Source organism: Agrobacterium fabrum str. C58, assembly GCF_000092025.1.
Lineage (GTDB): Bacteria > Pseudomonadota > Alphaproteobacteria > Rhizobiales > Rhizobiaceae > Agrobacterium > Agrobacterium fabrum.
This window is the reverse complement of record NC_003062.2, coordinates 1645339-1702466: the sequence shown is the minus strand read 5'-3', so window position 1 is coordinate 1702466 and position 57128 is coordinate 1645339. Positions and strand designations below refer to the sequence as shown.

54 protein-coding genes and 1 tRNA gene (2 of these 55 only partly in view) are annotated in these 57128 nt (G+C 60.2%); 27 read left to right on the top strand and 28 right to left on the bottom strand.

Going from position 1 to position 57128, the window contains the following annotated elements:
* A protein-coding gene (gene exoR, locus ATU_RS08400) for an exopolysaccharide production regulator ExoR (RefSeq protein WP_006314377.1) crosses the window boundary here: on the top strand, positions 1–69 show its final stretch. The gene continues 726 nt to the left of window position 1, outside the view; only the last 69 of its 795 coding nucleotides appear in the window; its start codon lies beyond the left edge, outside the window; its stop codon occupies positions 67–69.
* A gap of 42 nt (positions 70–111) precedes the next feature.
* On the opposite strand, the gene xth is transcribed toward exoR, so the two are convergent.
* Both xth and erpA read right to left on the bottom strand, forming a co-directional pair.
* Entirely contained in the window at positions 112–909 is a 798-nt protein-coding gene (xth, locus tag ATU_RS08395; RefSeq protein ID WP_010971819.1) for an exodeoxyribonuclease III, read from the bottom strand.
* A gap of 301 nt (positions 910–1210) precedes the next feature.
* Positions 1211–1543 (bottom strand): iron-sulfur cluster insertion protein ErpA, encoded by a 333-nt coding sequence (erpA, locus tag ATU_RS08390; RefSeq protein WP_010971818.1) that lies wholly within the window; start codon positions 1541–1543, stop codon positions 1211–1213.
* Positions 1544–1757: 214 nt separating this feature from the next.
* Between erpA and ATU_RS08385 the strand changes: the two genes are divergently transcribed.
* The 13 genes from ATU_RS08385 (at position 1758) to ATU_RS08325 (ending at position 17659) form a co-directional block, all read left to right on the top strand.
* The gene (locus ATU_RS08385) at positions 1758–2975 is read left to right on the top strand and encodes a deoxyguanosinetriphosphate triphosphohydrolase (protein ID WP_010971817.1); all 1218 of its coding nucleotides are present in this window, start codon (positions 1758–1760) and stop codon (positions 2973–2975) included.
* Positions 2976–3049: 74 nt separating this feature from the next.
* Complete coding sequence (gene argS / locus ATU_RS08380) at positions 3050–4807, top strand: arginine--tRNA ligase (protein ID WP_010971816.1); 1758 nt, start codon at positions 3050–3052, stop codon at positions 4805–4807.
* Positions 4808–4873: 66 nt separating this feature from the next.
* Complete coding sequence (locus ATU_RS08375; RefSeq protein ID WP_010971815.1) at positions 4874–7900, top strand: SPOR domain-containing protein; 3027 nt, start codon at positions 4874–4876, stop codon at positions 7898–7900.
* A 247-nt stretch (positions 7901–8147) separates the two neighbouring features.
* Complete coding sequence (nagZ, locus tag ATU_RS08370; protein ID WP_010971814.1) at positions 8148–9164, top strand: beta-N-acetylhexosaminidase; 1017 nt, start codon at positions 8148–8150, stop codon at positions 9162–9164.
* Positions 9165–9222: 58 nt separating this feature from the next.
* On the top strand, positions 9223–10068 hold the full coding sequence (locus tag ATU_RS08365; protein ID WP_006314385.1) for a segregation and condensation protein A: 846 nt from the start codon (positions 9223–9225) through the stop codon (positions 10066–10068).
* On the top strand, positions 10061–10795 hold the full coding sequence (gene scpB / locus ATU_RS08360) for an SMC-Scp complex subunit ScpB (protein WP_006314387.1): 735 nt from the start codon (positions 10061–10063) through the stop codon (positions 10793–10795). The genes ATU_RS08365 and scpB overlap by 8 nt, the downstream gene beginning before the upstream one ends.
* Before the next feature lie 127 nt (positions 10796–10922).
* Positions 10923–11135, top strand: coding sequence for a twin-arginine translocase TatA/TatE family subunit (locus ATU_RS08355; protein ID WP_006314389.1), 213 nt, complete (start codon positions 10923–10925; stop codon positions 11133–11135).
* A 53-nt stretch (positions 11136–11188) separates the two neighbouring features.
* Positions 11189–11929 carry a Sec-independent protein translocase protein TatB gene (tatB, locus tag ATU_RS08350; protein WP_010971812.1) on the top strand — a complete coding sequence of 247 codons (741 nt, stop codon included), beginning with the start codon at positions 11189–11191 and terminating at the stop codon, positions 11927–11929.
* Entirely contained in the window at positions 11926–12729 is an 804-nt protein-coding gene (tatC, locus tag ATU_RS08345; protein WP_006314395.1) for a twin-arginine translocase subunit TatC, read from the top strand. The genes tatB and tatC overlap by 4 nt, the downstream gene beginning before the upstream one ends.
* Positions 12730–12828: 99 nt before the next feature.
* Entirely contained in the window at positions 12829–14112 is a 1284-nt protein-coding gene (gene serS, locus ATU_RS08340) for a serine--tRNA ligase (RefSeq protein ID WP_010971811.1), read from the top strand.
* Between the two features lie 212 nt (positions 14113–14324).
* A complete protein-coding gene (surE, locus tag ATU_RS08335) occupies positions 14325–15095 on the top strand; it encodes a 5'/3'-nucleotidase SurE (RefSeq protein ID WP_010971810.1) in 771 nt (256 codons plus the stop codon).
* On the top strand, positions 15092–15745 hold the full coding sequence (locus ATU_RS08330) for a protein-L-isoaspartate(D-aspartate) O-methyltransferase (protein ID WP_035215918.1): 654 nt from the start codon (positions 15092–15094) through the stop codon (positions 15743–15745). Before surE ends, ATU_RS08330 begins: the two co-directional genes overlap by 4 nt.
* A 345-nt stretch (positions 15746–16090) precedes the next feature.
* Positions 16091–17659, top strand: a complete 1569-nt coding sequence (locus tag ATU_RS08325) for a peptidoglycan DD-metalloendopeptidase family protein (RefSeq protein WP_035258613.1) — start codon at positions 16091–16093, stop codon at positions 17657–17659.
* A gap of 96 nt (positions 17660–17755) precedes the next feature.
* Here ATU_RS08325 and mobB read toward each other — a convergent pair whose 3' ends face one another.
* The 5 genes from mobB to moaA all read right to left on the bottom strand — a co-directional run bounded on the left by mobB (position 17756) and on the right by moaA (position 22307).
* The gene (gene mobB, locus ATU_RS08320; RefSeq protein WP_010971808.1) at positions 17756–18271 is read right to left on the bottom strand and encodes a molybdopterin-guanine dinucleotide biosynthesis protein B; all 516 of its coding nucleotides are present in this window, start codon (positions 18269–18271) and stop codon (positions 17756–17758) included.
* Positions 18268–18924 (bottom strand): molybdenum cofactor guanylyltransferase MobA, encoded by a 657-nt coding sequence (gene mobA / locus ATU_RS08315; protein WP_010971807.1) that lies wholly within the window; start codon positions 18922–18924, stop codon positions 18268–18270. The genes mobB and mobA overlap by 4 nt, the downstream gene beginning before the upstream one ends.
* Positions 18921–20120, bottom strand: coding sequence for a multidrug effflux MFS transporter (locus ATU_RS08310; RefSeq protein WP_010971806.1), 1200 nt, complete (start codon positions 20118–20120; stop codon positions 18921–18923). The genes mobA and ATU_RS08310 overlap by 4 nt, the downstream gene beginning before the upstream one ends.
* A 1-nt stretch (position 20121) precedes the next feature.
* Complete coding sequence (locus ATU_RS08305) at positions 20122–21090, bottom strand: DMT family transporter (RefSeq protein WP_010971805.1); 969 nt, start codon at positions 21088–21090, stop codon at positions 20122–20124.
* A gap of 167 nt (positions 21091–21257) precedes the next feature.
* A complete protein-coding gene (moaA, locus tag ATU_RS08300; RefSeq protein WP_010971804.1) occupies positions 21258–22307 on the bottom strand; it encodes a GTP 3',8-cyclase MoaA in 1050 nt (349 codons plus the stop codon).
* A 132-nt stretch (positions 22308–22439) separates the two neighbouring features.
* Between moaA and ATU_RS08295 the strand changes: the two genes are divergently transcribed.
* From ATU_RS08295 to ATU_RS08285, 3 genes are all read left to right on the top strand, one after another.
* Positions 22440–22808, top strand: a complete 369-nt coding sequence (locus ATU_RS08295; protein WP_006314414.1) for a gamma-butyrobetaine hydroxylase family protein — start codon at positions 22440–22442, stop codon at positions 22806–22808.
* A 292-nt stretch (positions 22809–23100) separates the two neighbouring features.
* Positions 23101–24909 (top strand): monovalent cation:proton antiporter-2 (CPA2) family protein, encoded by a 1809-nt coding sequence (locus ATU_RS08290; RefSeq protein WP_010971803.1) that lies wholly within the window; start codon positions 23101–23103, stop codon positions 24907–24909.
* Positions 24910–24960: 51 nt separating this feature from the next.
* A complete protein-coding gene (locus ATU_RS08285; RefSeq protein WP_006314418.1) occupies positions 24961–25569 on the top strand; it encodes a pyridoxamine 5'-phosphate oxidase family protein in 609 nt (202 codons plus the stop codon).
* 140 nt (positions 25570–25709) lie between these two features.
* On the opposite strand, the gene ATU_RS08280 is transcribed toward ATU_RS08285, so the two are convergent.
* The 8 genes from ATU_RS08280 to ATU_RS08250 all read right to left on the bottom strand — a co-directional run bounded on the left by ATU_RS08280 (position 25710) and on the right by ATU_RS08250 (position 33364).
* A complete protein-coding gene (locus ATU_RS08280) occupies positions 25710–26780 on the bottom strand; it encodes a GGDEF domain-containing protein (protein ID WP_006314420.1) in 1071 nt (356 codons plus the stop codon).
* Positions 26781–27261: 481 nt separating this feature from the next.
* The gene (locus tag ATU_RS08275; protein ID WP_010971802.1) at positions 27262–28479 is read right to left on the bottom strand and encodes a molybdopterin molybdotransferase MoeA; all 1218 of its coding nucleotides are present in this window, start codon (positions 28477–28479) and stop codon (positions 27262–27264) included.
* The gene (gene moaC / locus ATU_RS08270) at positions 28480–28971 is read right to left on the bottom strand and encodes a cyclic pyranopterin monophosphate synthase MoaC (RefSeq protein ID WP_010971801.1); all 492 of its coding nucleotides are present in this window, start codon (positions 28969–28971) and stop codon (positions 28480–28482) included.
* Between the two features lie 7 nt (positions 28972–28978).
* Entirely contained in the window at positions 28979–29794 is an 816-nt protein-coding gene (trpC, locus tag ATU_RS08265; protein ID WP_006314425.1) for an indole-3-glycerol phosphate synthase TrpC, read from the bottom strand.
* A 10-nt stretch (positions 29795–29804) separates the two neighbouring features.
* Entirely contained in the window at positions 29805–30833 is a 1029-nt protein-coding gene (gene trpD, locus ATU_RS08260; protein WP_010971800.1) for an anthranilate phosphoribosyltransferase, read from the bottom strand.
* Between the two features lie 14 nt (positions 30834–30847).
* The gene (locus tag ATU_RS08255; protein WP_010971799.1) at positions 30848–32740 is read right to left on the bottom strand and encodes a peptidyl-prolyl cis-trans isomerase; all 1893 of its coding nucleotides are present in this window, start codon (positions 32738–32740) and stop codon (positions 30848–30850) included.
* Positions 32741–33008: 268 nt separating this feature from the next.
* Positions 33009–33143, bottom strand: a complete 135-nt coding sequence (locus ATU_RS26900) for a hypothetical protein (RefSeq protein WP_006314429.1) — start codon at positions 33141–33143, stop codon at positions 33009–33011.
* Positions 33144–33184: 41 nt separating this feature from the next.
* Positions 33185–33364, bottom strand: a complete 180-nt coding sequence (locus tag ATU_RS08250) for a hypothetical protein (protein ID WP_006314430.1) — start codon at positions 33362–33364, stop codon at positions 33185–33187.
* A gap of 438 nt (positions 33365–33802) precedes the next feature.
* Between ATU_RS08250 and coaD the strand changes: the two genes are divergently transcribed.
* From coaD to ATU_RS08220, 6 genes are all read left to right on the top strand, one after another.
* Entirely contained in the window at positions 33803–34297 is a 495-nt protein-coding gene (coaD, locus tag ATU_RS08245) for a pantetheine-phosphate adenylyltransferase (protein WP_010971796.1), read from the top strand.
* 29 nt (positions 34298–34326) lie between these two features.
* Positions 34327–34896, top strand: a complete 570-nt coding sequence (locus ATU_RS08240) for a peptidylprolyl isomerase (protein WP_006314433.1) — start codon at positions 34327–34329, stop codon at positions 34894–34896.
* A gap of 36 nt (positions 34897–34932) precedes the next feature.
* Positions 34933–35442, top strand: a complete 510-nt coding sequence (locus ATU_RS08235; protein WP_010971795.1) for a peptidylprolyl isomerase — start codon at positions 34933–34935, stop codon at positions 35440–35442.
* 249 nt (positions 35443–35691) lie between these two features.
* Entirely contained in the window at positions 35692–36792 is a 1101-nt protein-coding gene (gene queA, locus ATU_RS08230; protein ID WP_010971794.1) for a tRNA preQ1(34) S-adenosylmethionine ribosyltransferase-isomerase QueA, read from the top strand.
* Positions 36792–37922 carry a tRNA guanosine(34) transglycosylase Tgt gene (gene tgt, locus ATU_RS08225; protein WP_010971793.1) on the top strand — a complete coding sequence of 377 codons (1131 nt, stop codon included), beginning with the start codon at positions 36792–36794 and terminating at the stop codon, positions 37920–37922. The genes queA and tgt overlap by 1 nt, the downstream gene beginning before the upstream one ends.
* A gap of 37 nt (positions 37923–37959) precedes the next feature.
* A complete protein-coding gene (locus tag ATU_RS08220) occupies positions 37960–39117 on the top strand; it encodes an aminodeoxychorismate synthase component I (RefSeq protein WP_035258604.1) in 1158 nt (385 codons plus the stop codon).
* A 4-nt stretch (positions 39118–39121) separates the two neighbouring features.
* On the opposite strand, the gene ATU_RS08215 is transcribed toward ATU_RS08220, so the two are convergent.
* A complete protein-coding gene (locus ATU_RS08215) occupies positions 39122–40219 on the bottom strand; it encodes a helix-turn-helix transcriptional regulator (RefSeq protein WP_010971791.1) in 1098 nt (365 codons plus the stop codon).
* 300 nt (positions 40220–40519) lie between these two features.
* Here ATU_RS08215 and ATU_RS08210 point away from each other — a divergent pair, with 300 nt between their 5' ends.
* Entirely contained in the window at positions 40520–41110 is a 591-nt protein-coding gene (locus ATU_RS08210) for a hypothetical protein (RefSeq protein ID WP_164927881.1), read from the top strand.
* Between the two features lie 171 nt (positions 41111–41281).
* Here the strand turns inward: ATU_RS08210 and ATU_RS08205 are convergent, their stop codons facing one another.
* The 8 genes from ATU_RS08205 to ATU_RS08170 form a co-directional block, all read right to left on the bottom strand.
* A complete protein-coding gene (locus ATU_RS08205; RefSeq protein WP_035258602.1) occupies positions 41282–42559 on the bottom strand; it encodes a type III PLP-dependent enzyme in 1278 nt (425 codons plus the stop codon).
* Positions 42543–44075 carry an AMP-binding protein gene (locus ATU_RS08200; protein WP_010971788.1) on the bottom strand — a complete coding sequence of 511 codons (1533 nt, stop codon included), beginning with the start codon at positions 44073–44075 and terminating at the stop codon, positions 42543–42545. Before ATU_RS08200 ends, ATU_RS08205 begins: the two co-directional genes overlap by 17 nt.
* Complete coding sequence (locus tag ATU_RS08195; RefSeq protein ID WP_010972661.1) at positions 44072–44335, bottom strand: acyl carrier protein; 264 nt, start codon at positions 44333–44335, stop codon at positions 44072–44074. Before ATU_RS08195 ends, ATU_RS08200 begins: the two co-directional genes overlap by 4 nt.
* 106 nt (positions 44336–44441) lie before the next feature.
* The gene (locus ATU_RS08190; protein WP_035258647.1) at positions 44442–45182 is read right to left on the bottom strand and encodes a hypothetical protein; all 741 of its coding nucleotides are present in this window, start codon (positions 45180–45182) and stop codon (positions 44442–44444) included.
* Positions 45183–45464: 282 nt separating this feature from the next.
* Positions 45465–46592 carry an S-(hydroxymethyl)glutathione dehydrogenase/class III alcohol dehydrogenase gene (locus ATU_RS08185; RefSeq protein ID WP_006314443.1) on the bottom strand — a complete coding sequence of 376 codons (1128 nt, stop codon included), beginning with the start codon at positions 46590–46592 and terminating at the stop codon, positions 45465–45467.
* A 150-nt stretch (positions 46593–46742) separates the two neighbouring features.
* Positions 46743–48200: a methylenetetrahydrofolate--tRNA-(uracil(54)-C(5))-methyltransferase (FADH(2)-oxidizing) TrmFO gene (trmFO, locus tag ATU_RS08180; RefSeq protein WP_035258597.1), complete on the bottom strand. Its 1458-nt coding sequence runs from the start codon at positions 48198–48200 to the stop codon at positions 46743–46745.
* Between the two features lie 365 nt (positions 48201–48565).
* Positions 48566–48709 carry a DUF1127 domain-containing protein gene (locus ATU_RS08175; protein WP_003515516.1) on the bottom strand — a complete coding sequence of 48 codons (144 nt, stop codon included), beginning with the start codon at positions 48707–48709 and terminating at the stop codon, positions 48566–48568.
* Between the two features lie 451 nt (positions 48710–49160).
* The gene (locus ATU_RS08170; RefSeq protein ID WP_006314448.1) at positions 49161–49307 is read right to left on the bottom strand and encodes a DUF1127 domain-containing protein; all 147 of its coding nucleotides are present in this window, start codon (positions 49305–49307) and stop codon (positions 49161–49163) included.
* 656 nt (positions 49308–49963) lie between these two features.
* Between ATU_RS08170 and ATU_RS08165 the strand changes: the two genes are divergently transcribed.
* Positions 49964–50046: transfer RNA gene (locus tag ATU_RS08165), tRNA-Leu, on the top strand.
* 240 nt (positions 50047–50286) lie between these two features.
* Positions 50287–51765, top strand: a complete 1479-nt coding sequence (tig, locus tag ATU_RS08160; RefSeq protein WP_010971784.1) for a trigger factor — start codon at positions 50287–50289, stop codon at positions 51763–51765.
* Positions 51766–51898: 133 nt separating this feature from the next.
* Here tig and ATU_RS08155 read toward each other — a convergent pair whose 3' ends face one another.
* Positions 51899–52888: a carbon-nitrogen hydrolase family protein gene (locus tag ATU_RS08155; RefSeq protein WP_010971783.1), complete on the bottom strand. Its 990-nt coding sequence runs from the start codon at positions 52886–52888 to the stop codon at positions 51899–51901.
* A 435-nt stretch (positions 52889–53323) separates the two neighbouring features.
* On the opposite strand from ATU_RS08155, the gene ATU_RS08150 reads away from it, so the two are divergent.
* On the top strand, positions 53324–53971 hold the full coding sequence (locus ATU_RS08150; protein WP_010971782.1) for a hypothetical protein: 648 nt from the start codon (positions 53324–53326) through the stop codon (positions 53969–53971).
* 199 nt (positions 53972–54170) lie between these two features.
* Here ATU_RS08150 and sthA read toward each other — a convergent pair whose 3' ends face one another.
* The 3 genes from sthA to ATU_RS08135 form a co-directional block, all read right to left on the bottom strand.
* Positions 54171–55574: a Si-specific NAD(P)(+) transhydrogenase gene (gene sthA / locus ATU_RS08145; protein ID WP_010971781.1), complete on the bottom strand. Its 1404-nt coding sequence runs from the start codon at positions 55572–55574 to the stop codon at positions 54171–54173.
* A gap of 756 nt (positions 55575–56330) precedes the next feature.
* Positions 56331–56864 carry a DUF1003 domain-containing protein gene (locus tag ATU_RS08140; protein ID WP_006316675.1) on the bottom strand — a complete coding sequence of 178 codons (534 nt, stop codon included), beginning with the start codon at positions 56862–56864 and terminating at the stop codon, positions 56331–56333.
* Positions 56865–56980: 116 nt separating this feature from the next.
* Positions 56981–57128, bottom strand: partial view of an LTA synthase family protein gene (locus ATU_RS08135; RefSeq protein ID WP_035258595.1) — the 3' end only. It continues 1793 nt past the right edge of the window; 148 of the gene's 1941 nt are visible here — the last part of the coding sequence; its start codon lies off the right edge, out of view; the stop codon is at positions 56981–56983.

Below are 57128 nucleotides of genomic sequence, written 5' to 3'. Positions count from 1 at the left end.
GCCGGTGAAAACGACCGCCGCGCCGCCATCGCCATGGCGCAGAACATGCAGTTCAACGATCCGGATTGAGAATGCCGGTCGGGACGGTTTCAGCCGCCCGACAGCAACGGTTCAGCCGATCGGACTGAAATCGAAATAACCGCAGACCGGCACATGGTCGGACGGTTTTTCCCAGGCCCGCACATGTTTTTCGATCTCGACCGATTGCAGCCTGTCGGCTGCTTCCGCTGACAGCATCAGATGATCGATGCGGATGCCGTTGTTTTTCGGCCAGGCGCCGGCCTGATAATCCCAGAAGGAATAAAGTCCTGCCGCGTCGGTCGTCGCACGCGCGGCGTCAGTGAAGCCCAGATTTTCCAGTTTGCGGAAGGCCGCCCGGGTCTTCGGCAGGAACAATGCGTCGCCTTCCCACACGCGTGGGTCGTGGCAATCGAAGGGTTCGGGGATGACGTTGTAATCGCCGGCGAGGATCAGCGGCTCTTCCATTGCAAGGCGATCTTCCGCAAAGCGCCGCAGGCGCTCCATCCAGGCAAGCTTGTAGGGATATTTGACCGGATCGTCAGGCGGATTGCCGTTCGGCAGGTAAAGCGAGCAGACGCGGATCGCGCCGCCTTCCACGGAAAACACGCCTTCGATGAAACGGGCCTGTTCATCGGCATCATCGCCCGGCAGGCCACGATTGACCTCGTCCGGCTTCACCTTCGAGAGCAGGGCGACGCCGTTAAAACCCTTCTGGCCGTGGGTTTCGATGTGATAACCGAGCGCCTCGATCTCAAGGCGGGGGAAACCCTCGTCGACCGACTTGATTTCCTGAAGGCAGACGATGTCAGGCGAGGAATCCTTCAGCCACTGGCAGAGGTTTTCGATACGCGCCTTGACGCCATTGATGTTCCAGGTGGCAATCTTCATCGGAGTTTCCCTTTTGTGGGGGTACTTTTAACCGATGCAAAAGCGATTGCCACCGTTTTTGGAAGGTGCCGGTGCGGATGTGGTGGAAAGAGGCGAGAATGGCGGGGTTCTCTCTTCCCTCATTCCTGTGCTTGTCACAGGAATCCAGCCAGCCCAAGTCCTTGGGCTGGAAAAGACTCTCTCGCCGCGCAGACGCGCGTCGGCTGGATCCCTGTGACGGGCACAGGGATGAGGGAGGGGAAGGATGGCGAGCTACTTAGTACCGAAAGCGTTTGACGCACGGTCCGCGCGTCATTCCTAGTCAAATCGAAAAGCTCGTGCCGCAGCCACAGCTTGCCACCGCATTCGGGTTCTTGATCTGGAAAGACTGGCCCAGAAGATTATCGACGAAGTCGATTTCGGAGCCGGCCATGTAGATGACCGACATGCTGTCGATCAGCACTTTGGCGTCGCCGCGGGCGATCACGATGTCGTCATCAGCTGGGTTTTCGGCCAGATCGAATTTGTAGGAGAAGCCCGAGCAGCCGCCGCCTTCCACTGAGACGCGCAGCGCCTGTTTGCCGGCATCGGCGGCGACGATCTGCGCGATTCGCTTCGCTGCTGCTTCCGAAAGGGTAATGTCGCTGTTTTCCATGTCGTTTCTCCTGCCGGGGTCAAGAACCGGAGAGCAATAATCTCGTTGCCACCATTATAAACCGGTCAAATTAACGGTCTATAGCCTGTTGAAGGCGGTCGACGCGGCGATGATGCTTTGCGCTGACCTCTGCGATAGGTATGAAGGGTGAATGAAAAGGTCAATGGCCGAGCCCAAAAGGAAGTCCCGGCCGGAGAAGACGACAGGTGAATGCATGATCATAGACCAGCGCGCATTGGGTTTCGGAAGTGGGGAGAGGGCGGTGTTCGCCTCGGATCCATGGACGACGCGCGGGCGTCTTTTTCCCGAGGCCGGAAGCCTGACACGCTCGGAATTCCAGCGTGACCGCGACCGCATCGTCCACACGACAGCCTTTCGTCGCCTGAAGCACAAGACGCAGGTCTTCATCAGCCCTGACGGCGACCACTATCGCACGCGGCTTACCCACACCATCGAGGTGGCGCAGATCGCCCGGGCGCTCGCCCGCGCGCTGAAGCTGGACGAGGATCTGGCCGAAGGCGTGGCGCTGGTACATGATTTCGGCCACACGCCATTTGGTCATACCGGGGAAGATGCGCTGGATGCGGTGCTGTTGCCCTATGGCGGCTTCGACCACAATGCCCAGTCGCTGCGCATCGTCACCAAGCTGGAGCGCCGTTATGCCGAATATGACGGCATCAACCTGACCTGGGAGACGCTGGAAGGCCTCGTCAAGCACAATGGCCCGCTGGTGAATGCCAAGGGTGAGGGGATAAAAGGCCCGGTTCCGCTGCCCATCCTTGAATATTGCGTGCTGCAGGATCTCGAGATCGGCAGTTATGCCAGCCTCGAGGCGCAGGTGGCGGCGATCGCCGACGACATCGCTTATAATACCCACGATATAGATGACGGTCTGCGCGCCGGTTATCTCACCTTCGAGATGCTGGAGGAAGTGCCGTTCCTGAGTAAGCTGATGGCCGAGGTGCGGGGTAAATATCCCGTGCTCGACAAGGAGCGTTTCGCCAACGAAATCATGCGCCGGCAGATCACCCATATGGTGGAAGACGTGATTGGCGTCGCGCAGCAGAATCTCGCCCGGCTGAAGCCGCAGAGTGCTGCCGATATCCGCGCCGCCGATTTCACTGTCGCGACGTTTTCGCCCGAAATGGCCGAAACAGACCGGCAGATCAAGAAGCTGCTGTTCGGCCATATCTACCGGCATCCCGAAATCATGCGCATCCGCGCCGGTGCCACACAGATCGTCACCGATCTTTTCCACCGTTATATGGAAACGCCGGCAGAGATGCAGAGCCACTACTGGGTGGACAGCATTTCCGGCATGAGCGTGGCCGCGAAGGCCCGGCATGTGGGCGATTATCTGGCGGGCATGACCGACAGTTATGCACTGCGCGCCCACCAGCGGCTGTTTGACCACACTCCCGATTTGCGATAGGGCAGCGGGCGATCGCGAAGCCACCCGGTTATGACGACCGAGACAAACAGAAGCCCTTCGCGCAGGTTGGAACGATGAACATTTTTGCCGATTTCGATACCAGGATCAAAAACGCGCTCGAGACCCTCGATCTCGTGAAAGAGAACCGCGAAAAGGTCGATTTCAGTCGAATTACCGTCGAATCCCCGCGTGATCTCAGCCATGGCGATGTCGCAACCAATGCAGCCATGGTGCTGGCGAAGCCGCTTGGCACCAATCCGCGCGCGCTTGCCGAACTCCTTGTGCCTGCACTCCAGGCGGATGGCGATGTCGACGGCGTCAATGTCGCGGGTCCCGGTTTCATCAATCTCAAGGTTTCCGTCGGTTACTGGCAGCGTCTATTGGCCGACATGATCGGGCAGGGCGTCGATTTCGGCCGCTCCACCGTCGGCGCCGGCCAGAAGATCAATGTCGAATATGTCTCCGCCAACCCGACCGGCCCGATGCATGTCGGCCATTGCCGTGGTGCTGTCGTGGGTGACACGCTGGCGAACCTGCTTGCATTCGCAGGTTACGGCGTCACCAAGGAATATTACATCAACGATGCCGGCTCGCAGATCGACGTGCTGGCCCGTTCCGTCTTCCTGCGTTACCGCGAGGCGCTGGGCGAGGATATCGGCTCCATTCCGTCCGGTCTCTACCCCGGTGATTATCTCGTTCCGGTCGGCCAGGCGCTGGCGGATGAATATGGCATCAAGCTGCGCGCCATGCCGGAAGAAAAATGGCTGCCGATCGTGAAAGACAAGGCGATCGACGCGATGATGGTGATGATCCGCGAGGATCTGGCGCTGCTCAATGTGCGGCACGACGTGTTCTTCTCGGAGCGCACGCTGCATGAGGGAAATGGCGGCCCGATCCTTTCGGCGATCAACGATCTCACCTTCAAGGGCCATGTCTACAAGGGCACGCTGCCACCGCCGAAGGGCGAATTGCCTGACGACTGGGAAGACCGCGAGCAGACGCTGTTCCGCTCCACGGAAGTGGGCGACGACATGGACCGCGCGCTGATGAAGTCGGATGGTTCCTACACCTATTTCGCCGCCGACGTTGCCTATTTCAAGAACAAGTTCGACCGCGGTTTTTCCGAGATGATCTATGTGCTCGGCGCCGACCATGGCGGTTACGTCAAGCGGCTGGAAGCCGTCGCGCGCGCCGTTTCCGAAGGCAAGTCGAAGCTGACGGTGCTGCTCTGCCAGCTCGTCAAGCTGTTCCGTGACGGCGAGCCGGTGAAGATGTCGAAACGCTCCGGCGACTTCGTCACACTGCGCGATGTTGTCGACGAAGTGGGTCGCGATCCCGTGCGATTCATGATGCTCTATCGGAAGAATTCCGAGCCGCTGGACTTCGATTTCGCGAAAGTGACCGAACAATCGAAGGATAATCCGGTCTTTTACGTGCAATATGCGCATGCCCGCTGCAAGTCGATCTTCCGCCAGGCGCAGGAGGCGTTTCCGGGCCTTGCGCCGTCTGCCGAAGACATGGCGGCGTCTGTTGCTTTGATTAGCGATATCAACGAGTTGCAGCTGGTTGCGAAGCTCGCCGAATATCCGCGTCTGATCGAATCCGCGGCCCTTTCGCATGAGCCGCACAGGCTTGCTTTTTACCTTTATGATCTCGCCGGTTCCTTCCATGGGCACTGGAACAAAGGCAAAGACCATCAGGAATTACGTTTTATTAACGATAAAAACCGAGAATTGAGCATTGCCAGACTCGGGCTGGTGAATGCTGTCGCGAATGTTTTGAAGTCCGGCCTTACGCTTTTAGGAGCGGACGCACCTGACGAAATGCGATAACATATCACCATTATTTGCTCACAATACGCTGGCAAGAGCTGCAATGCGTAGATGGTGGAACACGTAATGGTCGAAAAAAATGTCGCGTATAACCGGGACGCCCGGTCCGAAGGGTTCGCTGACAACGATCCTCTGGCAGAACTGGCGCGTATCGTCGGCTTTGACGATCGTCCTTCGCATGCGGGTTCCGAGGTCCAGCCACGCGCTGCATCGCCGGTCGTCCGCCGCGAACCCGAATTCAATCTCGAAGACGAGCTGCTTCGTGAATTCGAGGTTTACGATGCGCCGCACGCCGATCCGGTCGTTCTTGATCCGGCGAACGATGTTCGTGCCGGCATCCACCCCACCGACTTCATGCAGCGCGTCGAAGAGGTTTTCGCCCGTCGCGAGCCCGAGCTTGCGCCGATGGCCGAACCCGCGCCGCAGCCGCAGGTGAGGCAGGAGCCGCTTCCCGAGGTCGATCAGGCCTATATCCACAATTACGTCGAAACATCCGGACAGCAGGATATTCGCGCGGATTTCCGTGACGACGCCGGTGCGGTGGCGGAAGTTTTCGATGTGCATTCGCGCCAGCCGCGCGCCGCCGAGCCGGTTGTCTACCAGCAGGCCGCCCCGCAGGTCGCCCCCCAGCTTGCATGGGAAGAGCCGCAGGCCATCGAGCCGTCCCAGCCTGAATGGCATGCCATGCCGGAACTCCCGGCCGATGTTTCCAGCAATATTTCTTCCGATGCTCACGCCTATGCACCGGAGCCGCAGGCTTTCGATCTCGCTGACGAAGTGGAGATTGCCGTTGCGGAAGCAGCGCCCGCGCCGGTTTCGGTCCGTCCTCCGGCGCATGGCGGCCGTTCCTCGCTCGAATTTTCCAGCCTGAGGCTGCCGCTTGCCAATTTCGGTGCGCGCCGTGATGTTTCGGCCGTCGATCCGCGGCGGGTCGAGCCGCGATCCGAACTTTACCCCGCTGCGTCGCGGATTGAGCCGCAGGTCGAGCCCGCTCCTGCCGTTGTTCAGGCCGAAGAGACCGCACCATCCTTTGCCCAGCCGGTCGCCGAGGTGTTCACGCCTGCCGCAGAACCGCTGGCGCCGGCAATTGCCGAGAGGCCGGCAGCGAAAAATCTCTCGCCGATGGATGAGCTGATTTACGGCGTTGCGCAATATTCCATTCCCGAGCGCGGTGAGGCACAGCCCGTCAAGACCGAACCCGTGGCTCAGGCTGCGAAAGTCGAGCCGCCTGCGGTTGCCGCAGCGCCGGCGAAGGCAGCACCGGTTGCTGCCGCCGTGCCCGCGTCGCCCATCGAGGAACCGGATTTCACGGATTTTACCGGCTTCAATGATGATGATTTCGAGCTTGCGCTCGATGATCTCGACCTTGATCTGGATCTGTCGGAAATCGCCGAAGCTGAGGTTGCACCCGCGCCGCAGCCCGTGCGTCCGCAGCCTGCCACGCCGATTGCAGCTGTTGCGCCGCAGCCGGTGAGGCATGAGCCTGCGCCGCAGCCGCGCCCCGCGCCCGTTGTTGCCGCCGCTCCGATCGCCGCAGCGCCGGTCGTTGCCGCTCCGGTTCAGCCGCGCCCTGTTGCCGCGCAGCCAGCCGTGCCGCAGACGCTGGAAAGCCTGCCATTCGATCCTTCGCAGATCGGCGAGACGGAAGAACATCCGGAAACCATCATCGAGATGGATGTGCCGGAACTGCCGGTCGGGGTTTTCGAGCCCAAGCCTGCCGCTCGCCGTCACGAGGAAGATCTCGATATCGATACCGAGCTTGCGACGCTGTTTGCGCCTGCCGTCGCCGGTGGTCTCGACCGTCACAAACATGCGGAAAACCGCGGTGCCGCCCAGGCGCGCCCTGCGCCGGCTCCGGAAGAGGCTGATGAGTTCGAGCGGGCGCTGGAAGAGGATTTCCGCCGCTCCATGCAGGAGGCTGCCGCTTCCCGTGGCAATGCGCCCCGCGATGCCGAAACCTATGTCGATCATCAGGCCGCCTATCGCGACGAGGATGAACGCGGCGGTCGCCGCTGGATCATGCCGGTGGCAGCTGCAATCGGTCTGGTGCTGATCGGCGGCGGCGTTTATGCGCTGATATCGGGCGGTTCGTCTGGCACCGGCTCGAATGGCGCGCCGGTCATCATCTCCGCTGACAATGATCCGATGAAGGTCGTGCCGGAAAATCCGGGCGGTCGCGTCGTGCCAAATCAGGACAAGGCGGTTTATGACCGCGTGGCCGGCGGCGCCGCTGCCGATCCCAAGCAGCCGGCGCTGATCTCCAGCAACGAAAAGCCGGTCGATGTGGTTCAGCGCACGCTGATCCCCGAACAATTGCCGCTGGAAGGCGAAAACGACGCGGATATGGAAGCAGCTGGTACGCCGGTTGGCGAGACCGAGGATCCGCGCCTGCTTTCGCCGGAAGAAAAGGCCGCCCACAATGAAGGTGCCGGTGCGACGGGCGTTTCGCCGCGCAAGGTCCGCACCATGATCGTCAAGCCTGACGGTACGCTGGTGGCGCAGGAAGTCGATGCACCGGCTGCCCAGCCGCCCAAGGCCGACAAGGTCGCGGAGCTTGCAGCACCCCAGACCGCCAAGCCGGGTGAAGGCGCTCCCGCCGTCATCGCCGCTTCGCGGGTTCCGGTGGCGCCGGAGCAGGCTCAGCCGCAGGCCAGCACGCCTGCCGCCGCCAAGCCGTCTACGCAATCGGCAGCACCGCTTCCGGCGGCGCGTCCGTCCTCGCAGCCTGCCAATGTGGTGGCAACGGTGACCAACCAGGGCAATGTCCGCCCGGCGACGACCGCTCCTGCCCAGGCTGCACAGCAGCAGACCGCAGCGGCAACACCGGCTGCGACCAGCACGCCGTCCGCGGGTGGGTACTACATCCAGATCGCCTCGCTGCCGAGCCAGGCCGAAGCCCAGAAGTCCTACCAGAACATGTCCGCCAAGTTCGGCTCGGTCATCGGTGGGCGCGGCGTCGACATCAAGGCCGCCGAAATTGCCGGCAAGGGCACGTTCTACCGCGTCCGTATCCCGGCCGGCGACAAGAACGAAGCCGTGGCGCTGTGCGAAAAGTTCCGCTCAGCCGGTGGCAGCTGCCTCGTCGCGCGGTGATAACGGCCAATACGGTTCGTAAGATTGGGGTTGCCGTCTAAGGCAACCTTTGGGGTGGGGATGGATTTTCCTCACACGCGACGTCATCCTCGGCCTTGTGCCGAGGATTTGCCGACGTTTCGCCAGCCGATCGGTTGCAGATGCTCGGGGCAGGCCCGAGCGTGACGGGCGGAGGGGCTGCCGACCTCTCTCCGACGCCTTGCGGTATAAGGCCATTTCCCATTCTATTTCCCGAGAGCGTGATACCATGACCGATTGCAAAGCTATGATCCTCGGATGCAGCGGGCTTTCGCTGACTGCCGACGAGATCGCCCTTTACCGCGACGAGCAGCCCTGGGGTTTCATCCTGTTCGGTCGCAATATCGGCGAGAAGCAGCAGATCACCGATCTCGTCGCCGCCATGCGCGATGCCGTTGGGCGGCCGGACGCGCCAGTGCTGATCGATCAGGAAGGCGGACGCGTTCAGCGCATCAAGCCGCCGATCCTGCAAGCCTATCCGAATGCCCGCATTCTCGGGGAAATCTATGAACGCGACCGGAGTGCCGGTCTGCGCGCTGCCTGGCTGATGTCGCGCCTGCACGCTTTCGATCTCACGAAATTCGGCATCAATGTCGATTGCCTGCCAGTGCTCGATGTGCCGGTGGAAGGCGCCAGCAATGTCATCGGTAACCGTGCCTACGGTTACACGCCGACCATGGTCGCCGAGATGGGGCAGGCGGCGGCCGACGGGCTGAAGGCGGGTGGCATGCTGCCTATCATGAAGCATATGCCGGGTCACGGTCGTGGCATGGTGGATTCGCACCACGAACTGCCTGTAGTCGATGTGCCGCTTGATGAGCTGGATGCCCATGATTTCGTGCCGTTCCGGGCCCTGAAGCATGAATTGATGGCGATGAGTGCGCACCTCGTCTTTAACGCCGTCGACCGCGAGCGGCCGGCGACGACGTCGAAGAAGGTGATCGATGAGATCATTCGCGGCCGCATCGGCTTTGACGGGCTGCTGATGTCCGACGACAGCTCCATGAATGCGCTGAAGGGCACGCTGGGCGAGCGGGCTGCGAATATTGTTGCTGGTGGCTGCGATATAGTCTTGCATTGCAATGGCGTGATGGGTGAAATGCTTGAAGTCGTGAAGGAGGTTCCCGTTCTTTCCGGCCGTTCGCTGGAGCGGGTGCGGGCCGTGGAAGCGGGTTTTCCCGCCGCCGACCCGTCTGACGAGGCGGAACTGAGAGCCGAATTCAACGCCATGTGGGCCGTTTCCTGACAGTCGGGCGGCGGTCGTCCACTCGGGATCACAGGCCGGACATCCGGCGGATGGAACAATGGCCGCAGACAAGTCTCGCAATTCAACGCCGATGGACAAGCTCTGGCAGGATGTGACGCCGGAGCGGCTGACGGGCGAGGCCGGGCTGGTCATCGATGTCGCGGGTTTCGAAGGCCCGCTCGATCTGCTGCTGCACCTTGCACGCACGCAGAAGGTCGATCTGTCGCGTATTTCGGTACTGGCGCTTGCCGAGCAATATCTCCAATTCGTGGAAAGCGCGCGCCGCGTTCGCATCGAGCTTGCTGCAGATTATCTGGTCATGGCGGCGTGGCTTGCCTTCCTCAAATCCAAACTGCTCATTCCGCAGCAGGCGAAGGACGACGGCCCGTCGGGCGAGGAAATGGCTGCGACGCTGGCCTTCCGGCTCAAACGCCTGGAAGCGATGCGCGAGGCGGCGGAACGCCTCGTCAACCGCGCCCAGCTTGGCCGCGATGTCTTTGCCCGCGGTGCGCCGGAGCATATTCCGCATATCAACCGTTCGGCTTACGAGGCGAACCTTTACGATCTTCTGAGCGCCTATGCCAATCTGCGGCAGAGGCAGGCCATCACCCAGGTCACGATCGAAAAACGGCAGGTCTGGTCGCTGGTGGAAGCGCGCGAGCTTCTCAACAGTCTCCTCGGTGATGTCGGTGAATGGACGGTGCTCGATCAATATCTGCTGCAATATGTGCCCGATCCCGCCATGCGGGTGACGGCGATCGCCAGCGCCTTTGCCGCCTCGCTGGAGCTGGTGCGCGAGGGATCGCTGCAAATCCGGCAGGAGGGCGCTTTCCAGCCCATTTATATGCGCCGTGGCACAAGGGACGACCGTGCGGTGAATGCCGAGAGGGCTGACAGTGATTGATAACGATGAGACAGCCGAAGCAACGATCGTGACAGATGGGGTGGGATTAGAACCCACGGTGTTTTCCGAACGCCAGCTGAAGGAGGCCGAGCGGATCACCGAAGCGCTGGTTTTCGCCTCGGCCGAGCCGGTTTCCGTTGCTTTTATTGCCGAGCGACTGCCGCGCGGCATGGATATTGTCGCCATCCTGCACCGGCTCAAAGCTGCCTATGGCGAGCGTGGTGTCAATCTCGTGCAGGTGGGCGGGCAATGGGCATTCCGCACGGCGGGTGATCTTTCCTTCGTCATCCGCACGGAGGAAAAGGAACCGAAGAAGTTGTCACGCGCGGCGCTGGAGGTTTTGGCGATTATCGCGTATCATCAGCCGGTGACACGCGCTGAAATCGAGGAAATCCGTGGTGTGCAGACCTCGCGCGGTACGCTCGACGTGCTGATGGAGGCGGGCTGGGTGCGTTTCCGCGGTCGCAGGCGCACGCCGGGCCGGCCGGTGACGATCGGCACCACGGTGGAGTTTCTCGACCATTTCGGCCTTGAGGAATTGCGCGATCTGCCGGGCCTTGAGGAGCTGAAGGGAGCGGGGCTGCTTTCCGGTCGTATTCCGTCCAATTTCGGCGTGCCTCTGCCGATGATGAGCGACGAGTTGCGCGAGGACGAAGACCCGATCACCCAACTCGATCTCGAAGAGCTGGGCCTGCTTGCGCCCAGTGGTGGCGATGGCGACGATTGATATCGCCGCATGTGGCCAAGGCCACGAAAACTTTATGCGTACTCACTGTTGAAGCGATGATTTGTCGTTTGAAAAAGCCTTTCAAACGTCTTACATCGTCTGAAAGCGAAATTCAGGAGTTGCAGTTATGGGTTCTTTTAGTGTGTGGCATTGGCTCATCGTGCTGGTGATCGTTCTCGTCCTCTTTGGACGCGGCAAGATTCCGGAATTGATGGGTGATGTCGCCAAGGGCATCAAGAGCTTCAAGAAGGGCATGGCTGACGAAGACCAGACGCCGCCGCCGGCCGATGCCAACGCGAATGCCAAGACTGTCGACCACAAGGCTGACGAGATCAAGTAAGCGGCTTGTGTCGTTTGTTTTGAGACCGGCGCTAGGGTCTCGGGAGCGTATTGATGTTTGATATCGGCTGGAGCGAGCTTCTGGTGATTGCGGTCGTGTTGATCGTCGTCGTCGGACCGAAAGACTTGCCGCCCATGATCCGCGCCTTCGGCAAGACGATGGCCGGCCTTCGCAAGATGGCGGGGGATTTCCGCACCCAGTTCGATGAGGCCTTGAAAGAGGCCGACATGGACGATGTGCGCCAGACCATCTCCGATGTCCGCAATCTCAACCCGACCAACTCGCTGCGCGATGCGATGAACCCGCTTCGCCAGCTCGGCAACGAGATCAAGTCCGATTTGCAGAAGGCGACGAGCCCTTCCGATGGGCTGTCGTCCACCGCAGCACCGGCCACGAGTGAGCCTGTTGCGCCGCTGGTCAACGTGCCCGAGCCGGACATGAAGCTTCCGGATTCGCCGCCGGCCGTCGCCGCAGCACCTGCTCCAGTTGCCGCAGCCTCCGTCGCGGCAGAGAAACCGAAACGCGCACGGGCGAAATCGATTGCGACCGTCGAGGCTGAAGCGGTTGCCGCCAAGCCGAAACGTGTGAGCCGCAGCAAGGCCGTGGCAACGCCGGAAACCACCGTCGCTACGAATGCCAGTGAACCGGCTTCTCCGAAGCCGACCGTCAAGACCATCGCCAAAAAGGCGACTGTCAAGAAGATCGCGGCCGAAAAATCCGTGGCTGTGGCTGATGCAAAGCCGGCAAAAGCGGCGAGAACCAAGGCTGCAAAGCCCAAAAAGGATGAAGCATGAGCGGGGATACCGAGGACAAGCCGCAGCCGCTTATCGAACACCTGATGGAACTGCGCACACGGCTGATCTGGTCGCTCGGCGCGTTTTTTATCGCCTTCATCGCCTGTTTCGCCGTCGCCAAGCACCTCTTCAACCTGCTCGTCATCCCCTATAAGTGGGCGGTGATCTGGGCCGGGCTGGATGTGGCGAAATCGTCGCTGATCTATACCGCGCCGCAGGAATTCTTCTTCACGCAGATCAAGGTCGCCATGTTCGGCGCGATGGTCATCTCCTTTCCGGTGATCGCCTCGCAGCTTTATAAATTCGTGGCGCCGGGTCTCTACAAGAATGAACGCGCCGCCTTTCTGCCGTTCCTGATTGCGTCGCCGATCCTGTTCCTCATCGGCGCGGCACTCGTCTATTTCTTCTTCACGCCTATGGTCATGTGGTTCTTCCTCGCCATGCAGCAATTGCCTGTGGATGGTGAAGTGGCGATTTCGCTGATGCCCAAGGTGTCGGAATATCTCAGCCTCATCATGACGCTGGTGCTGTCCTTCGGCCTGGTGTTCCAGTTGCCCGTCGTCACCACGCTTCTGGCTCGTGTCGGAATTCTGACCAGCGACTGGCTCAGGGAAAAGCGCAAATTCGCCATCGTCATGGCCTTTGTGGTCGCGGCCGTGCTGACACCGCCGGACCCCATGTCCCAGATCGGTCTTGCGCTGCCTGCGATCATTCTCTACGAGATTTCCATCTACATGGCTCGACTCGTGGAGAGGAAACGTGCGGCGGAATCCAAAAGCACGGAGCTGGAAGAGACCTGATTTTTCTGAAGGTCTCACCGCTCAAAAAATCCTCGCGCCGGGTTCATGCCCGGCGTTTTGCTGTAAAACGCGACGATGCAACAACGGTCTGGAACGACGATGCACGACATTAAATGGATACGCGAAAACCCCGAAGCTTTTGATGCGGCCCTTGCACGGCGCAGCGTAGAGCCCGCTGCCGCAGGTCTGATCGCTCTCGATGAAAAGCGCCGTTCCGTCATCCAGTCCCTGCAGGACATGCAGTCCCGCCGCAATGCCGCCTCCAAGGAAATCGGCGCCGCCATGGCGCAGAAGAACATGGAACTGGCGGAAAAGCTGAAAGCCGAAGTCGCTGATATCAAGGAAAACATGCCGCGCGCCGAGGAGGAGGACCGTCAGGTCTCCGCCGAGCTGAACGACGCCCTGTCGCGCCTGCCGAACATGCCCTTCGACGATGTGCCTGACGGCAAGGACGAGCACGACAATGTGGTGGCCCGCGTCACCGGCCAGAAGCCCGGCTGGAACCACGCGGCAAAGGAGCACTTCGAGATTGGCGAAGCGCTCGGTTATATGGATTTCGAGCGGGCTGCCAAGCTCTCCGGTTCGCGTTTCACGGTGCTGACCAGCCAGCTGGCGCGTCTGGAACGGGCGCTCGGCCAGTTCATGATCGACCTGCACACCTCGGAACATGGTTATACCGAAGTCTCTTCGCCGCTGATGGTGCGTGACGAGGCGATGTTCGGCACGGGGCAATTGCCGAAATTCGCCGAGGACCTGTTCAGGACCACCGATGGCCGCTGGTTGATCCCGACGGCGGAAGTGACGTTGACCAACCTCGTTTCCGGCGAAATTCTCGAGCAGGAAAAACTGCCGTTGCGCTTCACGGCGCTCACACCTTCCTTCCGTTCGGAAGCGGGCTCTGCCGGACGTGATACGCGCGGCATGCTGCGCCAGCACCAGTTCTGGAAATGCGAGCTTGTCTCCATCACCGATGCGGAAAGTGCCGTTGCCGAGCATGAGCGCATGACGGCCTGCGCCGAAGAAGTGCTGAAGCGTCTGGGCTTACATTTCCGCACCCTGACGCTCTGCACCGGCGATATGGGCTTCAGCGCCCGCAAGACCTATGATCTGGAAGTGTGGCTGCCCGGCCAGAACACCTATCGTGAAATTTCTTCCTGCTCGGTCTGCGGCGATTTCCAGGCGCGGCGCATGAATGCGCGTTATCGCGGCAAGGACGACAAGGCGACGAAGTTCGTGCACACGCTGAACGGCTCCGGCACCGCCGTCGGCCGCTGCCTGATCGCCGTTCTCGAAAATTACCTGAACGACGATGGTTCCGTCACAATTCCGGACGTGCTGCTGCCGTATATGGGCGGGCTGACGCGGATCGAGAAGGCGGCTTGAGAGAGCGCGGCGTCGTGCTGTTGGAAGGTGAGTCTGCCAATTGCGCCGATGTCATCCTCGGGCTTGTCCCGAGGATCGGCAACCTATCGATTTATTTGGACGTGATTAGATCCTCGGGACAGGCCCGAGGATGACGTTGAGAGAACTGCACACTTCACCGCCGGAGGAGAGGATGCTCCGTCCCTGAAGACATAAAGAGCGGAGAGAGAAACATGCGGATTTTGCTGACCAATGACGACGGTGTCCATGCCGAGGGGCTGGCGGTGCTGGAGCGTATTGCTCGCACGCTGTCCGACGACGTCTGGATCGTTGCGCCGGAAACCGACCAGAGCGGTCTCGCACACTCGCTCACGCTTTCCGAGCCGCTCAGGCTGCGTAAGGTTTCCGACAAACATTTCGCGCTGCGTGGCACGCCGACCGATTGCGTCATCATGGGTATTCGCGAAGTCCTGCCGGAAAAGCCCGATCTCGTGCTCTCAGGCGTCAATGCCGGTGCCAACATGGCCGATGACGTGACCTATTCCGGCACGATTGCCGGCGCCATCGAAGGCACGCTGCAGGGCGTGCGCTCCTTCGCGCTCAGCCAGGCCTTCAGCCACGGCGAAGGCCGCGTCGTGCCGTGGGAGGTTGCCGAGACCTATGCGCCGGATCTTCTGCGCAAGCTGATGAATGTCGATCTGCCTGACGGCACCTTCCTCAACCTCAATTTCCCCAATTGTGCGCCAAAGGATATGCAGGGCGTTTCCGTCACCGGGCAGGGCAAGCTCGATTTCGGCCTGACGGTGGAAGAACGCCAGGATGGTCGTGGTCTTCCTTATTACTGGTTACGCTTCGGCGAACGCCTTGGCACCTTCCGCGAGGGCACGGATATCCACGCCTTGAAACACGGCAAGATTTCGGTCACACCGCTTAAGCTTGACCTGACGGACTACACGGTCAAGGATCGGGTTGCGCAAGCACTTGGATTCGGAGTCGCCGATTGAAATCTGCCATGGTCGAAAAGGAAGGTTTTGCCGCTCTCGTTCTCCGTCTGCGGGGCGAGGGGATTTCCGATCTCGACCTGTTGACGGCGGTTGAGCAGACGCCGCGTTCCAAATTCGTGCCGCCGCAATTTGCGGCCGACGCCTATTCCAGCCGCACGATCCCGATCGACTGCGGTTCCTTCATGGAAGGCGCCGACATGGCGGTGAAAATCCTTGCCCGCCTGCAGCTGAAACCCGGCCAGCGCGTGCTTGAGATCGGCACCGGCAGCGGTTTTATGACGGCGATCATCGCGCGCCGGGTGGAGCGGGTGTTTTCGCTGGAGCGTTACAAGACGCTGGTGCAGCAGGCGCAGAACTGTCTCGACGATCTGTCCATCCGCAACGTCGTCATCCGCCAGGCGGATGGCAGCAATGGTCTGGTGGGCGAGGGCACCTTCGACCGGATTGTTTCCACCGCCGCCTTTACCACCATGCCCCGCTTCTTTGCCGAGCAGATCGTTTCCGGCGGCATGATGATCGCGCCGATCATCCTGGAAGATGAGCGTTGCGTGATGACCCGCTTCTCCAAGACCGGCAGCCGCTTCGAGAAGGAAGAGCTGTTCGAGACGCCGTATCTGCCACTCGGCAGCCATATTGCGCGGCATTTGTGACGAAATGAAAATTTTGAAGGCAATTCATTTTTGTCTTCTAATGTTCTGAATTGTCGCAACTATCTGATTTTCAATATCATTATTGTCTCGACATGACGCATCCAGTTTTCGTCATGGTTATCGAAGTGTCAAAAAAGCGCTGAACGGCTTAACGTTTTAACGGCGTGGTAACACTAACGCGCTTTAATCATAAACATCGACGCATGGTTTTCCCCACCTCGGGAAATGGGCCTTGCAAGAAGTGAAATTTGTGCCGGATCGATCTCGATGCGGCGGGTTGGCGTCAGTGTAGATCGAGTCATGCGTATGAGACATTCGTCTAAAATCGGAAAATCAGTCGCAAAAATGTTCGCAGCGGCATTGCTGGCAAGCGTCGCAACGGGCTGTAGCTCGGATGCAACGCGGTTCAGCGGCCTCTTTTCCAGTGGACCGGATCGGATGACAACGGCGTCAATTCCAGCCCGTCAGGGCGGCGGTGCTTATGGGCAGGCCCCGGTTCCGCAGGGCGACATGAATGGCGGCTATGCCTCTGCCGCGCCGCAGGGCGGATATGCCAATCAGAACATGGCGGGCAATTCCTATCCGCAGCAGTCGGGTGGTTATGGCGGCGTTCAGCCTTCCACGGCCCGCGCTTCGGCCTCGCCGGTGCAGCGTTCCGAGCTGTCGGCGCCGACGGCGGTGGCAAGCCGCGATCCGTCGACCCGCAACGAAGCCATGGCCCAGCCTTTCCCGTCCGCCCAGCGCCCAGCCGCTCCGTCTCTCGCTGCACCTGCCCGGCAGGCCGCCGCGCCAACCGACAATCTGACGACCGCGACGGTTCGTTCCGACAAGAACGGCTGGCACACGGACGGCGCGTCTTCGGTAACGTTGCGCCCCGGCGAAAGCATTGCCACCATTTCCAACCGCTACGGCGTGCCGGAAAAGGAACTGCTGCGGGTCAATGGCCTGAAAACCGCGTCTTCGGCGCAGGCTGGCCAGTCGATCCTCATTCCGAAATTCGGTCAGGCCCGCAACGCCGCCAAGGATGCCGCCGGCAATATTGCTCTCAACCGCAATGGCGACCAGCCGACACCGCTGCGTGCCCCGGATGGGAATGTGGCCGTGCTGCCGTCGCAGGCTGCCGCCCGTGACAAACTTTCTTCCGAAGCCGGCAAGCTGACGCCTCCGGGCGGCAAGCCGCTGCCACCGAGCGGTGGTTACAAGGTTCAGCCGGGCGACAGCCTGGCGAAGATCGCCCGTGCAAACGGTGTCTCGGTTGCCGCGCTCAAGGCCGCCAACGGCATTTCCAACGAAAGCATTCGTGTCGGCCAGACGCTTGCCATGCCGGGTGCTTCGACCGATGCCATCAAGACCGCCTCGGTTCCGGCTAAGGAAGCAGCTGCGGCCAAGCCGGTCGAAACCGCATCCATCAAGCCTGAGCCCTACAAGGCGCCTGCTGCCGCCGCCACCACGGCGGCGCCTGCCACACCGGCAACCGCAAGTGTCAGTGATATCGAGAAAAAGGCCGACATGGCCTCCATCGCTCCGGAATCCACCGGCATCGGCAAATATCGCTGGCCGGTTCGCGGCGCCGTCATCAACAATTTCGGTGACAATGTCGAAGGCAGCCGCAATGACGGCATCAACATTTCGGTTCCCGAGGGCACGCCGATCAAGGCCGCCGAAAACGGCGTGGTCATCTATGCCGGCAACGGCCTGAAGCAGCTCGGCAACACGGTGCTGGTCCGCCACGACGACGGCAAGGTCACGGTTTACGGCAACGCCGCCAATCTCGACGTACAGCGCGGCCAGAAGGTTCAGCGTGGCCAGACCATCGCCACATCAGGCATGACCGGCAGCGCCAAGCGTCCGCAGGTTCACTTCGAAGTTCGCAAGGATGCGACGCCGGTGAACCCATCAGGTTTCCTTGAATAGGTATTGCGTTCTCAAGGAATGATGAAGCCGGGTGATGAGCCCGGCTTTTTCATTTTTATTGTCGGCTCGGAAATCGTCCCCCAGTTCCAGGGGCAATTATCCCCTCACCAATCCCACCGTCCTCTCGATGAAATCGGCAATGGCACCTGTATCATCGAGATCAAAAACGGGCAGGGCCGTGTCCGCCACCTCATGATCTGCGGCAATCGCGATGATATGCGGGTCGAGCGGCGCGAGCGGCTCAGTCTTGGCGGCCTCTACCCGCCGCGCCTCGATCTTCGGCACCGGCTCGTATTTGTAACCCTCGATCAGCACCAGATCGCAGGGGGCGAGGCGGGAGAGGATGTCCTCGAACGAGGGCTCGGGTTCGCCGCGCAGTTCATGCATGATGGCGAAACGGGTGCCGGAGACGATGGTGACCTCGTGCGCGCCCGCCTGGCGGTGACGCCAGCTATCGGCGCCGACCTTGTCGATATCGAAATCATGATGGGCGTGCTTGATGGTGGAGACGCGGTAGCCGCGCGCCGTCAATTCGGTGACGATGCGCACCGCAAGCCCGGTCTTGCCCGAATTTTTCCAGCCGGCAATGCCGAAGACCTTCTGCTTGCTCATGTTTCCATAGTCTCCAGCTGGCTGCGCGCCAGCGCCAGTTCATCCGGCGTGTTGATGTTGAAGAACGGGTCAAGGCTGCCCCTGGCCGTTTCCAGCGGCGGGAACGCCACGCCGATGGTGACGTGGCGGGCGAGAAAGGCACGGATGCGGCGGTTTGCATCGTTCTTCAGCCAGTCCTCGAGATCGTCGGCAAGCGCCACCGGCCATAGCGCGAAGACGGGGTGAAGCTGGCCGCTGGAGGCCGCGATGACAATCGCATCGTCCGAGAGGTGCTCGCAAAGCCGCACCACGAGATCGTTGGGGAAAAACGGGCTGTCGGCGGGCGCTGTCAGGAAATGGCTGCCGGCGGTCTCGCGATCGCGAAAATGCCGCATGCCGGCGAGAACACCCGCGAGTGGCCCGGCATGGCCGTTCAGCGTGTCGGGCAAAAGCGGCAGGCCGAAACCCTCCGCCCAGCTGCCCTTGTCGGTGATGGCGGCATTGATGGTGACGTCTGAGACCTGCGGCGTGACGCGGCGGATGACATGGGAAAGCAGCGGCGCATCGCCCAGCGTCACCATCGCCTTGTTGCTGCCCATGCGCCGCGACAGCCCGCCGGCCAATATGAGACCAGGGGGCACGAGACCGGGTATTTTTCGGGGAGGGGCGATCATTGCCGCTGTTCCTGCAGCCTTACGACATAGGTGGTGAGAAGGGCGACAAGGCCGGTCGCCAGTATCACCAGAAGAAGCGGCCAGGTTCCGTCCTCCTTGGACAGGACCGAGGAGGCGAGCACCGAAAGTGCCGCCCCGCCGCCGATGGTCATCGCGCCGCCCAGCCCGGAGGCGGAGCCTGCCAGATGCGGCTGGACGCTGACCATGCCGGCATTGGCGCTGGGCAGCGTGACACCGTTTCCAACGCCGATCAGGGCAAGCGGCACGAAAAACGCGTAGGCGCTTTCCGCCCCGCCGGTTATCAGCGCGATGGCGGTGACGATGCCGGCGATGGCGATGACATTGCCTGACAGCATCATTCTGCTGATGCCGATCTGGCTGGCATAACGGCCGGAGACGAAATTGCCGAGCATGTAACCGCTGGCCATGAAAAAGAACTGCAGCCCGAGCATGGCGGGTGTCAGCCCGTAAAGCACGCTGCCGACAAAGGGCGCGCCGCCGAGGAAAGAAAAGAACATGCCCGACGAGAAGGTCGAGGTCAGCGCATAACCCCAGAACAGCGGCGAGCGCAGAAGCTCCGGCCAGGCATGGAACTGCTGCGAAAAGCTCGCCGACTTGCTTTGATTGGTTTCGCCGAGATCGAACCAGGCGAGCACCAGAATGCCGGCGCCGAGAAGCGCAAGCAGCGCAAAGCTGGACTGCCAGCCGGAGAAGTCGTTCAGCAACCCGCCGACCGTTGGGCCAACCATCGGCACCACGGACATGCCCATGGTCACATAACCGATCATCGAGGCGGCCTGTTCCATCGGCACCATGTCGCGCACGATGGCGCGGGCGAGCACGAAGCCGGAAACGACGGCCGCCTGCGCCACGCGCCCGATCATGAAGACGGTGATATCGGACGCCAGCATGCAGACCAGCGTGGCGGCGATCATGATGGTGATGCTGGCCAGCATCACAGGACGGCGGCCGAAAAGATCCGAGAGCGGGCCGATGACCAGTTGCAGCAAGGCGGTGGCGGCAAGATAACCCGACACGGCGAACTGCATCACAGCGTAATCGATCTCGAAATAGAGCGCCATGGCCGAAAGCGAAGGCAGGAACAGGTTCATGCACAGCGCCGCGACGCCGGCGATGACCACAAGCGTGATGATATGGGGCGGGGTGGTTCGGTCGAGGAAACGGCTGCTCTTCATGTTATTCTCCCGCCTCTTCCGTTACGGTAGCTTTCGTAACGGAAGCCGGTCGTACCGTGGTTGCGGCTGTGGGTGTCGCGGCCGCGCGCTTGGCCATTTGCGAGCGTTTGCGCAGGCTTTCGCGATAGAAGGTATAAAGGCCCGAACCGATGACGATCATGGCGCCGATGATCGTGTAGCTGTCGATCTTTTCGTTGAAGAAGAACACGCCGATCATGAAACCCCAGAGCAGGCCGGTGTAACGGAAGGGTGCGACGAAGGAAATCTCGCCCGTACGCATCGACAGGATGATGGCCTGATAACCGACCAGCACCAGAATGGCCGAACCGGCCAGATGCGATACGATGGTGAAATTCATCGGCTGCCAGCCGCCGAAAGGCACGATCAGAAGCCCACCCACCGCCATGTTGACGAAGGCGGTAATGACGGTGATGGCGAGTGAGGGCACATCGGCATACATTTTCCGGGTCAGGAGATCACGCGCGGCGGTGACGGCGAGCGAGGCGACGACCAGCAGCGCGCCCGGCGTGAAACCTTCAGGGCCGGGCCTGATGATGACGAGCACCCCAATGAAACCGACGATGATGGCTACCCAGCGCCGCCAGCCGACCGGCTCGCGCAGGAAAAGTGCGGCCCCCAGCGTCACCACCAGCGGCAGGGATTGCAGGATGGCCGATGCGTTGGAAAATTCAATGAGGCCGAGCGCCGTCAGATAAAGAACGGCGGCTGTCACCTCGCAGAGACAGCGCAGGATGATGATGGGCCGCAGCAGGGTCTTCAGCGGCCGCAGCGCGCCGAAATGCCGGGCGGCGATATAGATCAGCACCACGGTCATGACGCCGCGCACGAACATGATCTGGCCGGTATTGATGTAGGGGGTGACGGACTTCGTCAGCGCATCGTTGGCCGTGAAGCTTGCCATTGCGAGCGCCATGAAAAGTGCGCCGCGCGTATTGTCCGTCAATGCCATTCCAAATATCCCAGACCATGCGCAGTATCCCGCCGCCCTTGCCGGGCGAAGTGGGCAGCCTCCCAGCCACGACCACGCATTCCTCCATGCATAGAGACGTGGCACGGTAGAGCTGGCAATTCAACCGTTTATATGGGTGGGTGGACGAGAAAGAAGTTCAGCCGACCTCAGCCGCCAGTCACGCTCATATGGCGGGAGACGGCGGGGCGGTTGTGGGTGCGATCAATGATGAAATCATGCCCCTTCGGCTTGCGCAGCAGCGCTTCATCGATGGCGGCGGAAAGATAGGCATCGCTGTCGGAGGCGCGCAGTGCCGTGCGCAGATCGGCGGCATCGTCCTGGCCGAGACACATATAAAGCGTGCCGGTGCAGGTGAGGCGGACGCGGTTGCAGCTTTCGCAGAAATTATGGGTCATCGGCGTAATGAAGCCGAGCCGGCCGCCGGTTTCCTTCACCGTCACGTAACGGGCGGGGCCGCCGGTCTGGTAATCGCTGTCGACAAGGGTGAAATTCCGTTCGAGATCGGCGCGCAGCTGCGAGAGCGGCAGGTAGCGGTCGGTGCGGTCTTCCTCGATTTCGCCCATCGGCATGGTTTCGATGACAGTCAGGTCCATGCCGCGGCCATGGGCAAAGCGCATCAGTTCCGGCATTTCGGCGTCGTTGAAATCCTTCAGAGCCACGGCGTTGAGCTTGACCTTGATGCCCGCTGCCTGCGCGGCATCAAACCCTTCCATGACCCGGTCGATATCGCCCCAGCGGGTGATCTGGCGGAATTTCTGGGCGTCGAGCGTATCGAGCGAGACATTGATGCGACGCACCCCGCAATCGGCAAGTTCGGCTGCGAATTTCGCAAGCTGCGAGCCGTTGGTGGTCAGCGTCAGTTCGTCAAGCGTGCCGCTTTGGACATGCCGACCAAGGTTCCTCACCAGCGACATGATGTTCTTGCGCACCAGCGGCTCGCCGCCGGTCAGCCGCAATTTGCGCACGCCGCGCGTTATGAAGACGGAACAGAGCCGGTCGAGTTCTTCGAGCGTCAGCAGATCCTTCTTCGGCAGGAAGGTCATGTGCTCGGACATACAGTAGGTGCAGCGAAAATCACAGCGGTCGGTCACGGAGACGCGCAGATAGGTGATGGCGCGGCCGAAGGGGTCCACCATCGGGGCGTTGTTTTCCGTCAGGGTTTTCGCTTTTTCAAGCGAGCCGGAAAAACTGTTCACGTCTCCATCCTCACCGCGTCACGCGCCGGACACACGGGGCCGACTATGTGGCTTATAGCTGATGTAGTGGCTTGCCTATCCTGAGGCAAGTCCGTAATTCTGACGCATATGACGAGCGTGCGGAAATGAAAAATGAGTGATGCCTGGCCGACCGAGCTGCTTGTGTCGAAAGACCGGCGGGAATTGACCGTTTCCTTCGACGATGGAAGCATTTACCGGCTTGGCGCCGAGATGTTGCGCGTGCTTTCGCCCTCGGCGGAAGTGCAGGGCCACGGGCCGGGACAAAAGGTCACGGTGCCCGGCAAACGCGATGTCACGATCCGTTCGATGGTCGCCACCGGCAATTACGCGGTTCGCATCGTTTTCGACGATGGCCACGATAGCGGCATCTACACCTGGAAATATCTGAAGGAGCTGGGTGAAACCGGCGACGCGCTGTTTGCCGATTATGAGCGGCAGCTTGCGGAGAAGGGCCTGAACAGGGAGCCGCGCTTCCGGTAGCTGCGCGCCACTCCCTTATTCCTGTGCTTGTCACAGGAATCCAGCCGACGCACGTCCGTGCGGCGAAAAAGAGTGTTCTCCAGCCCAAGGACTTGGGCTGACTGGATTCCTGTGACAAGCACAGGAATGAGGGAGGGAGCGCAGGACATCTGAAGCACCATGTCCCTGTAGCAACTAACCCGTTGAATCCTCGCTCTGTCCCCGACGAAAATCGTTTTCGCTTTTCACGCCGATGCGCTAGGAAGTGAGGGAGGGAGCACCCTCGTCTTATTGATTTTCAGCGGGGTGGCGTGTGGCTGTAGAAGCGAACGGAAATGATCTGGCCCAGGTGGTCGTGCTTTTGGCGGCGGGCGTTATCGCCGCGCCGATCTTCAAGCGCATCGGCCTCGGCTCGGTGCTGGGTTATCTGGCCGCCGGCCTCGTGATCGGGCCTTATGGTCTCGGTTTCTTTTCCGATTCGCAGGCCATCCTGCATGTCGCCGAACTGGGCGTGGTGATGTTCCTGTTCATCATCGGCCTTGAAATGCAGCCCTCGCGATTGTGGTCGATGCGGCAGGATATTTTCGGGCTCGGCGCATTGCAGGTGCTGGTCTGCATGGGTGGCCTGACGCTGGTGGGTGTCAGCCTCGGTTTTCCCGTCATCATGTCCTTCGTTGCCGGTACCGGCTTTGTGCTGACCTCGACGGCGATCGTCATGCAGATGCTGCAGGAACGCAACAGCATGTCGAGCCTGAAAGGGCAGCGCATCATCGCCATCCTGCTGTTCGAGGACCTCGCCATCGTGCCGCTCTTGGCGCTCGTCGCCTTTCTCGGTTCGGGTGGGGAGCATGTGACCGCCTCGGAGCGCTGGCTTTCGATCGGGATTGCGCTTGCCGCCGTCGGTGCGCTTATCCTCGCCGGCCGTTATCTGCTCAACCCGTTCTTCCGCCTGCTGGCGGCCTCCGGCGCGCGCGAGGTGATGACAGCCGCGGCGCTGCTGGTGGTGCTGGGGTCGGCGCTTTTGATGCAGGTCAGCGGTCTTTCCATGGCCATGGGGGCGTTTCTGGCCGGCGTGCTTTTGTCAGAATCATCCTTCCGCCATCAGCTGGAGGCGGATATCGAGCCGTTTCGCGGCATTCTGCTCGGCCTGTTCTTCCTCGGCGTCGGCATGGCTATCGACCTTGCCGTCATTGCCTCGAACTGGCAGCTCGTGGTCGTCAGCGTCGCCGGCTACATGCTGCTGAAAGCCTTCCTGATCTATGGCGTGGCGCGGGCGCTTGGCACTACGCGGCGTGAAAGCCTCGAGCGGGCGGTGCTGATGGCGCAGGGCGGCGAATTCGCCTTCGTACTTTATTCAGCCGCCGTCAGCGCCGGCATTCTCGACCGGGAGGCCAACGCCATTCTGACGGCGACGATCATCATCTCCATGGTGCTGACGCCGCTGATGGTCATCCTGCATGACCGGCTGGTGCCGGCGGCGGTTCCCAATACCGACGATCTCGATGTGCCTGAGAATGTCGAGGGCAGCATTCTGCTGATCGGTTTCGGACGTTTCGGCCAGATCGTCAGCCAGCCGCTTCTGGCGCGCGGTTATACGCTGTCGCTGATCGACAAGGATGCCGACTTCGTGCGCGACGCGGCGGAGTTCGGTTTCAAGGTCTATTATGGCGACGGATCGCGGGCGGAAATCCTGCACGCGGCGGGCGCCAGCACGGCACGAGCGGTGTTGATCTGCGTTGACGACAAGGACGCGGCCGTGCGGATCGCGGAAATCGTCAAGCATGAATTCCCGCTGGTTCCTGTTCTTGCCCGTGCCTATGATCGTGGCCACGCAATCGATCTGCTGAAGGCTGGCGTCGATTATCAGATTCGCGAGACGCTGGAATCGGCGCTGAATTTCAGCGAGGAAGTGCTGGGTGCCATGGGCGAGGAGCGGGAAGACGCCGCCCGCCTGGTGGAGGAATTCCGCGACCGCGACGAGGAGCGTTTCGCCATGGAAGTCGTCGGCGGCATCTATGCCGGCCGTTCGCTGATCCGTGGCAATGCCCAGCCTGCCGATCTCGTCGCTGCGCGCACCGCGCGCGAGCGGGCGGAGCGGGAAAAGGCGGAAGCGGAAGAATAAGGGATTGCGCCTTTCGGCGGCGCAGGGTGATTTCGAGGGATTGGAACTGACATGACGATCATTCGCACGGTTGAGGAACTGAAGGCCATTTATGACGGCACGAGCGAAGCCTCGGTCGCCAAGGTGACGGCCACGTTGACGGCGGAATACCGGCAGATGATCGAGGCCTCGCCCTTCCTCGCGCTGGCGACGGTGGGGCCTGAGGGCATGGACTGTTCGCCGCGCGGCGACAAGGGTGGCGTGGTGCGGGTGGCCGATGACAGGACCGTGCTGTTGCCAGACTGGCGCGGCAACAACCGCGTCGATTCGCTTCTGAACATCGTGCGTGATCCGCGGGTGGCGCTGATGTTCCTGATCCCCGGTTCGAATACGACCATGCGCATCAATGGCCGCGCCGTGGTTTCCGTCGAAGCCGAGTTGCTGCAGAGCTTCGAGATGGATGGCAAACATCCGCGCACCGTCATCGTGGTGACGATTGACGAGGTCTATTTCCAGTGTGCACGGGCGTTGATGCGCTCGGAACTGTGGAACCCCGCCAATTTCGTCGACCCTGCCTCGCTTCCGACACCCGGCCTGCTGCTCAAGGCGGCGAAGGCGGAGTTCGATCAGGAGACTTATGATCGGGAATGGGCGGTTCGGGCGGCGAAGACCATGTGGTGAGGCATCAATTGCCGCAGCAACGGGTTGGCACTTAAAGGGCATGCACTTGTGTCACCCCGCCCAAGAACTTGGTCTGGCTGGATTCCTGTGACGATCACAGGAATGAGGGCGTCAACGGAACGGCTGCTGCCCTCTAATTTTCACGTCCGATAAATCAGCCAGTTCTTGCCGGTATAATTGTTCTGCATGCCGTCCTCGTAAAAGACGGAACGGTTCCGGCCGGTTTCCTTGGCGTGGTAGAGCGCCGTATCGGCATGGCCGTAAAGCTCGCTGGGATTGCTGGCGCGTGCGGCTGATGCGAAGCCTATCGAGATGGTGACCGTGCCGTAATCGGCACCTGATCTCGAATTGCGGAAGGGCGTGCTTTCCAGCGACAGGCGGATGCGTTCGCACATCACCATCACCTCTTCCGGCGTATTGCCATCGAGAATGATGGCGAATTCCTCGCCGCCGCTTCGGGCAACGAAACCATCCTTGCGCACATTGGCGCGGATGACGGAGGCGACGGTGGCGAGAATCTTGTCGCCGACCGGATGGCCGAACGTATCGTTGATTCGCTTGAAGTGATCGATATCCAGAAGGACGAGCGTGGTATATTGCAGGCCGATGGAGCTGTCATAAACGGAGGCCAGCCGGTCGTCGAAAGCGCGCCGGTTGGAGAGGCGCGTCAGCGAATCGGTGTTGGCGATGCGCTTATATTCATCGAGCTCGAGGCGCACCTGATGCATTTCCTCGGCATGGCGGTTGACGTCGTTGAACGTCTTTTCGCCATCGATGATTTTCGAGCCGGTGGCATCGGCCAGCAGTGAAATCGCATTTCTCAGAATATTGTTGCTGGCGGCGTTCTTGTCATCGATGCGCTGGCGCGTTTCGCCGAGAATGCGGTTGTAATTCTCGATGGAGGATTGTTCGCGCTTCAGCGTGCCCAGCAGCGCCTCCAGCTCGCGCCGCAGTTTGTCCTGCGCGTCGTCGATGGAGCGGTTGGGATTGCCTTCGCCGTAACGCGACGACAACTCGTCCAGATCCTCCTGCGTGACCCGGTTGCCAAGCGCCGCCAGATCTTTCGTGAGCGCCGGGTTCGAGCCGATATAGGCTTCGTAAAACAGACTATAATTACGAGGGATCGGCGAAACACCCATGCTCCGCATGGCATAGGCAATCTGCCCGGCAATGTCGGGCCCCGTGGTTTTGGGCGTGGATGCCGTGTTCATCAAGAAACTCCAGTGAGTCTGCTTATCGACTATGATTATTATTATACGAGCTGTTTTGGAAAGCTTAATTTATGGAAAACTAAATTTTGTTCCCTGAAACTTATTTTTCGTCTATTTTTATCTTATTTAATTGATAATCATCAGTAATTTTCATTTTGTAGGATTTCCGTAGTTTTTGCCTCTACTGTTCGTCTTGGTGCCAGCATCGCATTTATTCTGTCAATCCCAATAACGGGATTCATCTGATTTATTTTGGCACAGCAATGTGGAGAAGTGTCCCGCGAAGGGATAGGGATGGCGCCGGCGAGACTCCGCTTTAAGGCGGTTATTTTTATCCCTCGTGTCGATATACAGGGATGCTACAGTTTTATCCCTGTTTGCCGCGGCTGGCGCTGGCACCATTTTGTGAAGGCGAGGCGACCAATCGGCAAGATTGGGAAAGGGCCTGCTCATTGCGGGCCGAAATCCGGCCCGCAGCCTGTCAGGGCTTCAGCCTTATAACCGGGCATATCGCCCCGGGCGCTGCCTCCGGCGCGTGTGGCGGGCGCACGATCAGGCCATCAGAATGGGCCAATATCTTCATCATGGATGAATCCTGCTTCGCATAGGCTTCCGCCACCAGCGCACCGTTTTCGTCCGCGCTGAAACGGGCGCGCAGATAGTCCTGCCGCTGGTCATTGGCTTTCAGCGGCGTCGCGGTGCGGGCCGACGTGCTGCGCTGCAGCGGCGCACGACGGGCGATCCTGCGGATCAGCGGCTCCAGGAAGAGCAGGCCGCAGACGAGGCTTGCGACCGGGTTTCCGGGCAGGCCGAGAACCTGCGTGCTGCCGATCGCGCCGACCATCAGCGGTTTTCCCGGACGCATGGCGATGCGCCAGAAATCGAGCTGCATGCCTTCCGCCTTCAGGGCCGCCTGCACGAGATCATGGTCGCCGACCGAGGCGCCGCCAAGCGTCACCAACACGTCCACCCCGGCCGCAACGGCCCTGCGGATGGCGGCGCGGATAAGGCTGTCATCATCGGCGATGATACCGAGATCGATAACCTCAGCGCCTGCCTGCCGGGCCAGTGCAGCAACGCCAAATGTGTTGGAGGCGATGATCTGCGCGGGTTCAGGCGCGCTCCCCGGCGGCAGCAATTCGTCACCGGTGGCGAGAATGGCGATGCGTGGCCTGCGATAGACGGAGAGTGCCGCGTGGTTCATCGCCGCCGCCAGCGTCAGGTCGGTGAAGCCGAGTTCCCGGCCGGCTTCCAGAGCCGTTTCGCCTTCAGTGAAATCCTGCCCGCGCGGACGGATGTGTCGCCCGGCGGTGACAGCGAAGGTGGTGCGGATTTTTCCGTCGTCCAGCAGTTCGGCGTCTTCCTGAATGAGGATCGTATCGGCGCCATCAGGCACGGGTGCGCCGGTGAAGATGCGTACGGCTTCGCCTTTGCCCACCGTGCCCGCGAAAGCATGGCCGGCAGCCGCCTGACCGATGAGGGTGAGGACCGAGCCGATCTCCGCCGCGTCGGCGCTACGCAGCGCATAACCATCCATGGCTGAGGCATCGAAGGGAGGCTGGGTAAGGCGGGCCGCCAGATCGGTCGCGAGAACGCGGCCATCACATTCGGCAAGCGGCAGGGTTTCGCTGTCCGTGACCGGAACTGCAGCTTCCAGAAGGCGTTTAATGGCCTCGTCCACGGGCAGCAACGGGTTCATTCAGCTCTCCTGGCGGCGGAAATCACCGGATTTGCCGCCGCTCTTTTCGAGAAGACGGATATTGACGATTTCCATGCCTTTGTCGGCGGCTTTGGCCATGTCATAGATCGTCAGGCAGGCGATGGAGACGGCGGTCAGCGCTTCCATTTCCACGCCGGTCTTGCCAGACAGTTTCACCATGGCCTCGACGCGGAGGCCGGGCAGGCCGGTGTCCTCGGTAATGTCCACGGCTACCTTGGTCAGCATCAGCGGGTGGCAGAGCGGGATGAGGTTTGCCGTCTGCTTGGCGGCCATGATGCCGGCGAGGCGCGCGGTGCCGATGACATCGCCCTTCTTGGCGTTGCCGTCGCGGATGAGCGCCAGCGTTTCCGGCTTCATCTTCACGAAACCCTCGGCTACGGCGACACGGACGGTCTCGGCCTTGTCGCCGACATCGACCATATGCGCCTCGCCGCTCGCATCGATATGGGTGAGCTTCTGGCCATCGCTCATCGGCGTATTATTCCGCGGCCAGAATGCCGGAGTGGCCGGTCAGCAGGGCCTTGGTCGCCGCCGTCACATCGTCCTTGCGCATCAGGCTTTCGCCGACGAGGAATGTGCTGATGCCGCTCTTTTCCAGGCGCTGGCAATCCTCGAAGGTGAAGATGCCGCTTTCGCCGACCAGCAGCTTGTCGGCCGGCACGAGGCCTGCGAGCTTCTCGCTGGTTTCGAGGCCGACTTCGAAGGTGCGCAGATTGCGGTTGTTGATACCGAGAAGCGGGGAAGTGAGTTTCAGCGCCCGTTCGGTTTCCTCCGCATCATGAACTTCGATCAGCACGTCCATGCCAAGCGCAAAAGCCTCGTCCTCGAGCCGCTTCGCCTCGTCGTCGGAAAGCGATGCCATGATCAGCAGGATGCAATCCGCACCCCAGGCGCGGGCCTCATGCACCTGATAGGTATCGAACATGAAATCCTTGCGCAGTGCCGGCAGAGCGCAGGCATTACGGGCGGCGGTCAGAAATTCCGGCGCGCCCTGAAAGCTCGGCGTATCCGTCAGGACCGAGAGGCAGGCGGCACCACCCGCCTCATAGGCAGCGGCCAGCGCCGGCGGGTCGAAATCCGGGCGGATGAGGCCCTTGGAGGGGCTGGCCTTCTTGATTTCGGCGATGAGGCCGAACTTGCCTGCGGCCTGCTTTGCGCGCAGCGCCTTATAGAAACCGCGCGGTGCGCTCTGGTCTGCGGCCATGGCCTTCAGATCGGCCAGCGAAACCTTGGCCTTGGCGGCGGCGATTTCCTCCAGCTTGTAGGTCTCGATCTTTTTGAGAATGTCGCTCATGGTCTCGCTCTCATTCCTGCCCTGAATTGGCTTCGTTGGATACGGCGACCAGACGGTCGAGCGCCGCGGCGGCCTTGCCGCTGTCGAGCGCATCGCTGGCAATCGTCATCGCCTGGCTCAGCGTCTCCGCCTTGCCAGCAATGACCAGCGCGGCAGCCGCGTTGCACAGCGATATGTCGCGATAGGCGTTGCGCTTGCCGGAGAGAACCTCGCGCAGCGCCGCTGCATTGGCGATGCCATCGCCGCCCTTGAGATCGTTCATCAGGGCCGGCTCGACACCGAAATCTTTCGGTGTCAGATCGAAGGTGCGGATCTTGCCGTCTTCCAGTGCGGCCACATGGGTGACGCCCGTGGTGGTGACTTCATCCATGCCGTCGCCGTGGACGACCCAGATGCTCTCGGAACCCAAATCCCGCAGCACTTCGGCAAGCGGCACCAGCCAGCGTGGCGAAAAGACGCCGAGCAATTGTCGTTTTGCGCCGGCCGGGTTGGAGAGCGGGCCGAGCAGGTTGAAGATGGTCCGGGTGCCAAGTTCGACGCGGCTCGGGCCGACATGGCGCATGGCGGAATGGTGCATCTGCGCGAACATGAAACCGAGGCCAGCCTCAGCGATGCAGCGGGCGATGAGATCGGGGCCGATATCGAGCCTCACGCCGAGCGCGGAGAGCGCATCCGCCGTGCCGGATTTAGAGCTCAGCGCCCGGTTGCCGTGCTTGGCGACCGGCAGGCCCGTGCCGGCTGTGATGATCGAGGCCAGCGTCGAGATATTGTAGGTGCCGATGCCATCACCGCCGGTTCCGACGATATCGATGGCATTGGCGGGGGCCGAAACCGGCAGCATGCGGGCACGCATGGAAGAAACCGCGCCGACGATTTCGTCGACCGTTTCGCCGCGCACACGCAGCGCCATCAGGAAACCGCCGATCTGCGACGGGGTGGCTTCGCCCGACATCAGAATATCGAAAGCCGTGCGCGCATCCTCGCGGTTCAGGCTTTCTCCGTTCGCGACCTTGGCGATCAGCGGCTTCAGTTCGGCCATGTCTCGCCCCCCGGTTAGAAACCGACCATCGCCTGATCGGCGAGGGCCTGGTTGATCGTCACACCATAATCATTCTGCAGACGGTTGACCATCTGATCCAGCATGTCGTCGCCGGCCGCGCGGGCAATGGCGGTAAACTGCTGGTCGTCATTGGCAAGCGCGTCTGCCGGGGCATTGGCGTCAACCGAGGTGACCTTGAAGAGGATACGGCTGGAACCGTCGGCATCGGCCGCGGTGCCGACCACGCCTTCGGCGCCCGAGAAGACGGCGGCGATGGTCTGTCGGCCGAAAATCGCATCCTCGCTGGTGCGGCGCAGGCCGGATTTCTGCTCGACGGCAAGGCTTAGCTCACCGGCGACGGCTTCCAGCGTTTCGCCCTTTTCAACGCGGGCCTTCAGCTCGTCGGCCTTCGCTGCAAGCGCGGTGCGCTGCTGCTCTGCCGTCCAGTCGGCCACGACATCGTCGCGGACTTCGGCAAGCGTGCGGTCGCGGGCAGGGATGATCTGCTCGACGTCGAACCAGATATAACCTTCACGGCCGAGATTGATCGGCAGGGCGTCAGTGCCGGGTTCGGTCTTGAACACGTCCTGTGCGAGCTGCGGCGACGGCAGGCCCTCGATCGCATCGCCCTTTTCATTGAGGCCGGCGGCGTCGATGGCGTCAATGGTGACGGGCTTCAGGTTGAGCTGCTTGGCGGCATCGGCGAGCGAAGAGCCACCGGCGCGCAGATCCTCATAGCGATCATGCACATTGGTGATTTCTTCCGCGGCGGCGGCGGTGGCGAGGTCCTTGCGGATATCTTCCTTGGCTTCATCAAGCGTGCGGGTGGTTTCCGGCTTGATGCCGGTGACGCGCAGAAGGATCGGGCCGAAGGAACCATCAACCACCGGCGATACGCCGCCATCCTTCTGGATGGCGAAGGCGGCATCGGCAATCGACTGGTCGGGGATGGTATCCTTGGTGAATTCGCCGAGGGTAACATCGGAGGCAGTCTTGCCCTGGTCCTTCACCACCTGGTCATAGGTGGTGTTGCCGAGCCTGATCTGCTCGGCGGCAGCGGCAGCCATTTCCTTGTCCGGGAAGGTCAGCTGCTCTACGGTGCGGCGACCGGCGGTGCGGAAGCTGTCCTTGTGGCTGTTATAATAATCGGCGATCTGCGCGTCCGTTACCGAGGCTGGCTCGGCGATATCGGACGGTTCCAGCTTCACATAGGTGAACTTGCGGAACTCAGGCGCGCGGTACTTCGACTTGTTGGTTTCGAACCAGGGTGTGAGCACGTCGTCGCCCGGTGCCTTGACCGGCGGGATGACGGCGTTGGACAGAATGACGTAATCGACGGCGCGCTGTTCGTTGCGATACTGCTTCAGCGCATCCACCAGCACCTGCGGTGCGGCAAAACCATCGGAGACGGCTTCGACGATCTGGCTGCGGACGGCAACCTTGCTGCGCTCCTTGATATAGTCGTCTTCACGGAAGCCGGAATTGCGCAGGCGCTCGCTGAAGAGATTACGGTCGAACTGACCGTTGACCGACTTGAAGGCCGGGTCCTCGGCGATGAGGTTGGCGAGGCGGTTTTCCGAAAGGCCGAGATTCATCTTCGAAGCCAGTTCGTCAAGCGCCGCACCGGCCGCAAGCTGGCTGAACACCTGACGATCGATGCCGAAGGCCTTGGCCTGTTCGGTCGTCAGTCTCGTGCCGAACTGGCGGCTGAGATCGGAAACCTGGCGCTGATAGGCAAGGCGGAATTCCTGCGGGCTGACCGTCTGGTCGCCCACCGTCATGACGGCATGGGAATTGGCGGTGACAAGCGATGCGGAGACGCCCCAGACGCCGAACGAAACAACAAGCAGGAGAAGCAGCAGCTTGGCTGCCATGGTTCGAGAAGCATTTCTCAGGGAATCGAGCATCGTTATGCAAACCTCACAGGAACGTCATCGCGGTCGCCAGCCTTCCGGCCCGCAACGTATCGGCGTTCCTTAAATCAATCCAAAGGGAAATTGAAGGGAATTTGCCTTGGAAAAACGGGGTTTTGAAAACGCTTGTGTGATTGGAGGGCGGTTTTTCCGCCGTCATCTTCTTCGTATTGCCCTGTGAGACGGCAAAATAAAACCGCCCGGAGGGTCCAGGCGGTTACGAAGAATCATTTTAAAAAGCGCTGAGGCCGATCCGCCGCGCTCAGAAAGCGCGGTTTCGACGGATCGTCGCCTTGAATTCCTCATCCTCACGCCGCATCTCGGCGACGACGGAGATCATCGACGTCACGAACATTACGCTGATCAGGGCCAGAAGCATCGTCAGAAATGTGAACATGATATCGTCTCCTAGAGTTTTGAGGAAATTCTCCCCGCTGCTCAGTAATAATTCATATACTGATAACGGGCAGTCAGCTGCGGGTAGTCCGGTCCCTGGGCTTCAGGCTTCTGATCATAAAGGCTAAACGTCGTTGCTACCATTGCGATAACCAGAACTGTCCAGGCGGTGCTGATGACGCTGATTTTCGCCGAAGTTGACTGTTTTTCTCTTACAAACATCTGTCTGTTCCTTTGGTTTTTTATTAACGCACCATGTTTCAACATGTTCCGCGTTAACCGTAAAAATCGATTAGCATCGCCCCGGTGAAACTTCCTTGAATGGCTCGTTCATCTGGCGTTCAGAAAACTGGCGAGGGGCGTCATTCGAGAAAAAGATACTCAGCTGCGAATGATGCGATGACCGAAAGGACGATCATGAAGGCCAGCATTTTCAATTCTCCGGGTGATTAACGGGTGAGGAGCGTTTCGGTTTCCCGATGCTGTGCATTTAAACAAAATAGCTGTGAAACCGCACTGAACGGCCCGTTCATGCGCGGTTCACGCCACCCTTCCGGTTGTGGCGCGTGGTTATAAAGTCTTGCGCCGCGTGGCTCTCCATGACAAAAGGCGGGCACATGAATATCCAGCATCGAAGCGCGCCCACCATCTGAGAGCGATATGACGATTGCCTTTTATCCAGGATCATTCGATCCGATGACCAACGGACATCTGGATGTGCTTATCCAGGCGCTGAACGTGGCGTCGAAAGTCATCGTCGCCGTTGGCATCCATCCCGGAAAAGCACCGCTGTTCAGCTTCGACGAGCGGGCGGCACTGATAAGCCGGGCGCTTTCCGAAACCCTGCCGGGCGAGGCGGCACGCGTGGAAGTCGTGTCCTTCGACAATCTGGTTGTCGATGCCGCCCGCCAGCATGGCGCGCATCTTTTGCTGCGCGGCCTTCGCGATGGCACCGATCTCGATTATGAAATGCAGATGGCCGGCATGAACCGCCAGATGGCGCCTGATATTCAGACCGTGTTCCTGCCCGCCGGCACCTCGTCGCGACCCATTACAGCCACATTGGTCCGGCAGATCGCCGCCATGGGCGGCAATGTCGATGCCTTCGTGCCGAAAGCCGTGCTTGAAGCCCTCAACGCCAAGCTGAAGCGCTGACTTCAGCCTTACATTCTGGAGCCAATCCGATGAAACTCGTTCGATTTGCCTTTGCCGGCGCCCTGTTTGCCGGCGCGCTTGCCGCCAGCACTTTTGCTTCGGCTGCTGAACTTCTGACCGTCCAGCTGAAGGACGGCCCTGTTGTCATCGAACTGATGCCTCAGGTTGCGCCCAAGCATGTGGCGCAGATCGAGGCGCTGGCGAAAAAGGGCGCTTATGACAACGTTGCCTTCCACCGCGTCATCGACGGGTTCATGGCGCAGACCGGTGACGTTCAGTATGGCAACATGGAGAAGGGCTTCAATGCCCAGCGCGCCGGCACCGGCGGCTCCGACATGGCCGATATTCCGGCTGAATTCTCCAAGACACCGTTCACCCGCGGCGTGGTCGGCATGGCTCGCTCCAGCGATCCGAATTCCGCCAATTCGCAGTTCTTCATCATGTTTGCCGACGGTCCGTTCCTGAACGGTCAGTACACCGTGGTCGGCAAGGTCGTGTCCGGCATGGAAGCCGTGGACAAGATCAAGCGCGGCGCCGGCGGCAACGGCGAAGTTTCCAACCCCGACCGGATGATCAAGGTCACCGTCGGCAAGAAGTAAGGTAGGGCAATAGAGCCCGAAAAGAGGAGAATAACCATGACCGAGATCAAGGATCCGGAAAACACCATCATCATGGAAACGACGACCGGTAAGGTCGTGATCCAGCTGCTTCCGGAAGTTGCGCCGGGCCACGTTGCCCGCATTAAGGAATTGGTATCGGAAGGCGCTTATGACGGCGTCGTGTTCCACCGCGTCATCGAAGACTTCATGGCCCAGACGGGCGACGTGAAGTTCGGCAAGAAGGGTTCTGAGAGCTTCAACCCGGCCCGCGCCGGCATGGGCGGCTCCGAGAAGGAAGACCTGAAGGCGGAATTCTCCGCCATTCCGCACGTTCGCGGCACCTGCTCCATGGCCCGTTCGCAGAGCCCGAACTCCGCCAACTCGCAGTTCTTCATCTGCTTCACGGATTCCCCGTGGCTGAACAAGCAGTACACGGTCTGGGGCCAGGTCATCGAAGGCATGGAAGCCATCGACAAGATCAAGCGCGGCGAGCCGGTGAAGGATCCCGATTCGATCGTTTCCATCAAGCTTGCTTCTGCGGCTTGAGAATAGCGTATAACGTATTTACCCGCTCCGCAGGAAACTGCGGGGCGTTTCACATTGGTGACAAGGGTGCCAACCTCTCAGGCGTCATCCTCGGGCTTGTCCCGAGGATCTAACCACGTTGACGTTGTGGATCGTTAGATCCTCGGGACAAGCCCGAGGATGACGTCGAGTGTAGAAGCACCCTGTCACCACCTTCCACCCGCCCCATGCCATGCAGGGCGGGTTTTGATATTTTCGAGAGCCCTTGCAATGCGTGTAGACCTGTTCGATTTCGACCTGCCCGAGGAGAATATCGCCCTTCGCCCGGCGAACCCGCGCGATAGCGCGCGCCTGCTGGTGGTCGATCCGAATGAAAACCGCATGGAAGACCATCGCGTCTTCGACCTGCCGTCGTTCCTGAGGCCCGGTGATGCGCTTGTCTTCAACGACACCCGTGTCATTCCCGCCCAGCTGGAAGGCGTGCGCCTGCGCGAAGGTGCGCCGGAAACGGCGGTGTCGGCGACGCTGCATATGCGTGCCGATCAATCCCGCTGGAAGGCTTTCGCGCGGCCCGGCAAGCGCATCAAAGAAGGCGACCGTATCCGTTTCGGTTATGACCGCGACACTGTTAATTCATCCAGCGGGGCCTGCGGTCTTGCCCATCTCGAAGCCACCGTCGAGGAAAAGGGCGAGGAGGGCGAGATCACGCTGCTTTTCGACATTTCCGGCCCGGTGCTGGATGAGGCGATAGCCTCTGTTGGCCATATTCCTTTGCCGCCTTACATCGCCGCCAAGCGGCCCGAGGACCAGCAGGACCAGACCGACTATCAGACCATTTACGCCCGCGAGAAGGGTGCGGTTGCCGCCCCCACCGCCGGGCTGCATTTCACCCCCGATCTGTTCGAAGCGCTCGACAGTGCCGGCATCGAACGGCATTTCGTGACGCTTCACGTTGGGGCAGGCACCTTCCTCCCGGTGAAGTCCGATGATACCGACGATCACAAGATGCATTTCGAGATCGGGTATGTGTCGCAAGAGACTGCTGACCGGCTGAATGCGGTGAAGGCGCGGGGCGGGCGCATCGTCTGCGTCGGTACCACCTCGCTGCGCCTGATCGAAAGTGCGGCCACCGAAGATGGCACCATCCACCCATGGTCCGATGCCACCGGCATCTTCATCACGCCCGGATATCGTTTCCGCGCTGTCGATATGCTGATGACCAATTTCCATCTGCCGAAATCCACGCTGTTCATGCTGGTTTCGGCTTTCTGCGGTCTCGAAACGATGCGTGACGCTTACAGGCACGCCATCGAAACCGGATACCGCTTCTATTCCTATGGCGATTCCAGCCTGTTGTTCCGGAAAAACTGATGCACGAGAAATTCACCTTCACCCTGAAATCCACGAGCGGCGGCGCGCGCCTTGGCGAAGTCGCCATGCCGCGCGGTGTCATCCGCACGCCCGCCTTCATGCCGGTTGGCACCGTTGGTACCGTCAAGGCCATGTATCTCGACCAGGTGCGCGAGCTGGGGGCCGATATCATTCTCGGCAATACCTATCACCTGATGCTGCGGCCCGGCCCGGAGCGCGTTGCCCGTCTCGGCGGTCTGCACGAGCTGATCCGCTGGCCGCACCCGATCCTCACCGACAGCGGCGGCTTTCAGGTGATGTCGCTTTCCGGCCTGCGCAAGCTCGACGAGAAGGGCGTGACCTTCAAGAGCCATGTGGACGGTTCGCTGCACCACATGTCGCCGGAACGCTCGATCGAAATTCAGGGCATGCTAGATTCGGACATTCAGATGCAGCTTGACGAGTGCATCGCGCTGCCGGCCGAGCGTAAGGAAATCGAGCGTGCCATGGAAATGTCGCTGCGCTGGGCCGAGCGCTGCCGCGTCGCCTTTGGCGAACAGCCCGGCAAGGCCATGTTCGGCATCGTCCAGGGCGGCGACCAGCCGGACCTGCGTATCCGTTCCGCCGAAGGGCTGAAAGAACTTGATCTCAAGGGTTATGCCGTCGGCGGTCTTGCCGTCGGCGAGCCGCAGGATGTGATGCTCGGCATGCTCGATATCACGCTGCCGGTGCTGCCCACCGAAAAGCCGCGTTACCTGATGGGTGTCGGCACGCCTGACGATATCCTGAAATCGGTGGCGCGCGGCATCGACATGTTCGACTGCGTGATGCCGACCCGCTCGGGCCGTCACGGGCTGGCGTTTACCCGCCGTGGCCGCGTCAACATCCGCAACGCCCGTCATGCCGAGGATATGCGCCCGCTCGACGAGCAGTCCAACTGCCCGGCCTCGCGCGATTATTCCCGCGCCTATCTGCATCACCTCACGCGCTCCAACGAAGCGCTGGGCGGCATGCTGCTCTCCTGGCACAATCTTGCCTATTATCAGGAGCTGATGCAGGGTATCCGCACGTCGATCGAGGAAGGTCGTTTCGCCGATTTTTATGCGGAAACCATCGAAATGTGGGCGCGGGGCGACATAGACCCGGTCTGATCTTTTCCGACTCTTCCTCCTGTTGCGGACGCTTTCCTTGGCACATGCGCCTTACGTTCTTTTCCGGGATGACACGACCGGCACGGTGACAGCCTTCACCGAGCCGGAGGAAATCATCGTCGCGGACGAGCCCGAGGCGTTTTTTACCGCGCTTCAGCGCATGGAAGAGTTGCGCCGTGCCGGGAAATATCTCGCCGGCTATATGTCCTACGAGGCCGGTTTCCTGTTCGAACCGAAACTTGCGCCCTTTGCCGCCGAGCCCCGCAATGTACCGTTTCTGAATTTCGGCGTCTTCTCCGGCCCGCAGCCGGATGAGGGTCGCTTTGCGCGGCCTGACGCGGTGCCAGATGCGGACGCGTTTCTTACCGATCCGGTAGCGGCCTGGACGCTTCCCGAATATCAGCAGCGTTTCGGGAAGCTGCACGATCATCTGCGCCGGGGAGATTGTTACCAGGGCAATCTGACCATGCCCGTGCATGCCGGCTGGAATGGCGATCCGCTAACGGCCTTCTGGTCGCTGATCGAACGCCAGCCGGTGAAATACGGCGCGCTGGTTGATCTTGGCGGCCCGATCATCCTGTCACGTTCGCCGGAACTGTTTTTCTCGGTCGATGGCGAGGGTTTTATCGAAACCCACCCGATGAAGGGAACCACGCCGCGCGGCGCGAATGCGCTAGAGGACCGGGCGATCATCGCGGCGATGCTTGAGGATGACAAGACGCTCGCCGAAAACCGCATGATCGTCGATCTCCTGCGCAACGACATTTCCCGCATCACCGAAGTCGGCAGCCTCGATGTGCCGCGCCTGTTCGATATCGAGACTTATCCGACCGTGCATCAGATGGTCAGCCATGTCAGGGCGAAACTTCTGCCCGAGGTGACCGTGGAGGACATTTTTTCGGCCCTGTTTCCCTGCGGCTCGGTCACCGGCGCGCCAAAAATGTGGGCGATGAAAATCCTGCGTGAACTGGAAGCGTCGTCGCGAAACGCCTATTGCGGCGCGATCGGCTTTATGTCCCCCAATGGTGATATGCGGTTTTCGGTGGCGATCCGCACGATGACGCTGTTCGATGACGGCCGTGCGGTCTTTAATGTCGGTGGCGGCATCGTGTTCGATTCCGTGGCGGAGGCGGAATATGATGAGTGTCTGCTGAAATCGAAATTCGCGGTGGGGGACAGGTTGCTGCGGGGGTGATCTGCTAATTCATTCCTGTATCCAGGCGTAAAAGAAACGCGACGAGATCGGCCTGATCGTTCAGGCCAGTTTTGGCGAACACGCTGCGAAGATGAGTTCTGGCCGTTTCGTAGGACATTGCCATGACGCGCGCGATGTCACGCAGGGCTTCTCCGCGAGACAAACGTCCAGCCAATGCGGCCTCGGTGCGGGTCAGGCCGAAAAGTTCTTGCAGAACCGCCGCTGCCGGTGTGCCGCGCTCGTATGGATCGACCAGGATGACATAGGTCTGGCAGGGTGAAAAAATGTCTCTGGCGACGCCTCTAGCAGGAGAAACAAAGGCGACGACTGGCGTCGAGTTCCACCTTTTTAACAATACGGGGTTGTTAAAACATTCCTGTGGATGCGTGCATGCCCGACCGATGGCGCGTTCGAGCCGCGTCGCCGACTGTCGGCATGCCGAAACAAGGCGTTTGTCCCGAATACGCAGATCGTCGTCAAACATCTTATCGGCCGCAACAGTGGTGCGAACGACCTCGCCCAGGCGGTTCAACATCACAACCGCCTTGTCGCTTAAATTGAAAGTCTCAAGCGCTGCAACGGCGCTGGAGGACGCAAGCGTCTCGGCAAGCAAGGCGTTGGCCGACAGGCTCGTGGACAAGCGTAGAAGCAGGCCGGTCTCGGCGTCGCAAAACGGTCCTTGCGCCTCAGACCGCTGTATGGACAGCGCCCACTCCTCCTCAAGTCCTTTTATCCTTATTCCGGCGAACCACTTCAGACCGAAAGGGCGGAGTAGTTCCTGATAAAAGGGGTCTCTGGTTATTTCCTCTACAGTCAGGCAATCCAGATCCGTAACTAAACCCTCGCGATACAACATCGAAACTCCACGAAAGCGTGGATCGGCCTTGCTCCAACCGTCCTTCAAATATTGATCGACTAACTCCACGCAGCTCGAACTTGTTGGGAGCTGCGCTGCTGCGCCCTTGAGTGGTATAAACGCGGCGCCGGTCGCTCCAATTCCCTCGCTTAATGCGTCAAGGGCATGTCGCCAGGTTTGGCGCCCGAGTGCCGCGTCCGAAAAAATCTCCGCAAGCCCGTCAATATTCCACGCGGTACACACCATGGGTTGCCTTTGAGATTTAAGTATTACTAAATAATAATTAAAGTTTACAGTATAGTATATCTCTAAATGTTGAAGTCTATCTGTAGTTTAATGATTTTTTCGACCGAAACGGTACGAATTTTAGTCGCTACTCCAATTGGGTGAGTGGTGCATAGCGGCGTCAATGTATGAATACGCGAACAAAACCAGAGGAGATTGAAGGGAATTGTGAACCGTTGCTGCGGGAACGGGGAGCGCCGGGATAAGCTGTTTCAAACGGAATTTTACCGCGATTATACTACTCTAATAGAGGAATATCTCTTGATGTACTTTAAACCTTTTACAATCCGCGCTGCCGTCGCGTCACTTTTAATAATTTTCGGTGCGGTGGTCGATACGTCATCACAAGCAATGGCTGGTCACGGTTCTTCGCATGGGATCGAGACACGCGGTGGCGGCGGACGTAGCGGCGGCGGTGGTGGTTCCGGTAGCTCCGCCGCAACAGGCGCCCTTATAGGCCTGGGTATGGGCCTGCTTCTTCAAGGGTTGGCCAATGCTCCATCTGGGCGCCCTGAGGCGTCGGCAGGAGAAGAAAAGTCCGGCGATCAACTCAATCGAGAATCCCGCGAGCGCTGGCGTCGGGCGATGGAGGCGAAAAAAAAGCGGGCTGAGAATGCTTCCGCCGACGCCAGCAGTTGCGTCACGTTCGACCGGCGCAGCAACTCGCTCGCCGACTTCATCGTCAACAGTTGCAATGTCCCGATTGTCGTCAGATGGCGCGATAGCGGAAATTGCCGTACCCGTTGCATGAGCGGTGCGCCCGCTGGGGAGCGCTCGACTATAACGAAAATAAAGGGTTCGGTTTCGTATACAGCGTGCCAGGGCGCCTATTGCTCACCTAGGAAATTCTGATTGAGCCATTGCCTGACATGCGCCGGCGCGAAGAATTCGCGCGCCGGCGCATTCGGACTCCGCTGAAATTGTCCTCAGTATGGGGATAGTTGGGGTTGAAGATGCAGAGTTAAATGCGATGACTGCATCCGTCTGCCAGAAAAACTGCGCCGGTTCGCTGTCGCAACTCTCTCAGCGCCCGATCACCTCAAACGCACCATCCTCCACCAGCACTTCCTTCGCTACCGTATGGCTGAGAAAACCGCCTGGGCTGGCGCTCGCGCCATAGGCACCGGATTGCAGGATGGCGAGGAGATCGCCGGCGTTCAGTTTCGGCAGGGTCGCATTGCGGGCGAGCGTATCGAGCGGGGTGCAGAGCGGGCCGACGATGGTGGCTGTCTCATCGTGTGCCGCCTGCATCATGGCCGGTGCGACGATGGGGTAGTTGCGTTTGACGATCTGGCCGAGATTGCCGGAGGCTGCCAGGTGGTGGTGCATGCCGCCATCCGTGACCACGAAGGTGGTGCCGCGCGAGGTCTTTACCGAGTTGACCTCTACCACATAGAGGCCGCCAGGGCCGGCGAGGAAGCGGCCGGGTTCGACTATGACATGGGCATCGGCGATCAGCGGATGCGCCTTTAGAAGCGCCTTGAGATCGGGAATGGCGGCAGCCACCTTGGCGAGATCGAGCGATGTTTCCCCGGCGAAATAGGGAATGCCGAGGCCGCCGCCGAGATCGATGGTTTCGAGCGGTTTGCCGAGCATTTGCGCCATGCGACCTGCAAGAGCGATGGCGTGTCGCCATTGGGAGACAAGCATGTCGGCATCGAGGATCTGCGTGCCGCCGTAAATATGGATACCAACGAGATCGATATGTCTGACGTTCGCAAAGAGCTTCAGGACGTTTTCCAGTTCCTCCTCGTCGAAACCGAAGGCCGTGGCCTTGCCGCCCATGCGCATGGCGCCCGCCTGCGCATCCGGCACCGGATTGATGCGGATCGACGCCTTGACCGGCCTGTTGATCGCCTCGATACGGGCGATTTCTTCCGCACTCTCGATGTGGATTTCACCGATACCGCCCTCGATCACTTCGCGCAATTCGGCCATGCTCTTGCCGGGGCCGGCGAAGATGATGTTATCAGGCGCGACGCCGGCCTTTACAGCGGCGCGATATTCGCCAACGGAGGCGATTTCCGCGCCGGCGCCTTCTTCGCGGAAAAGTGAGATGATGGCGGGCAGGGGATTGGCCTTCACCGAATAATAGATATCGGCAAAACCGGAAAGCGCCGTTTCGAGATCGCGATAGGCTTGGCGCATGGCGCTGTTATCATAGAGAAAACACGGGGTCCCGGTTTCTGCAACGATATCGCGCACCGAAAGTCCGCCGATCAATAGATCGTTTTCGCTGATATCGAATAGTCCGGCGGCAAGGGCCGGGCCGTGGTTCTGGGATTTATCCGTGGGCGCCATTGTCCGTCCGTTCGCGCACCAACGCGCGGTAATCCACCTTGCCATTGGCGGTGATCGGCAGCCGCTCGACCAGTTCGATGGCGCGCGGGATCATGAAGGGGGCGAGCATTTCGGCGGCCTTCTTCAGCGCTGCCGAAACATCGATAGTCTCACTGGCCGCGGTTGCCACGGCATGCACCTTTTCACCGGCAAACGGGTCCGGCAGGCCGATGACGGCAACCTCACGGAAAAGCCCCGTCGACATCAGGCTTTCCTCGACCTCAGTCGGGCTGATGCGATAGCCCGAGGATTTGATCATGGCATCGTTGCGGGCAACAAAGCTGAAGAAGCCGTCCTCGTCTTCCACCGCAAGATCGCCGGAGTAACACACGGTCTCGCCGCCGCGCGCAGCCGGAATGAAAGGGTGAGGGCGCAGGACCTTGGCGGTGTCTTCCGGCCGGTTCCAATAGCCGAGAGAGACGGTTGGGCCGCGATGCACGAGAATGCCGGGCTCGCCCGGTTTTGCCCTTTGTCCCTTGTCGGTGACGATGAAGATTTCACATTCGGGAATGGCCTTGCCGATGGAGGTCGGGCGGCGGTCGATTTCGTCCGGCGGCAGGAAGGTGGAGCGGAAGGCCTCGGTCAGGCCATACATCAGGTAGATTTTCGTGTCCGGCAGCTTTTCGCGCAGCGCCTTCACGGTCTCCTGCGGCACACGCCCGCCGGAATTGGTGAGGTAGCGCAGATGCGGTAGGGGCGTTTTCGCGAGCAAAGGGGCTGCCCGCGTCAGGATCGCCCAGATGGTCGGCACGCCGGCAAGGCCGGTGATGGCCTGGTCGCGCAGGTCGCGGACGATCTCGTCGCCCAGCCGGAAGGTGGAGATAATAGTGGTCGCGCCCTGTTCCACCGCCGTCAGCAGCTGGTTGAGACCATAATCGAAGCTGAAGGGCAGGAGGGAGAGAATGCGGTCCTTGCCGGTAATATCGAGATAGGTACGCACGATCCGCGCACCGGCCAGAAGATTGCGGTGCGACAGCATCACACCCTTGGGCGAGCCGGTGGAGCCGGATGTATAAAGGATGGCCGCGAGGTCTTCGCCGATCGCCGCCGAAGGGCGGGCGGGCGCGCTTTTGCGTGCCGTGATCTCTTCCGCCAGCAGGATCGTGATATCAGGAAGGTCAGTCAATGCTGCCTTCAGCTCATCCATCATTGCCATGCTGCTGATGACGATCTTCGCGCCGCAGTCGGTAACGATATGGCGAATCTGCTGTGCCTTCAGCAGCGCATTGACCGGCACGAAAACGCCGGATGCCATGCTGACGCCGAAGATCGACCAGCATTCCTCGAAGCCGCGCGGCAGGTAGATGACGACGCGATCGCCGCGCTCTGTGCCTGCTTCATGCAATGCCGCTGCACAATGTGCTGCTGCCTCCGCGAATTCGCGATAAGTCAGCGATTGTTCCTTATGCACAAGCGCCTGATCCTCGCTAGCCGCACGGGCAGCCAGAAGATGGTGCAGCAGGAAATGCGGTGTCATTTCCTCCGTTCCCTCAGAACGAAGGTGATGAGATCGGCGGGCGTGCCGAGATTGTCAGGGGTGAAATGCTCGTCATTCAGAATGATGCCGAAACTTTCGCCGAGAAAGACCATCAGTTCCAGAAAGCCGAGCGAATCGATCACGCCGCCTTCGAGAAGCTCGGTGTCGGCGGAGAAAGGCGTGTAGGCGGGAAAACGGTCAGCAAGGTAGGAATAAATGGTGTCGGCAACGTCGATTTCATTTTCTTTCGCCACGAGCATGCTTGTTCTCCAATTCCCCGTTTGATCCCCATGGACCCGCTCCGGAACGACGCTTTCCCTGTAAAGGCCAGGATTCCATCAGGTCACGCAGGATTCACTAGAATACCTAGGGTGGCAATAACACCAACTCTGAGTATGTTTCGTTAATAAATTGTGGGTTCCATGCGCCTTTTACTTGTATTGGCGCGAATTTATGTGCGGCAAAGCCACCGGCGCGACGGTCTTTTTCGCAAGCCGCCATGGTCAGGGCAAGCCGGCCTTTGCCAAGCAGGTGGCGGGCAATGGCGGGCAGGTGCCGTTGTGCGATCTCCCGGTCCTCGCAATAGATCAGACGGGCGGAGGGCAGTTTCTTCGTCGTGGTTTTCAGGAATACCAGCGGGTGGCGTCGGCCTTCCGCCTCCAGGATGGCCACGATGCAGCCGAGACGGGCGTGGTCTTCCAGCATCTCGCGTATTTCAGAAGACAGGGTTTCCGCCGTTGTCCGCGTCAGCGGATGGAGCCGCGCGCCTGCCGGACGAAATGCCGTCAGCGGCAGGGGATAAAACAATGTGCAATCCGTCACCGTGTGAAAACCCAGCCGCTCGTTCAGCTTGCTGGCTTCGGGCGAGGCGGTGAGATCGGTGAAGAGTTCGTTTTCGTCCGATGACGCCATCTGCAGCATGCGCGGCGCGAACCAGCGGCAGGACGGTTCGACATACCAGCTTGAAAGATTGACGATAACCCGGCCGGTATCGGGCAGGCGGCTTCTGATCGTCAGCAGCACACCTGCGGCATCGTCGCCCTTCATCAGCAACTGGCCGATCGGGCCGAGATGACGCCGCTCGTGATGTTCACCGATAAGCGACAGGCCACGCGCCCAGAAGGCCTCGCTTTTTTCCGGGAAACCTTTCGCCAGAAGGCCAACGGCGGCGGCGCGGTTTCCGTTGTCTATCGGCACGATTTTCAGGGGTCGCTCTCCGCTCACTGGCCTTGCTCTGGCCGGGGAGAGATTTTCAACTCCGCCGCGCAGTATTGGCTTACGACGATAGATTTACCGTGCCGTTAATCGCCATGGCTGCAGGAGGCCGGCGGCGATCACATTTGCATGAATGGCGGGCGCACCGTCAGGCGCGCCCACCTTCGTCTGGAATCAATAAACAACGACGCCGCGGATCGATTCACCCTTGTGCATCAGCTCGAAGCCCTTGTTGATGTCTTCGAGCGGCATGGTGTGGGTGATCATCGGGTCGATCTGGATCTTGCCTTCCATGTACCAGTCGACAATCTTCGGCACATCGGTGCGGCCGCGCGCGCCGCCGAAGGCGGTGCCCATCCAGTTACGGCCGGTGACCAGCTGGAACGGACGGGTGGAGATTTCCTGGCCGGCGCCGGCGACGCCGATGATGACCGACTTGCCCCAACCGCGATGCGAGGCTTCCAGCGCCTGGCGCATGACCTTGGTATTGCCGGTGCAGTCGAACGTATAGTCTGCGCCGCCGATGAGGTCGCCATTACGCTTCGTCATGTTGACGAGATAGGGCACGATGTCGTCGCCGACTTCCTTCGGATTGACGAAGTGGGTCATGCCGAATTTTTCGCCCCAGGCCTTGCGGTCGTTGTTGATATCGACGCCGATGATCATGTCCGCACCGGCAAGACGCAGGCCCTGCAGCACGTTGAGACCGATGCCGCCGAGACCGAAGACGATCGCCGTGGAGCCAATCTCGACCTTGGCGGTGTTGATGACGGCGCCGATACCGGTCGTGACGCCGCAGCCGATGTAGCAGACCTTGTCGAAGGGCGCGTCCGGGTTGATCTTGGCCAGCGCGATTTCCGGCAGGACGGTGAAATTCGAGAAGGTCGAGCAACCCATATAGTGGTGAATCTTGTCCTTGCCGATCGAGAAGCGCGAGGTGCCGTCAGGCATCACGCCCTGGCCCTGGGTGGCGCGGATGGAGGTGCAGAGATTGGTCTTGCGCGAGGTGCAGGAGTAGCATTCGCGGCATTCCGGCGTGTAGAGCGGAATGACGTGGTCGCCCTTCTTGACCGAGGTGACGCCGGGGCCGACATCCACGACGATGCCCGCACCTTCATGGCCGAGGATTGCCGGGAACAGGCCTTCCGGGTCAGCGCCAGAGAGGGTGAAATCGTCGGTGTGGCAGATGCCGGTCGCCTTGACTTCGATCAGCACTTCACCGGCGCGGGGACCTTCAAGCTGAACGGTCATGACCTCGAGCGGTTTTCCTGCCTGAATGGCAACGGCGGCGCGAACGTCCATATTCGATCTCCTCAGTCTTTTAATATCAAAGTAAAAAGGTTTTGCCCGAGCGCGGCTGGCCGGGCAAGGCAAAATCCGGTGACCCGGAATGGAAAAAGGGCGTGTGCGGTCACACGCCCCTTTATTCTGGCTGATAGATACGGGCAGGGCCTATGGCGTTGCGTCGCTCTCTTGTTCCGTTGCGACGCGTTCCACGCCAAGCCACGCCGCACAATCCTTCAGCGCCCGCGCTGCAACCAGCTGGCGTTTCATGATCGTCTTGTCCTTGCCGCGAAAACGTTTCACACCATCAGGCTTGACGATGGAGCCCGGCTCCAGTTCCGGGAACAGGCCGAAATTGATGTTCATCGGCTGGAAGGAACGCTTGCCCGGCTCATCATCGGATGAGAGGTGGCCGCCGGTGATGTGGTTGAGGAGCGAGCCCAGCGCCGTGGTGGCCGGCGGCAGGCTCGGGGCCTCGCCCTTGCGCTCCGCAGCGGCGAAGCGGCCGGCGAGCAGCCCGACGGAGGCGCTTTCCACATACCCTTCGCAGCCGGTAATCTGGCCGGCAAAACGCAGGTCGGGCCGCGATTTCAGCCTCAGCGAGCGGTCGAGCAGGATGGGAGAATCGATATAGGTATTGCGGTGCAGGCCGCCTAGGCGCGCGAATTCCGCATTTTCCAGACCCGGAATCATGCGGAACACGTCCGCCTGCACACTGTATTTCAGCTTGGTCTGGAAACCGACCATGTTGTAGAGCGTGCCGAGCGCATTGTCCTGCCGCAACTGGACGACCGCATAGGCTTTAACGGTCGGGTTATGGGCGTTGGTGAGGCCCATCGGCTTCATCGGGCCGTGGCGCAGCGTCTGACGGCCGCGCTCCGCCATGATCTCGATCGGCAGGCAGCCGTCGAAATAGGGCGTGCCTTCCCATTCCTTAAAACCGACCGTGTCGCCGGCGATCAGCGCGTCGATGAAGACGTTGTACTGTTCCTCATCCATCGGGCAGTTGATATAATCCTTGCCCGTGCCGCCGGGGCCGACCTTGTCGTAACGCGACTGGTACCAGCAGATATCCATGTTGATGCTGTCGCGGTGCAGGATGGGGGCAATGGCGTCAAAGAATGCCAGCGCATCTTCGCCCGTCTCAGCCTGAACCGCTGCTGCCAGATCCGGTGAGGTGAGCGGGCCGGTGGCGATGACGGTGCTGCCCCATTCCTTCGGGGGCAGGCCTGTTACTTCTTCGCGGACAACTGTCACCAATGGGTGATTTTCAAGCATATCCGTCACGGCCTGCGAAAACCCGTCACGGTCGACGGCCAGTGCGCCGCCGGCCGGCACCTGGTGTTTGTCGGCGCAGGCGATGATCAGCGAGCCGGCAAGCCGCATTTCCGCATGGATGACGCCGACCGCATTGGCCGTCGCGTCGTCGGAGCGGAAGGAGTTGGAACAGACCAGTTCCGCCAGCGTATCGCCCTTATGCGCATCCGTGCCGCGCACGCCGCGCATTTCGTGCAGGATGACGGGCACGCCGCTCTCAGCAATCTGCCATGCGGCTTCCGAGCCGGCCAGTCCGCCGCCCACGACGTGAATGGGAGAATGGGTCTTGTCTTGCATACTGGCGTCCATGAACCGCACGCGGGGCAAAGCTCCCGTCCGGCGGCTGTCATTCGAGTGATGGTTCGCGCGGGTCCCTCGGGGACGCGGCATTGTTGCGGGATGCACTAGCATGCATGGCCGGGGCAGCCAAATGTTTTTGCGGGGGGAATAAGCGCGGGAAGAGCCGATTGGCGTTATGGATCGAGCGCATGCCGCTTGTTTCTTCTCGTCGCTGGCGAGAAGAAATATGCTGCGATGCCGGGCGCTTTTCCAAAGGCTGGTTTCTCCAGCCGAACCCCCGGAATCAAAAACGGCGCCAGAGGCGCCGTTTTCTTAAAACCTGTCGCTCGATCGTCGCGCCCTGGAGGTCGGGCAGCGGGACGATCTTTTACGCCTTAGCGGAACGAACGGGAAGCAACGTTACGGATGTCGTAACGTGTCAGGCCGATGTCGCTCAGGGCCTGGTTGGACAGGCTGCCGAGTTCGTTGATCGTGCGGCGGTAGGAGATCCAGTTCTTTGCGATGCGGATAGGGTTCATGATCGTTTCCTCAATCTTTCTTTGATTTCGTCGGCCGGCTCAGTGTTTCTGTGCTCTCGGCTGTTGAGGTTTTATATATAGACATTAGGCCATGTTGTGCAGTGCAGAATTTAGGCTACTGCCATGCATTTGTGCACTATGTCGGCTAAATTTGCGGCTTCAAGCGGCACCTGAGCAAAATATGGGCGGAAGTGACTGCGTTTCGGGCGCTTTTGCTGGATTCGGCTGATGCGGAGGGTTTTGGCGGGTGTTTCGGGCCGGCGGAGGAGGCCGGAGGGCCTGCCGGCGCTGCTTTGACGCATGCGTTTTGATGCGTCATGCCCTGAAGATGCACGACGATGCATTTGGGTGTTCGGAGCCCAAACGAAAAAAGGCCAGAGACGGGAGCCTCAGGCCTTTTTGGGGAAGTCGTCTTCGCATCCGCCGCAATGAGCGGCGGCGCGTTTTATTATTAGAAGCCGACGGCGGTCTTGGCGACGCGGCGGATGTCCTGACGGCCGATGCCGAGGTCATTCAGTTCGCGGTCGCTCATGCGGCCGAGTTCGGTTACGGTCTGACGATACTTGCGCCAGTTGGTCAGCGAGCGTGCAATGTTCATTTTCATCTTCCTCTTCGTGCTGTTCAGTCTCTGCGGCCAGTCTTGGGAGGCTTTGGTCCGGGGCTGAACTGATCTCTGTATGACCATGAATATAATCGGTTTAAGCGAAACAAAAACAGACAAAGCAAGATGTCACCTATGCACGAAACGCAAGGCAAGCCGGTAAATTGACCCGATTGCGGTGATTCATGCATAATTTGTGACCAATTTATGAGCTTTTGGTGGCTATAGAGGGTTCTGCGATGCGAAGACGTGCGGCGGAGCCGGTGCAAGCCGGTGCGGGGCGGTGTGCGAAGGCGGAAGGCTGGATTGCGGGGTTTGACAGCGGGCAACTCTTCGGCACTGCCAGCCGCAAGCGGTGCTATATATAATGTCAGCATAGCCGCATAAATATTGCCGCCTTGCCGGATGCCTTCCCTTGCAGGCGCGGGGCTGCATTGAGAACGAAGGGTGGAGATGCGGGTGGTTTTCCTGTTCGGGACAACGCCTGCCTGATTGCCTGCTCATTTCCATCCCGCGCTGGTGGCAAGCAGCGGAAGAGGGCTCGCCGCCTTCCACCAGTTAGGTGCGGTCAATAAAAGTCCGAAGGAAACGAAAGGCGGCCATACGGCGTGCTTGACCCTTTCAGAACATTGTGACATACCGCCGCCCAACGTGCGGGTATGGCGGAATTGGTAGACGCATTGGTTTTAGGTACCAACGCTTCGGCGTGGGAGTTCGAGTCTCTCTACCCGCACCACAAGCAAAGCATGGCTGTGCCACGCTTGTGCCAGAGTGCATCTTTATAAGATGCGGGGAGCTTCGGGGTTCATTTCTCCCCTTTGGTCTTTTTCTCCGGTGCAGGCGAAACGGTGTCCGGCAGGCGCTTGTGTAAAGAAATAAGGGAAGCCACGGCCGGGGAACGACGTTTCCGGCGCAGTGCTCGAAAGTAAACCAACGGCTGTCTGAGCACCGCCGCCATGATGTGAAGGTTAGGAAAATGCAGGTTATCGAAACGCTCGCTGATGGGCTGAAGCGCGAACTCAAAATCGTTATCCCGGCTGCCGACATGAAGGCCCGTCTGGATGAGCGCCTGGTTGACGCCAAGGACAAGGTTCGCATCAACGGTTTCCGTCCCGGCAAGGTGCCGATGGGCCATCTGAAGAAGATGTACGGCAAGTCCATCATGGCCGACCTCGTCAACGAGCTGGTTCGTGAAAAGCCTTCCGAAATCCTTTCCAGCCGCGGTGAGAAGTCTGCAACGCAGCCGGCCATCTCCATGACCGAAGACGAGCAGGAAGCCGAAAAGATCCTGTCGGCCGAATCCGATTTCGAATTCACCGTTGCCTACGAAATCATTCCGGCCATCGAACTGAAGGCCAATGACGGCATCAAGGTTACCCGCGAAGTTGTTGAAGTCTCCGAAGACGAAATCAACGAGCAGATCCTCAAGATCGCCGAAAGCGCCCGTACCTACGAGACCAAGAAGGGCAAGGCCGCTGATGGCGACCGCGTCACTATGAACTATCTCGGCAAGGTTGACGGCGTTGCCTTCGATGGCGGCACTGCTGAAGACGCTGAACTGGTTCTCGGTTCGGGCCGCTTCATCCCCGGCTTCGAAGACCAGCTCGTTGGCGTTAAGGCCGGCGACGAAAAGACCATCACTGTGACCTTCCCGGCCGACTACCCGGCTGCGAACCTCGCAGGCAAGGACGCCACCTTCGACGTCACCGTCAAGGAAGTTGCTGCCGCTGCTGCTGTCGAAATCAACGACGAACTGGCTGAAAAGCTCGGTCTCGAATCGGCTGAAAAGCTGAAGGAGATCGTCAAGGGCCAGATCGAAAGCCAGTTCGGCAACGTCACCCGCCAGAAGGTCAAGCGTCAGATCCTCGACCAGCTGGACGAGATGTACAAGTTCGACACGCCGGCTGGCCTCGTCGACGCCGAGTTCGACAACATCTGGCGCCAGATCAACACCGATCTCGCCCAGTCCGGCAAGACCTTCGCTGACGAAGACACGACCGAAGAAGAAGCCCGCGAAGAATATCGCAAGCTTGCTGAACGCCGCGTCCGCCTCGGCCTCGTTCTTTCTGAAATCGGCGAAAAGGCCGGCGTCGAAGTGACCGAAGAAGAAATGCAGCGCGCGCTGTTCCAGCAGCTGCAGCAGTTCCCGGGCCAGCAGAAGGAAATCCTCGATTTCTTCCGCAACACCCCCGGCGCTTCCGCTTCGCTGCGCGCTCCGATCTTCGAAGAGAAGGTCATCGACAAGCTGCTCACCGAAATCTCGGTAACGGACAAGACCGTTTCCAAGGAAGAGCTGCTGGCTGACGACGGCGAAGAAGAAACGGAAACCAAAAAGAAGGCTCCGGCCAAGAAAAAGGCTGCTGCCAAGGCTGACGACGCCGCTGAAGGCGAAGAAGCCGCTCCGAAGAAGAAGGCTCCGGCAAAGAAGAAGGCCACTGAGGCCGACGCCGAATAATCTTCTTCAGTGCAAGCTGATTGAATTGAAGGGCCGTGGCGAAAGCTGCGGCCTTTTCGTTTGATTCAGGATGCGATGTGTTCGGCCTTGAACCGGTTGGCCAGCGGCATAATCATCGCCACTGGGCGCTACGCTAGAACTCCTTCCGGCTATCGCTTCTCGGATCGTTATCCACCTGATGAGGGGCATATAGATCGGTACGAGCTTTTTGCCGCCATGGTCGCGCGGGATGTTCCCGATCGATGATGACGTCCGCCAGCGCAATTGCCGGTAACCCATTCATTGGGCATTGAGCAACCCATTGACCATCCGGTGCTGCTATTCCCGATGGGGCGCCGGGACTTTGGGCGGCAAGTGTGGAATAGCTGACCCAATAGGTGTTGCTCGCTGCATGACCCAATATCTCGGCGGCAAACGCATGGGCATTTGAAGCGTCTTCGCCTGCGGTAGAAAACAGCACGCAATCAACATTCAGCTTCTCATATTCCATGAATATTTCCGGATAATGCGCCTCCATGCCAAGCGCGCAACCGAAACGGAAGCAATCGACTTCGAACGTCACCGGGAGGCGTCCCGGCGAGTACATGAACGAGATTTTGGTTTTCGACAAAAGGCGCTCATCATAGCGGGTTATGAGCGTTCCACGATCTGAGATGACATAGAGGCTGTTATATGGACGGTGTGGCGGCGTCAGTTGATGAATGGCACCTAGAACTGTCCAGAGTTTCAGTTTTCGCGCCAATTTCCTGATCGCCTCCAGTTCTTCGCGCAGAGTTTTCCATTCAAAGCGTGTCCAGTCGGCAGGGCCGATTTCCCGCGGGCCAGTCTCTGACATGATCCGTTTATGCGGCCAGCACGTTGCCCCTTCAGGGAAGTGTATGAGACGTGTGCCAGCATTATGGGCATTACCCATGAGACGGCGTATCTCGTTTCCGCAGGTCTTCAGGGCGGAAACGTCGCGGGGATCGTTGAACAAGGATGTTTGCGCGACCGCCACTCGTATTGAGTTGCTCGAAGGAGCGTCCGGTATTCTGCGAATATGCTGGAGAGCAGCAGTATAAGATTCGCCGGTTTTGGCTGCGCGAGCTCTTACACGACGTTTCAGATTGCTATTTTCAGTCATTGTCGGCCTTTCACGTTTCGGACGCAGTTCCCCAGCAACCCACCCGAAACGATCGGACCAAGACAGTTACCTGAGACAACAGTCCCTTTGCCTCCGTTGAAGACCCTGCTGGGGAAGGTCATGGAGGTTTAGCGCAGGCTACGCGGTGACAAATATCCGTTGGAAAACACCGATTCGTCAAGCGGCCGGGGCACTCGGCCGCGTGAAGATCCTGATCACAATGCAGTGCAACATGATTTTTTGCTGCATCTGCTCTTGTTCATCTCCCGTTCATCTGGCACCCTGCGCAGCATGATTTGCCCTGGTCGCGCATTGCGGCCATTCGGGCTTCGTGCGCCGCTTTGACGTGGCCTCATCGCTGCCAAACCATTGGCCTTAAGCTTTTACCGTGCTTGCCGGGTCTCCCGGCGCGCCCTTAATTTGCCAGGGACAAGTATGTCGCTCCGAACGGGTTCTGCCCTTGTATTATCGCTCTTCATCGCCGCGGGTGCGGCCCGTGCCGATGACGCCGGGTTGATCTGGAAGCCGGTCAAGAATTCCGACCGATCTTATACCGCGCGCATCGGCGCGAAGCTGCCGGTCGATACGCCGATTCGCGCCGGGCTGGAAATGGGCATGAGTGCTTCGAAGGCGGGGCAGGTGGTGGATACGCCGGTGAGGCTATGGGGTAATGTCACCCTTTTGGCGGAACAGTTGCCCGGTGTTTCGCTCGCGCGGGATGTCGGCGTCATGGTCAACGCGCTGACGGGGTCGAGCAGCGTTTCCATGACCTCGCAGCAGAAGCGTATCGTCACGCCGGAACTTGATATCGAGGCGAACCGTAATTTTACCGTGCGTTACGACGGCACGGCGCAGCAATGGAACGGGCTCGATGTATCACAGTCACTGCGCCTGTCCCGCTCCGAAACCGGCACCGCCTTTGTGCTGACGGGGGCGAGCCGCAACAGTTTCAACGAGTTCAGCAGCGGTGTGGCGGTGGAGCAGAAACTGGGCGACCACCTGACGGTGCGGGGTACGCTTGATCAGGGATATGCGGATCATTTCCGGCCAGGGGTGAGTGCGCGGTATAGCATTCGGTGGTGAGGGTGCGCGTCACCCATCATCGAATGAATGCGAGGTGATAGGCATCCTCGTTCCATACGCGGCGTCATTCTTGGGCTTGTCCCAAGAATCTAATCACGTCGCATAAAGCGAAACGTTGCAGATGCTCGGGACAGGCCCGAGCGTGATGGGCAGGAGAGTTTTTGCACATCGCAGATGATCTCTTACCTGCAACAAAGCCTCAATCCTTCTTCAACTCACCCATGCGGTTCCACGCATCCAGCCCGGCGATCTTGTAGGCTTCTGCCAGCGTCGGATAGTTGAACGTATTCTCCACGAAATATTCCACCGTGCCTTTGAGGTTTAGCACCGCCTGGCCGATATGCACCAGTTCTGTCGCGCCTTCGCCGACGATGTGGACGCCGAGCAGGCGGCGGGTTTTCAGCGAGAAGATCATCTTCAACAGACCGCTGTCGAGGCCCATGATGTGGCCGCGCGAGGTTTCGCGGAAATGGGCGATGCCGCATTCATAGGGAATGCCGCGTTCAACAACTTCCTCTTCCGTCAGGCCGCAGGTGGAGATCTCAGGCACGGCATAGATGCCGTAGGGGAAGAATTGCGGCGGCTCGCCGGCCGGTGCGCCGACGGCATGGCGGGCGGCGATGCGGCCCTGTTCCATTGACGTGGAGGCAAGGCTCGGGAAACCGATGATGTCGCCGGCGGCATAGATGTTCGGCACCGAGGTCTGGAAGGTCTCGGGATCGACCTTCAGGCGGCCACGGCTGTCGGCCTCCAGCCCGCAGGCGGAAAGATTGAGCGTATCGGTGGCGCCGACGCGGCCGGCGGCGAAGAGTACGGTCTCGGCTTTCAGGACGCGGCCGTTGCTGAGCGAAACGAGGCATTTGCCGCTTTCGTCGCGCTCCACCTTTTCCGCCTTCTGGCCGAAGATCAGCTTCATGTTGCGGTCGCGCAGCTGATAGGTGAAATCCTCGACGATTTCCTTATCGATGAATTCCAGCATGGTCTCGCGTGGTTCCACCACCGTTACCTGTGTGTCGAGTGCGCTGAAGATCGTCGCATATTCGATGCCGATGACGCCGGCACCGACGACGACCATGGAGCGCGGCAATTCCTTGATCTCGAGAATCTCATCCGAATCGAGCACCGCCTGGCCATCGAAGGGAATATGCGGCGGCCGGTAGGGCCGGGTGCCGATGGTGAGCAGAATGGAGGTGGCAGTGACGGTCATGACTTCACCGTCGCTCTTCACGACTTTCATCGTGTTGGCGTCGATGAAGCTTGCCGTGCCGCGAATGTGCTGCACGCGGTTGCGGGCGAACTGATGCTCCAGCACCTCGACTTCATGATCGAGCGTGATGAGCAGACGGCGGCGCAGATCGTCGGCGTCGATCTCCTGCTTGACGCGATAGGCACGGCCGTAAAAACCGCGCTCGCGCCAGCCGGTGAGATTGAGCGCGGTTTCGCGCAGGGTCTTGGACGGGATGGTGCCGGTATGCACGGAAACACCGCCGACACGGCTGCCTTTCTCGATGACCAGAACCTTCTTTTCGAGCTTGGCGGCCTGGATGGCGGCCCGTCTTCCCGCCGGACCGCTGCCGACAACAATCAGATCGAACTGGTACATGAAAAACCCCGGAACAGAATATATTTCGATACCGGATGTCGCATCCGGCGTGGCGTCGTCGCGAAATGGTCGTGATGCCATTTGGACGATGGGGAGTGATTCCCGTATCAGCCTTGCCCGTAAGTGTGCAATGCAACAAACGCCTGCGTCAATCTGTAGCGTAATAATCTGACGGATTCGTAACTGGGGATGGATTTTCGGGAGGGTTGTCCGATTCGTATCGGAGGGACGGTGGGTGGGACTTTACCCCCCCTCTGCCCTGCCGGCATCTCCCCCTCAAGGGGGGAGATCAGCAGGAGGCCCTTTTGTCGCTTCATCCTCAAACGTTGAGAGGGGCGGAACCTCGCCGCAGATCGATCTCCCCCCTTGAGGGGGAGATGCCCGGCAGGGCAGAGGGGGGTAAGCCGTACGCACTTCCGTTCACTTCCTGAAAACGCCCCAAAAACCAACAGCTTCATCCCGCACAGCGCTGCCATGCGGGGTATGGATGGAGAGCACCGGGCGATCCCCGGCTGCGCTTCAGGTGAGGTTGGTGTGGGTCGGATGCGTTGCGCAGCCGGGTCTTTCACCATGCCGTATCTCGCAAGGGCCGTGCACGGCGCTTTGCGAAATGGTCCTTTCCACGAACGTTGCCGGCGTTCCACCACCAGGACCGTCCTCTAGTTTCCGCCACGTCTGGCGTTCACCCGGCAGGACTGCGTTCACTCTAACAGTGCGGCGCGGGGTGGGGAAAAGCGGGGAAGATGTTTTTTCGCGTCAGTCGTCTTTGCGGGTGACGTGGTGGTGGATGGCGGCGATGTCCTGGCGCAGTGCCGCCAGTTCGGCGAGCACCTTCACATCGATCTTTTCATGCAGCGACAGAACCTCCAGCTCGGCCTTCAGGTTCACCTCATAGTCCTTGGCGGCCTCGAAACGGTCGCGGGCGGCCTGTCGGTTCTGCGACATCATGATGATCGGCGCCTGGATGGCGGCCAGCATCGAGAGAAGCAGATTGAGGAAGATGAAGGGGTAGGGATCGAAGGCGCGGGTGGTCAGCACTATGGTGTTGATGATGGCCCAGAAGATCAGGAAAAAGCAGAAGCTGAGAATGAACCCCCAGGAACCGCCGACCTTGGCGATATTATCCGCCAGCCTGTCGCCCAAACTGGCGCCGGCGGAAAATTCCGCATTGATGTCGCTCGAAACCAGCTTCTTCTGGTGCGACAGTTCCAGGATGCGCCGTTCCACCTCGCCGATTTCGCGGGAGGAGCGCTTGAAATGCGAGACGATATAGTCGGAGATATCTGACACGGTGTGTCTCCGGTTCTGATGGGGGTGCTTGTGCGTTTTCCCGAGATAAACCCGCATGGTGGCGGAATTCAAACGATTTCCACCGCCATGCGGTTCAGGCGCCCTAGCCAGAACCATCACACCGCCGGTGCGCCCTCATGCAGCCAGTTAAAGCCGGGGAAGAAACGCTCGCGGCCATATTGCGCGCCGAACATCATATCGAATTGCAGCAGGCGATAATCGCGCACCACATCGGGAACCGCGTTCGGCGCGATCGACCAGTCG

What these genes read in the sequence shown, in the direction of transcription:
- xth (WP_010971819.1), bottom strand. Translation starts at nt 909, where the DNA reads ATGAAGATTGCCACCTGGAACATCAATGGCGTCAAGGCGCGTATCGAA.
- erpA (WP_010971818.1), bottom strand. Translation starts at nt 1,543, where the DNA reads ATGGAAAACAGCGACATTACCCTTTCGGAAGCAGCAGCGAAGCGAATC.
- ATU_RS08385 (WP_010971817.1), top strand. Translation starts at nt 1,758, where the DNA reads ATGATCATAGACCAGCGCGCATTGGGTTTCGGAAGTGGGGAGAGGGCG.
- argS (WP_010971816.1), top strand. Translation starts at nt 3,050, where the DNA reads ATGAACATTTTTGCCGATTTCGATACCAGGATCAAAAACGCGCTCGAG.
- ATU_RS08375 (WP_010971815.1), top strand. Translation starts at nt 4,874, where the DNA reads ATGGTCGAAAAAAATGTCGCGTATAACCGGGACGCCCGGTCCGAAGGG.
- nagZ (WP_010971814.1), top strand. Translation starts at nt 8,148, where the DNA reads ATGACCGATTGCAAAGCTATGATCCTCGGATGCAGCGGGCTTTCGCTG.
- ATU_RS08365 (WP_006314385.1), top strand. Translation starts at nt 9,223, where the DNA reads ATGGCCGCAGACAAGTCTCGCAATTCAACGCCGATGGACAAGCTCTGG.
- ATU_RS08355 (WP_006314389.1), top strand. Translation starts at nt 10,923, where the DNA reads ATGGGTTCTTTTAGTGTGTGGCATTGGCTCATCGTGCTGGTGATCGTT.
- tatB (WP_010971812.1), top strand. Translation starts at nt 11,189, where the DNA reads ATGTTTGATATCGGCTGGAGCGAGCTTCTGGTGATTGCGGTCGTGTTG.
- tatC (WP_006314395.1), top strand. Translation starts at nt 11,926, where the DNA reads ATGAGCGGGGATACCGAGGACAAGCCGCAGCCGCTTATCGAACACCTG.
- serS (WP_010971811.1), top strand. Translation starts at nt 12,829, where the DNA reads ATGCACGACATTAAATGGATACGCGAAAACCCCGAAGCTTTTGATGCG.
- surE (WP_010971810.1), top strand. Translation starts at nt 14,325, where the DNA reads ATGCGGATTTTGCTGACCAATGACGACGGTGTCCATGCCGAGGGGCTG.
- ATU_RS08325 (WP_035258613.1), top strand. Translation starts at nt 16,091, where the DNA reads ATGTTCGCAGCGGCATTGCTGGCAAGCGTCGCAACGGGCTGTAGCTCG.
- mobB (WP_010971808.1), bottom strand. Translation starts at nt 18,271, where the DNA reads ATGAGCAAGCAGAAGGTCTTCGGCATTGCCGGCTGGAAAAATTCGGGC.
- mobA (WP_010971807.1), bottom strand. Translation starts at nt 18,924, where the DNA reads ATGATCGCCCCTCCCCGAAAAATACCCGGTCTCGTGCCCCCTGGTCTC.
- ATU_RS08310 (WP_010971806.1), bottom strand. Translation starts at nt 20,120, where the DNA reads ATGAAGAGCAGCCGTTTCCTCGACCGAACCACCCCGCCCCATATCATC.
- ATU_RS08305 (WP_010971805.1), bottom strand. Translation starts at nt 21,090, where the DNA reads ATGGCATTGACGGACAATACGCGCGGCGCACTTTTCATGGCGCTCGCA.
- ATU_RS08295 (WP_006314414.1), top strand. Translation starts at nt 22,440, where the DNA reads ATGAGTGATGCCTGGCCGACCGAGCTGCTTGTGTCGAAAGACCGGCGG.
- ATU_RS08285 (WP_006314418.1), top strand. Translation starts at nt 24,961, where the DNA reads ATGACGATCATTCGCACGGTTGAGGAACTGAAGGCCATTTATGACGGC.
- ATU_RS08280 (WP_006314420.1), bottom strand. Translation starts at nt 26,780, where the DNA reads ATGAACACGGCATCCACGCCCAAAACCACGGGGCCCGACATTGCCGGG.
- ATU_RS08275 (WP_010971802.1), bottom strand. Translation starts at nt 28,479, where the DNA reads ATGAACCCGTTGCTGCCCGTGGACGAGGCCATTAAACGCCTTCTGGAA.
- moaC (WP_010971801.1), bottom strand. Translation starts at nt 28,971, where the DNA reads ATGAGCGATGGCCAGAAGCTCACCCATATCGATGCGAGCGGCGAGGCG.
- trpC (WP_006314425.1), bottom strand. Translation starts at nt 29,794, where the DNA reads ATGAGCGACATTCTCAAAAAGATCGAGACCTACAAGCTGGAGGAAATC.
- trpD (WP_010971800.1), bottom strand. Translation starts at nt 30,833, where the DNA reads ATGGCCGAACTGAAGCCGCTGATCGCCAAGGTCGCGAACGGAGAAAGC.
- ATU_RS08255 (WP_010971799.1), bottom strand. Translation starts at nt 32,740, where the DNA reads ATGCTCGATTCCCTGAGAAATGCTTCTCGAACCATGGCAGCCAAGCTG.
- ATU_RS26900 (WP_006314429.1), bottom strand. Translation starts at nt 33,143, where the DNA reads ATGTTCACATTTCTGACGATGCTTCTGGCCCTGATCAGCGTAATGTTC.
- ATU_RS08250 (WP_006314430.1), bottom strand. Translation starts at nt 33,364, where the DNA reads ATGTTTGTAAGAGAAAAACAGTCAACTTCGGCGAAAATCAGCGTCATC.
- coaD (WP_010971796.1), top strand. Translation starts at nt 33,803, where the DNA reads ATGACGATTGCCTTTTATCCAGGATCATTCGATCCGATGACCAACGGA.
- ATU_RS08240 (WP_006314433.1), top strand. Translation starts at nt 34,327, where the DNA reads ATGAAACTCGTTCGATTTGCCTTTGCCGGCGCCCTGTTTGCCGGCGCG.
- ATU_RS08235 (WP_010971795.1), top strand. Translation starts at nt 34,933, where the DNA reads ATGACCGAGATCAAGGATCCGGAAAACACCATCATCATGGAAACGACG.
- queA (WP_010971794.1), top strand. Translation starts at nt 35,692, where the DNA reads ATGCGTGTAGACCTGTTCGATTTCGACCTGCCCGAGGAGAATATCGCC.
- tgt (WP_010971793.1), top strand. Translation starts at nt 36,792, where the DNA reads ATGCACGAGAAATTCACCTTCACCCTGAAATCCACGAGCGGCGGCGCG.
- ATU_RS08215 (WP_010971791.1), bottom strand. Translation starts at nt 40,219, where the DNA reads ATGGTGTGTACCGCGTGGAATATTGACGGGCTTGCGGAGATTTTTTCG.
- ATU_RS08205 (WP_035258602.1), bottom strand. Translation starts at nt 42,559, where the DNA reads ATGGCGCCCACGGATAAATCCCAGAACCACGGCCCGGCCCTTGCCGCC.
- ATU_RS08200 (WP_010971788.1), bottom strand. Translation starts at nt 44,075, where the DNA reads ATGACACCGCATTTCCTGCTGCACCATCTTCTGGCTGCCCGTGCGGCT.
- ATU_RS08195 (WP_010972661.1), bottom strand. Translation starts at nt 44,335, where the DNA reads ATGCTCGTGGCGAAAGAAAATGAAATCGACGTTGCCGACACCATTTAT.
- ATU_RS08185 (WP_006314443.1), bottom strand. Translation starts at nt 46,592, where the DNA reads ATGGACGTTCGCGCCGCCGTTGCCATTCAGGCAGGAAAACCGCTCGAG.
- trmFO (WP_035258597.1), bottom strand. Translation starts at nt 48,200, where the DNA reads ATGGACGCCAGTATGCAAGACAAGACCCATTCTCCCATTCACGTCGTG.
- ATU_RS08175 (WP_003515516.1), bottom strand. Translation starts at nt 48,709, where the DNA reads ATGAACCCTATCCGCATCGCAAAGAACTGGATCTCCTACCGCCGCACG.
- ATU_RS08170 (WP_006314448.1), bottom strand. Translation starts at nt 49,307, where the DNA reads ATGAACATTGCACGCTCGCTGACCAACTGGCGCAAGTATCGTCAGACC.
- tig (WP_010971784.1), top strand. Translation starts at nt 50,287, where the DNA reads ATGCAGGTTATCGAAACGCTCGCTGATGGGCTGAAGCGCGAACTCAAA.
- ATU_RS08155 (WP_010971783.1), bottom strand. Translation starts at nt 52,888, where the DNA reads ATGACTGAAAATAGCAATCTGAAACGTCGTGTAAGAGCTCGCGCAGCC.
- ATU_RS08150 (WP_010971782.1), top strand. Translation starts at nt 53,324, where the DNA reads ATGTCGCTCCGAACGGGTTCTGCCCTTGTATTATCGCTCTTCATCGCC.
- sthA (WP_010971781.1), bottom strand. Translation starts at nt 55,574, where the DNA reads ATGTACCAGTTCGATCTGATTGTTGTCGGCAGCGGTCCGGCGGGAAGA.